The organism is Vibrio diabolicus (genome assembly GCF_011801455.1).
Lineage (GTDB): Bacteria > Pseudomonadota > Gammaproteobacteria > Enterobacterales > Vibrionaceae > Vibrio > Vibrio diabolicus.
Genome location: NZ_CP042451.1, coordinates 230,685 through 288,355, shown reverse-complemented (window position 1 = coordinate 288,355; position 57,671 = coordinate 230,685). Strand labels below are relative to the sequence as shown.

General features: G+C 46.6%; 49 protein-coding genes and 12 tRNA genes (2 of these 61 cut by a window edge). 31 read left to right on the top strand and 30 right to left on the bottom strand.

The genetic code is table 11. The features are described 5' to 3' along the window. Window positions 1-910: the 3' portion of a tRNA epoxyqueuosine(34) reductase QueG gene (gene queG / locus FR741_RS01420; protein ID WP_167426173.1), read on the top strand. Its footprint begins 218 nt before the window's first position; only the last 910 of its 1,128 coding nucleotides appear in the window; its start codon lies beyond the left edge, outside the window; it ends in the stop codon at window positions 908-910. A gap of 619 nt (window positions 911-1,529) precedes the next feature. On the opposite strand, the gene FR741_RS01415 is transcribed toward queG, so the two are convergent. The 13 genes from FR741_RS01415 to orn form a co-directional block, all read right to left on the bottom strand. Beyond that, window positions 1,530-1,606: transfer RNA gene (locus tag FR741_RS01415), tRNA-Met, on the bottom strand. Window positions 1,607-1,664: 58 nt separating this feature from the next. Continuing rightward, window positions 1,665-1,740, bottom strand: a tRNA-Gly gene (locus FR741_RS01410). A gap of 36 nt (window positions 1,741-1,776) precedes the next feature. Further along, window positions 1,777-1,852, bottom strand: a tRNA-Gly gene (locus FR741_RS01405). Between the two features lie 36 nt (window positions 1,853-1,888). Next, window positions 1,889-1,964: transfer RNA gene (locus FR741_RS01400), tRNA-Gly, on the bottom strand. A gap of 30 nt (window positions 1,965-1,994) precedes the next feature. Then, window positions 1,995-2,071: transfer RNA gene (locus FR741_RS01395), tRNA-Met, on the bottom strand. 42 nt (window positions 2,072-2,113) lie between these two features. Then, window positions 2,114-2,189, bottom strand: a tRNA-Gly gene (locus tag FR741_RS01390). Between the two features lie 30 nt (window positions 2,190-2,219). Further along, window positions 2,220-2,296: transfer RNA gene (locus FR741_RS01385), tRNA-Met, on the bottom strand. Between the two features lie 42 nt (window positions 2,297-2,338). Beyond that, a tRNA-Gly gene (locus tag FR741_RS01380) sits at window positions 2,339-2,414 on the bottom strand. A 30-nt stretch (window positions 2,415-2,444) separates the two neighbouring features. Further along, window positions 2,445-2,521 (bottom strand) — tRNA-Met (locus tag FR741_RS01375). Between the two features lie 42 nt (window positions 2,522-2,563). Then, window positions 2,564-2,639 (bottom strand) — tRNA-Gly (locus FR741_RS01370). A 30-nt stretch (window positions 2,640-2,669) separates the two neighbouring features. Further along, window positions 2,670-2,746 (bottom strand) — tRNA-Met (locus tag FR741_RS01365). A 42-nt stretch (window positions 2,747-2,788) separates the two neighbouring features. Further along, window positions 2,789-2,864: transfer RNA gene (locus FR741_RS01360), tRNA-Gly, on the bottom strand. A gap of 156 nt (window positions 2,865-3,020) precedes the next feature. After that, complete coding sequence (gene orn, locus FR741_RS01355) at window positions 3,021-3,566, bottom strand: oligoribonuclease (protein ID WP_167426172.1); 546 nt, start codon at window positions 3,564-3,566, stop codon at window positions 3,021-3,023. 127 nt (window positions 3,567-3,693) lie between these two features. On the opposite strand from orn, the gene rsgA reads away from it, so the two are divergent. The 4 genes from rsgA (at window position 3,694) to FR741_RS01335 (ending at window position 8,335) form a co-directional block, all read left to right on the top strand. After that, window positions 3,694-4,758 (top strand): small ribosomal subunit biogenesis GTPase RsgA, encoded by a 1,065-nt coding sequence (gene rsgA / locus FR741_RS01350; RefSeq protein ID WP_005395388.1) that lies wholly within the window; start codon window positions 3,694-3,696, stop codon window positions 4,756-4,758. Window positions 4,759-4,874: 116 nt separating this feature from the next. Further along, complete coding sequence (gene asd, locus FR741_RS01345) at window positions 4,875-5,732, top strand: archaetidylserine decarboxylase (RefSeq protein ID WP_005395389.1); 858 nt, start codon at window positions 4,875-4,877, stop codon at window positions 5,730-5,732. 167 nt (window positions 5,733-5,899) lie between these two features. Beyond that, on the top strand, window positions 5,900-7,315 hold the full coding sequence (locus FR741_RS01340) for an SLC13 family permease (protein WP_012841332.1): 1,416 nt from the start codon (window positions 5,900-5,902) through the stop codon (window positions 7,313-7,315). Between the two features lie 132 nt (window positions 7,316-7,447). Next, window positions 7,448-8,335, top strand: coding sequence for a DMT family transporter (locus tag FR741_RS01335; protein WP_005381469.1), 888 nt, complete (start codon window positions 7,448-7,450; stop codon window positions 8,333-8,335). A gap of 82 nt (window positions 8,336-8,417) precedes the next feature. On the opposite strand, the gene gpmM is transcribed toward FR741_RS01335, so the two are convergent. Next, entirely contained in the window at window positions 8,418-9,950 is a 1,533-nt protein-coding gene (gpmM, locus tag FR741_RS01330) for a 2,3-bisphosphoglycerate-independent phosphoglycerate mutase (RefSeq protein WP_167426171.1), read from the bottom strand. A 547-nt stretch (window positions 9,951-10,497) separates the two neighbouring features. On the opposite strand from gpmM, the gene FR741_RS01325 reads away from it, so the two are divergent. From FR741_RS01325 to FR741_RS01305, 5 genes are all read left to right on the top strand, one after another. Then, window positions 10,498-10,932, top strand: coding sequence for a rhodanese-like domain-containing protein (locus FR741_RS01325; protein WP_005395399.1), 435 nt, complete (start codon window positions 10,498-10,500; stop codon window positions 10,930-10,932). A gap of 246 nt (window positions 10,933-11,178) precedes the next feature. Next, a complete protein-coding gene (gene secB, locus FR741_RS01320) occupies window positions 11,179-11,643 on the top strand; it encodes a protein-export chaperone SecB (RefSeq protein WP_005395400.1) in 465 nt (154 codons plus the stop codon). Between the two features lie 195 nt (window positions 11,644-11,838). Then, complete coding sequence (gene gpsA, locus FR741_RS01315; protein ID WP_005395404.1) at window positions 11,839-12,876, top strand: NAD(P)H-dependent glycerol-3-phosphate dehydrogenase; 1,038 nt, start codon at window positions 11,839-11,841, stop codon at window positions 12,874-12,876. A gap of 78 nt (window positions 12,877-12,954) precedes the next feature. Then, window positions 12,955-13,776, top strand: coding sequence for a serine O-acetyltransferase (cysE, locus tag FR741_RS01310; RefSeq protein ID WP_005395410.1), 822 nt, complete (start codon window positions 12,955-12,957; stop codon window positions 13,774-13,776). 25 nt (window positions 13,777-13,801) lie between these two features. Next, window positions 13,802-14,947 carry a murein hydrolase activator EnvC family protein gene (locus FR741_RS01305; RefSeq protein ID WP_047010262.1) on the top strand — a complete coding sequence of 382 codons (1,146 nt, stop codon included), beginning with the start codon at window positions 13,802-13,804 and terminating at the stop codon, window positions 14,945-14,947. 73 nt (window positions 14,948-15,020) lie between these two features. Here the strand turns inward: FR741_RS01305 and FR741_RS01300 are convergent, their stop codons facing one another. The 4 genes from FR741_RS01300 to epmA all read right to left on the bottom strand — a co-directional run bounded on the left by FR741_RS01300 (window position 15,021) and on the right by epmA (window position 18,207). After that, entirely contained in the window at window positions 15,021-15,977 is a 957-nt protein-coding gene (locus tag FR741_RS01300) for a DHH family phosphoesterase (RefSeq protein WP_167426170.1), read from the bottom strand. A 217-nt stretch (window positions 15,978-16,194) separates the two neighbouring features. Beyond that, on the bottom strand, window positions 16,195-16,830 hold the full coding sequence (locus FR741_RS01295) for a TetR/AcrR family transcriptional regulator (RefSeq protein WP_005395413.1): 636 nt from the start codon (window positions 16,828-16,830) through the stop codon (window positions 16,195-16,197). Window positions 16,831-16,851: 21 nt separating this feature from the next. Next, the gene (locus FR741_RS01290) at window positions 16,852-17,226 is read right to left on the bottom strand and encodes a VanZ family protein (protein WP_005395414.1); all 375 of its coding nucleotides are present in this window, start codon (window positions 17,224-17,226) and stop codon (window positions 16,852-16,854) included. A gap of 9 nt (window positions 17,227-17,235) precedes the next feature. Then, window positions 17,236-18,207: an elongation factor P--(R)-beta-lysine ligase gene (epmA, locus tag FR741_RS01285; protein WP_054868158.1), complete on the bottom strand. Its 972-nt coding sequence runs from the start codon at window positions 18,205-18,207 to the stop codon at window positions 17,236-17,238. A gap of 435 nt (window positions 18,208-18,642) precedes the next feature. Here epmA and frdA point away from each other — a divergent pair, with 435 nt between their 5' ends. From frdA to frdD, 4 genes are read left to right on the top strand one after another with little or no spacing between them, the layout of a single operon-like run. Further along, the gene (frdA, locus tag FR741_RS01280; protein ID WP_167426169.1) at window positions 18,643-20,442 is read left to right on the top strand and encodes a fumarate reductase (quinol) flavoprotein subunit; all 1,800 of its coding nucleotides are present in this window, start codon (window positions 18,643-18,645) and stop codon (window positions 20,440-20,442) included. After that, a complete protein-coding gene (locus FR741_RS01275) occupies window positions 20,442-21,200 on the top strand; it encodes a succinate dehydrogenase/fumarate reductase iron-sulfur subunit (RefSeq protein ID WP_005381489.1) in 759 nt (252 codons plus the stop codon). Before frdA ends, FR741_RS01275 begins: the two co-directional genes overlap by 1 nt. 2 nt (window positions 21,201-21,202) lie before the next feature. After that, the gene (gene frdC, locus FR741_RS01270; protein ID WP_005395419.1) at window positions 21,203-21,586 is read left to right on the top strand and encodes a fumarate reductase subunit FrdC; all 384 of its coding nucleotides are present in this window, start codon (window positions 21,203-21,205) and stop codon (window positions 21,584-21,586) included. A 10-nt stretch (window positions 21,587-21,596) separates the two neighbouring features. Beyond that, a complete protein-coding gene (gene frdD, locus FR741_RS01265) occupies window positions 21,597-21,974 on the top strand; it encodes a fumarate reductase subunit FrdD (protein WP_005395421.1) in 378 nt (125 codons plus the stop codon). Window positions 21,975-22,076: 102 nt separating this feature from the next. Here the strand turns inward: frdD and FR741_RS01260 are convergent, their stop codons facing one another. Both FR741_RS01260 and efp read right to left on the bottom strand, forming a co-directional pair. After that, the gene (locus FR741_RS01260; RefSeq protein ID WP_005395423.1) at window positions 22,077-23,480 is read right to left on the bottom strand and encodes an SPFH domain-containing protein; all 1,404 of its coding nucleotides are present in this window, start codon (window positions 23,478-23,480) and stop codon (window positions 22,077-22,079) included. 265 nt (window positions 23,481-23,745) lie between these two features. Beyond that, window positions 23,746-24,312, bottom strand: a complete 567-nt coding sequence (gene efp, locus FR741_RS01255; RefSeq protein ID WP_005395425.1) for an elongation factor P — start codon at window positions 24,310-24,312, stop codon at window positions 23,746-23,748. Between the two features lie 32 nt (window positions 24,313-24,344). Between efp and epmB the strand changes: the two genes are divergently transcribed. Both epmB and FR741_RS01245 read left to right on the top strand, forming a co-directional pair. Beyond that, window positions 24,345-25,367, top strand: coding sequence for an EF-P beta-lysylation protein EpmB (epmB, locus tag FR741_RS01250; protein WP_005381502.1), 1,023 nt, complete (start codon window positions 24,345-24,347; stop codon window positions 25,365-25,367). A 95-nt stretch (window positions 25,368-25,462) separates the two neighbouring features. Then, entirely contained in the window at window positions 25,463-25,960 is a 498-nt protein-coding gene (locus tag FR741_RS01245) for an MgtC/SapB family protein (RefSeq protein WP_005395427.1), read from the top strand. 100 nt (window positions 25,961-26,060) lie between these two features. Here FR741_RS01245 and FR741_RS01240 read toward each other — a convergent pair whose 3' ends face one another. The 3 genes from FR741_RS01240 to FR741_RS01230 all read right to left on the bottom strand — a co-directional run bounded on the left by FR741_RS01240 (window position 26,061) and on the right by FR741_RS01230 (window position 28,955). Next, window positions 26,061-26,624, bottom strand: a complete 564-nt coding sequence (locus FR741_RS01240) for a VC2662 family protein (RefSeq protein ID WP_005395435.1) — start codon at window positions 26,622-26,624, stop codon at window positions 26,061-26,063. 316 nt (window positions 26,625-26,940) lie between these two features. Then, window positions 26,941-28,587, bottom strand: a complete 1,647-nt coding sequence (gene groL / locus FR741_RS01235; RefSeq protein WP_005381509.1) for a chaperonin GroEL — start codon at window positions 28,585-28,587, stop codon at window positions 26,941-26,943. Between the two features lie 77 nt (window positions 28,588-28,664). After that, a complete protein-coding gene (locus FR741_RS01230) occupies window positions 28,665-28,955 on the bottom strand; it encodes a co-chaperone GroES (RefSeq protein ID WP_005381516.1) in 291 nt (96 codons plus the stop codon). A 240-nt stretch (window positions 28,956-29,195) separates the two neighbouring features. Between FR741_RS01230 and FR741_RS01225 the strand changes: the two genes are divergently transcribed. Further along, the gene (locus FR741_RS01225) at window positions 29,196-30,578 is read left to right on the top strand and encodes an MATE family efflux transporter (RefSeq protein WP_167426168.1); all 1,383 of its coding nucleotides are present in this window, start codon (window positions 29,196-29,198) and stop codon (window positions 30,576-30,578) included. 94 nt (window positions 30,579-30,672) lie between these two features. Here FR741_RS01225 and pfkA read toward each other — a convergent pair whose 3' ends face one another. The 3 genes from pfkA to FR741_RS01210 all read right to left on the bottom strand — a co-directional run bounded on the left by pfkA (window position 30,673) and on the right by FR741_RS01210 (window position 33,452). Further along, entirely contained in the window at window positions 30,673-31,635 is a 963-nt protein-coding gene (gene pfkA, locus FR741_RS01220; RefSeq protein ID WP_005397529.1) for a 6-phosphofructokinase, read from the bottom strand. 284 nt (window positions 31,636-31,919) lie between these two features. Further along, complete coding sequence (gene fieF, locus FR741_RS01215) at window positions 31,920-32,828, bottom strand: CDF family cation-efflux transporter FieF (RefSeq protein ID WP_005397530.1); 909 nt, start codon at window positions 32,826-32,828, stop codon at window positions 31,920-31,922. A gap of 111 nt (window positions 32,829-32,939) precedes the next feature. Then, window positions 32,940-33,452 (bottom strand): CpxP family protein, encoded by a 513-nt coding sequence (locus FR741_RS01210; RefSeq protein WP_005397532.1) that lies wholly within the window; start codon window positions 33,450-33,452, stop codon window positions 32,940-32,942. 190 nt (window positions 33,453-33,642) lie between these two features. Here FR741_RS01210 and FR741_RS01205 point away from each other — a divergent pair, with 190 nt between their 5' ends. The 4 genes from FR741_RS01205 to trmL all read left to right on the top strand — a co-directional run bounded on the left by FR741_RS01205 (window position 33,643) and on the right by trmL (window position 37,127). Continuing rightward, window positions 33,643-34,332 (top strand): response regulator, encoded by a 690-nt coding sequence (locus FR741_RS01205; protein WP_005397534.1) that lies wholly within the window; start codon window positions 33,643-33,645, stop codon window positions 34,330-34,332. After that, window positions 34,332-35,726 (top strand): envelope stress sensor histidine kinase CpxA, encoded by a 1,395-nt coding sequence (gene cpxA, locus FR741_RS01200; RefSeq protein ID WP_048626677.1) that lies wholly within the window; start codon window positions 34,332-34,334, stop codon window positions 35,724-35,726. Before FR741_RS01205 ends, cpxA begins: the two co-directional genes overlap by 1 nt. A gap of 176 nt (window positions 35,727-35,902) precedes the next feature. Continuing rightward, complete coding sequence (locus FR741_RS01195; protein ID WP_167426167.1) at window positions 35,903-36,511, top strand: superoxide dismutase; 609 nt, start codon at window positions 35,903-35,905, stop codon at window positions 36,509-36,511. 136 nt (window positions 36,512-36,647) lie between these two features. Continuing rightward, window positions 36,648-37,127 carry a tRNA (uridine(34)/cytosine(34)/5-carboxymethylaminomethyluridine(34)-2'-O)-methyltransferase TrmL gene (gene trmL, locus FR741_RS01190; protein ID WP_005382381.1) on the top strand — a complete coding sequence of 160 codons (480 nt, stop codon included), beginning with the start codon at window positions 36,648-36,650 and terminating at the stop codon, window positions 37,125-37,127. A gap of 70 nt (window positions 37,128-37,197) precedes the next feature. On the opposite strand, the gene FR741_RS01185 is transcribed toward trmL, so the two are convergent. Then, window positions 37,198-37,716, bottom strand: coding sequence for an FxsA family protein (locus tag FR741_RS01185; RefSeq protein ID WP_053807754.1), 519 nt, complete (start codon window positions 37,714-37,716; stop codon window positions 37,198-37,200). Between the two features lie 430 nt (window positions 37,717-38,146). Here FR741_RS01185 and aspA point away from each other — a divergent pair, with 430 nt between their 5' ends. From aspA to FR741_RS01165, 4 genes are all read left to right on the top strand, one after another. Further along, entirely contained in the window at window positions 38,147-39,598 is a 1,452-nt protein-coding gene (aspA, locus tag FR741_RS01180) for an aspartate ammonia-lyase (RefSeq protein WP_167426166.1), read from the top strand. 175 nt (window positions 39,599-39,773) lie between these two features. Further along, window positions 39,774-41,081: an anaerobic C4-dicarboxylate transporter gene (locus FR741_RS01175; RefSeq protein ID WP_005382378.1), complete on the top strand. Its 1,308-nt coding sequence runs from the start codon at window positions 39,774-39,776 to the stop codon at window positions 41,079-41,081. 161 nt (window positions 41,082-41,242) lie between these two features. Beyond that, window positions 41,243-43,054 (top strand): protein-disulfide reductase DsbD, encoded by a 1,812-nt coding sequence (locus tag FR741_RS01170; protein ID WP_167426165.1) that lies wholly within the window; start codon window positions 41,243-41,245, stop codon window positions 43,052-43,054. 194 nt (window positions 43,055-43,248) lie between these two features. Next, window positions 43,249-43,878, top strand: a complete 630-nt coding sequence (locus FR741_RS01165; protein ID WP_005397542.1) for a response regulator — start codon at window positions 43,249-43,251, stop codon at window positions 43,876-43,878. Between the two features lie 2 nt (window positions 43,879-43,880). Here the strand turns inward: FR741_RS01165 and FR741_RS01160 are convergent, their stop codons facing one another. Beyond that, entirely contained in the window at window positions 43,881-45,626 is a 1,746-nt protein-coding gene (locus FR741_RS01160; RefSeq protein WP_047010251.1) for a potassium/proton antiporter, read from the bottom strand. A gap of 506 nt (window positions 45,627-46,132) precedes the next feature. On the opposite strand from FR741_RS01160, the gene FR741_RS01155 reads away from it, so the two are divergent. The 5 genes from FR741_RS01155 (at window position 46,133) to FR741_RS01135 (ending at window position 50,857) form a co-directional block, all read left to right on the top strand. Further along, window positions 46,133-46,396: a DUF4212 domain-containing protein gene (locus FR741_RS01155; protein ID WP_005397548.1), complete on the top strand. Its 264-nt coding sequence runs from the start codon at window positions 46,133-46,135 to the stop codon at window positions 46,394-46,396. 12 nt (window positions 46,397-46,408) lie between these two features. After that, window positions 46,409-48,136, top strand: a complete 1,728-nt coding sequence (locus FR741_RS01150) for a sodium:solute symporter family protein (RefSeq protein ID WP_005397550.1) — start codon at window positions 46,409-46,411, stop codon at window positions 48,134-48,136. 256 nt (window positions 48,137-48,392) lie between these two features. Then, a complete protein-coding gene (locus FR741_RS01145) occupies window positions 48,393-48,875 on the top strand; it encodes a hypothetical protein (RefSeq protein WP_012841321.1) in 483 nt (160 codons plus the stop codon). Between the two features lie 201 nt (window positions 48,876-49,076). After that, window positions 49,077-49,454, top strand: a complete 378-nt coding sequence (locus FR741_RS01140) for a hypothetical protein (protein ID WP_012841320.1) — start codon at window positions 49,077-49,079, stop codon at window positions 49,452-49,454. Between the two features lie 17 nt (window positions 49,455-49,471). After that, complete coding sequence (locus FR741_RS01135; RefSeq protein WP_167426164.1) at window positions 49,472-50,857, top strand: class II fumarate hydratase; 1,386 nt, start codon at window positions 49,472-49,474, stop codon at window positions 50,855-50,857. 94 nt (window positions 50,858-50,951) lie between these two features. Here the strand turns inward: FR741_RS01135 and FR741_RS01130 are convergent, their stop codons facing one another. Both FR741_RS01130 and FR741_RS01125 read right to left on the bottom strand, forming a co-directional pair. Further along, window positions 50,952-54,383 carry a hybrid sensor histidine kinase/response regulator gene (locus tag FR741_RS01130; protein ID WP_167426163.1) on the bottom strand — a complete coding sequence of 1,144 codons (3,432 nt, stop codon included), beginning with the start codon at window positions 54,381-54,383 and terminating at the stop codon, window positions 50,952-50,954. Between the two features lie 134 nt (window positions 54,384-54,517). After that, window positions 54,518-55,705, bottom strand: a complete 1,188-nt coding sequence (locus FR741_RS01125) for a 3-phenylpropionate MFS transporter (RefSeq protein WP_167426162.1) — start codon at window positions 55,703-55,705, stop codon at window positions 54,518-54,520. A 230-nt stretch (window positions 55,706-55,935) separates the two neighbouring features. Between FR741_RS01125 and FR741_RS01120 the strand changes: the two genes are divergently transcribed. Then, window positions 55,936-57,671 carry the 5' portion of a DUF294 nucleotidyltransferase-like domain-containing protein gene (locus tag FR741_RS01120; protein ID WP_167426161.1) on the top strand. It continues 91 nt past the right edge of the window, so only the first 1,736 of its 1,827 coding nucleotides appear in the window; the start codon lies at window positions 55,936-55,938; its stop codon lies off the right edge, out of view.

Genomic DNA, 57,671 nt, shown 5'->3' with positions numbered 1-57,671 from the left:
CGTTCGGATGGACTACCTACCACCAGAAGCACAATTCGCTTCGAACCTAGCGAATAAAAATCATGCCTATATTAGTCGCTATGCATTAGGGCGTGATTATCACAAGCTCGTCAGAAAACAACTGAATAAACTTGGCAAACTTATTGAACAAGAAGTTGGTCAGTATGGTTACCGACCTTTCGTCGACTCCGCACCAATATTGGAGCGACCACTCGCCCAAAAAGCAGGCTTAGGCTGGACAGGGAAACATTCCCTGATTTTAGATCAAGACTGTGGCTCGTGGTTCTTTTTAGGCGAGTTACTTATCGACTTGCCACTTCCCGTTGACGAACCAAGCGTTGATCAGTGCGGTAAATGCAAAGCATGCATTACCTCATGCCCAACACAAGCCATCGTTGAAGACAAAGTTGTTGATGCTAGACGCTGCATCTCTTACCTCACCATCGAGTTCGATGGCGTGATCCCTGAAGAGTTTCGCAAGCCAATGGGTAACCGCATTTATGGCTGTGATGACTGCCAATTGGTTTGCCCATGGAATCGCTACGCCGACATAACGGAGCAGAGTGATTTCCATCGTCGCGATAGTTTCAAAAACCCGGACCTCGTAGACATGTTTAACTGGGATGAAGCGACTTTTCTAAAAAATATGGAAGGCTCCGCTATTCGTCGCATTGGTCATATACAGTGGCTGCGTAATATTGCTGTCGCACTTGGTAATGCAGAATACAGTCAACGAGTCATTGATGCGTTAGAAAGTCGACAAGGTGAAAATAAATTACTTGATGAACACATCAAATGGGCTTTGGCCGAGCAACTGAATCAACTCCCCATTGAGAATAAAGCATCTACAGAGACGAAAAAGCAGCGCTTAATAAGAATCGTCGAGAAGGGGCTACCAAGAGACGCATAGTGCGTAGTCTATATGCAAGAGATTGAAAGCACTTTTACATGTTCAATTCATGACCTTGTTCTCAATTTTGTAATGTGGAAAAAAATTTGAGATTCAAGAAAAACAAGCTAGCAGAAAAAAGTTAAACACAGCTTGGAGAAATGACTAGGATCAAAAAAATACCAGTTAATGATCGTATTTTAACGTATCCGATCCGACAAAAAACTTATTTTTCTCTTATTTAACAAAGACTTAATCAATATTTCGTTATTATTTCGACTTTCCTTCAGCGAAAAGATCTTTCTTATCCATCGCAAAAAGTCAAGCTAAAAACACTTTATCAACTAACTTATCCACAGAACGACGTATGTGGATAACTCTGTTAATTAAAGTAGATAAAACATGCAGAACCTCATCATACTTGTACGCCAGCCGATTCATATCGTGTTTTAAACACAAACGAAATCGTCCGACATCATATGATGCGGATAAAATTTAGTTTTTGGGGATTCATGCTTCGCAGCATTATGAAAAGAGCGATGTGATTGGTTGCGAGAAGCAGGAACTGAATCAAGCGGCGCATCCGTCGACGACTTAGGATTGTGCTAATAAATAAGCATTCAATCTATCGTCTTGTATTTGGTTGCGGGGGCCGGATTTGAACCGACGACCTTCGGGTTATGAGCCCGACGAGCTACCAAGCTGCTCCACCCCGCGTCCGAGTGCTTCATCTTTGTTGATGATGAAGGCTTTGCTTTCATTTATAAAAAGAAACTGGAGCGACACACGAGGTTCGAACTCGTGACCTCAACCTTGGCAAGGTTGCGCTCTACCAACTGAGCTAGTGTCGCATTTCGTCACCGTTAAGCACGATGAGGGCTATATATTGGAGCGACACACGAGGTTCGAACTCGTGACCTCAACCTTGGCAAGGTTGCGCTCTACCAACTGAGCTAGTGTCGCATTTCGTCACCGTTAAGCACGATGAGGGCTATATATTGGAGCGACACACGAGGTTCGAACTCGTGACCTCAACCTTGGCAAGGTTGCGCTCTACCAACTGAGCTAGTGTCGCATATTAACAGCAGTCGCTATTAATGGAATTTGGTTGCGGGGGCCGGATTTGAACCGACGACCTTCGGGTTATGAGCCCGACGAGCTACCAAGCTGCTCCACCCCGCGTCCGTATTGTGTCACCGTTAAGTACCGTGAGAACTATAAAACTGGAGCGACACACGAGGTTCGAACTCGTGACCTCAACCTTGGCAAGGTTGCGCTCTACCAACTGAGCTAGTGTCGCATATCAACAGCAGTCGCTATTGATAGAATTTGGTTGCGGGGGCCGGATTTGAACCGACGACCTTCGGGTTATGAGCCCGACGAGCTACCAAGCTGCTCCACCCCGCGTCCGTATTGTGTCACCGTTAAGTACCGTGAGAACTATAAAACTGGAGCGACACACGAGGTTCGAACTCGTGACCTCAACCTTGGCAAGGTTGCGCTCTACCAACTGAGCTAGTGTCGCATATTAATAGCAGTCGCTATTAATAGAATTTGGTTGCGGGGGCCGGATTTGAACCGACGACCTTCGGGTTATGAGCCCGACGAGCTACCAAGCTGCTCCACCCCGCGTCCGTATTGTGTCACCGTTAAGTACCGTGAGAACTATAAAACTGGAGCGACACACGAGGTTCGAACTCGTGACCTCAACCTTGGCAAGGTTGCGCTCTACCAACTGAGCTAGTGTCGCATATTAACAGCAGTCGCTATTAATAGAATTTGGTTGCGGGGGCCGGATTTGAACCGACGACCTTCGGGTTATGAGCCCGACGAGCTACCAAGCTGCTCCACCCCGCGTCCGTATAGTGTCACCGTTAAGTACCGTGAGAACTATAAAACTGGAGCGACACACGAGGTTCGAACTCGTGACCTCAACCTTGGCAAGGTTGCGCTCTACCAACTGAGCTAGTGTCGCATCAACAACGTTTCCGCTGTTTAGGGCTGCGAATTATAAGAGCATTTTTTTGTGATGCAAGTCCTTCCTTCAAAAAAACTTTATTTTTTTACTGAACGATGAAAAAGCAATCAAAAGCGATATAAATTACAACAATTTGGATCGCAACCTTAACAGTTAAATCTTGAAAATAGTACCACGATAGTACTTAAGTTCTGCAATCGACTCGCGAATGTCGTCCAAGGCCAAATGTGTTCCCTGTTTTGTGAACCCATTTAATACTTCAGGTTGCCAACGACGCGCCAATTCTTTAAGAGTGCTGACGTCAACATATCGGTAATGAAAGAACTCTTCTAATTCCGGCATGTGTTTGTACAAGAAGCGACGATCCTGCCCAATGCTGTTACCACATATTGGCGACGCCCCTTTCGGCACCCATTTTTCTAAGAATTCAATGGTTTGTGCGACCGCATCTTGTTCTGAGATTTTACTGTTGCGAACGCGTTCCACCAAGCCGCTTGCCGTATGCGTATTGGTGCACCAATAGTCCATTTTCGCTAGCTCTTCTTCCGGCTGATGAATCGCTAATACTGGACCTTCAGCCAAAATATTTAGCTCGCTATCCGTGACAATAGAAGCAATTTCAATGATTTTGTGCGTTTCAGGATCAAGCCCTGTCATCTCTAAATCAACCCAAATTAGGTTTTGATCGCTAAAGGACATGGTTACGCCGCCTATTTGTTTATCGATAAAAGAGGTACTATACCTCAAAATACGGGAAACACGATACTCACTCAGAGCCAAGATCACGGCTCAACCATTTGAGTAAATTCACATAAAGTACAGAATTGTGGCAAAGAAGAAAAAGTTAACCAAAGGTCAAGTGCGACGCGTACGCAGCAACCAACAAAAGCGTTTAAAAAAGCAAGAAGAGTCCATCCAGTGGGATGAAAACATGCTAGGCGCAAGCAAACAAGGTCTAGTGATCACTCGTTTTGGCCAGCACGCGGATATTGAAGACCTTGAAACAGGCGAGATTCAACGCTGTAACCTTCGCCGTGGTATCGAATCTTTAGTATCTGGCGATCGAGTTTTATGGCGCGAAGGCTTGGAGTCTATGGCTGGCATTTCTGGCGTTGTTGAAGCGGTAGAACCTCGTTCTTCAGTGCTCACTCGTCCAGATTACTACGATGGCCTAAAGCCCGTAGCTGCCAATATTGATCAAATGGTCATTGTCTCCTCGGTACTGCCCGAGCTATCACTGAATATTATTGACCGTTACCTCGTAGCATCAGAAACACTGAATATCGCACCATTGCTGGTCTTAAACAAAGTCGATCTTCTAGAAGCCGATGATCGTGCAATGTATGAAGAATGGCTCAAAGAATATGAACGCATTGGCTATAAAGTGCTTCTGGTAAGCAAGAAGTCTGGAGAAGGCATTGCTGAACTAGAAACTCTGCTGCGTGACCGAATTAATATCTTTGTTGGTCAATCAGGCGTAGGGAAATCCAGCTTAGTCAACGCGTTAATGCCGGAACTAGAGAGCGAAGTGGAAGAAGGCGAAGTTTCCGAGAACTCTGGCTTAGGCCAACACACCACGACAGCAGCGCGCTTGTATCATATTCCGACGGGTGGCGACTTGATCGACTCGCCTGGAGTGCGTGAATTTGGGCTTTGGCATTTGGAAGCAGAAGAAGTAACGAAAGCATTCGTTGAATTCCGACCATACTTAGGCGGTTGTAAGTTCCGAGATTGTAAGCACAATGACGACCCTGGCTGCCTTCTACGTGAAGCTGTTGAGAAAGGGGAAATCAACGAAACTCGCTTTGAAAACTACCATCGCATTTTGGAAAGCATGGTTGAAAACAAAGCAAACCGTCAGTATTCACGCAATAAGAAAGCCGATCTGTAATTAAGTTAAGACTGTAACTGTGTAAAAAGTCTTCACCTAATACTGACAAGCAAATTAAATTTCAGTAACATCACGCGCCCTAAAGCGCGAATCTAACAGAAGTATCGGAATTAAAGATGGACAAGTTTAAAGTTGGACTGCAGTACTGGATCCCACAACACGGCCTCACTCGCCTAATGGGTAAACTGGCTTCAGCAAAAGCTGGCGGTCTAACAACAGCAGTTATTCGTTGGTTTATCAAACAATACAATGTGAACATGGATGAGGCGAAGCACTCAGATCCTAAGCATTTTAAAACGTTCAACGAGTTTTTCGTTCGTGAGCTAAAAGAGGGCGCACGCCCAATTTCTGAAGGCGAAAACGTCATCACTCACCCAGCCGACGCTTGTGTTAGCCAATTTGGCCCTATTGAAGATGGTCAACTTATCCAAGCAAAAGGTCATCACTTCTCAGCGCAAGAACTGCTAGGCGGTGACGCGAATTTAGCAAACGAATTTAAAGATGGATCTTTTGCCACGCTGTACCTGTCTCCGCGCGATTACCATCGTGTACACATGCCGTGTGACGGCACACTGCGCCAAATGATTTACGTGCCTGGTGACCTGTTCTCGGTAAACCCACTTACGGCAGAAAACGTTCCAAATCTATTCGCACGTAACGAGCGTGTGGTGTGTATCTTTGACACTGAGTTTGGTCCAATGGCACAAGTGCTTGTTGGTGCGACAATTGTTGGCAGCATTGAGCAAGTGTGGGCTGGCACGATCACTCCGCCTCGTGGCAATACTGTCTACAAATGGGATTACCCAGCTGAGGGTGACAAGGCCGTGATCTTGAAAAAAGGCGAAGAGATGGGCCGCTTCAAACTGGGCTCTACTGTTATTAACCTGTTTGCCAAAGACGCGATTGAGTTTGACGCAAGCATGGAAAACGGTAAGCCAACCGTAATGGGCACACCTTACGCCTTGAAAAAATAAACAAAACCCCGTTAAAAGAGCCCTTTCTCAAGGGCTCTTTTTATTGATAAAAAGCAAAATTCCGTTCAAAATTTAGCCTCTATTTCTCAAACTCATACCTGCCTCTAAGACCTTCATTCCACAATCAATTATCCTGCGCTTAGGATGAATATTTAGAGGGGCAGCCAATGCCAAAGATGAGTGTAAACACGCTGGCGAAATTGCTGGTATGCTTTTTAATTCCGCTCGGTGTTTTGATGATGCCGATTGATGCTATTCCTATTGATGATCTTACTTTAATTCAGCATCGTCTGTTGGCTATTTTTCTTCTTGCTGCCCTACTTTGGGTTCTTGAGCCGGTACCCGTTTTTGCTACGTCCATTCTTATTATCGCTCTTGAACTGATCATGATATCGGATAAAGGTTTGCATCTATTTCGCAATCCACCAGCGGGGCATGATTTAGGAGAGTTAATTGCTTACACTGATATTTTCTCTGCCTTCTCTTCACCGATCATTATTCTTTTTATGGGTGGGTTTGCCCTCGCCATCGCGGCTTCCAAATACGAACTCGACAACAATCTCGCCCGAGTACTACTAAAACCATTCGGCACACAACCTAAGTTCATCATGCTGGGTTTGATGCTCATTACCGCCGTTTTTTCAATGTTCATGTCCAACACTGCCACGACGGTCATGATGTTGGCGCTGCTCGGTCCAATCGTCGCTTCTGCACCTAAAGGGGATCTAGGGATTAAAGCGCTGGTGCTGTGCATTCCAATTGCCGCGAATACTGGCGGCATTGCAACTCCGATAGGCACGCCACCTAACGCAATAGCGCTCCAATACCTCACCGGAGAAAACGCCATAGACTTCCTATCTTGGATGACAATGGGCCTACCATTTGTGCTGATACAACTCACTGTTGCTTGGTTTTTGTTGCAGAAGCTGTTTCCGTCCAGCGAACCAGAAATGAAACTAAAGCTGGATGGTACGTTCAAAAAGAGCTGGCGCGCGATCGTCGTCTACATCACTTTTGCACTAACCATTGTGCTTTGGATGACGACAAAAGTGCACGGCATGAACACGTATGTTGTTGCGATTATCCCGCTGGCGGTGTTCACGTTAACGGGCATTATGGGAAAAGAAGAACTCAAGCTGATTAACTGGGATGTTTTATGGCTGGTTGCCGGTGGTATCGCAATTGGTATTGCCTTAGACAAAACAGGCTTAGCCGAAGCATTAGCACACGCCATTGATTACAGCTTACTATCACCATTTGCCGTTGTCTTTGCCCTATCGGTCGTATGTTGGTTAATGGCGAACTTTATGTCTAATACCGCAACGGCAAACTTATTAATGCCTATTGCTGCCGCTATTGGTACATCCATGCCAAGCCTTATTGCGGTTGGTGGCCTACAAGGTTTACTGGTTGTCGTCGCATTCTCCGCATCACTTGGCATGATCTTACCGGTTTCCACGCCACCAAACTCTTTGGCTTATTCAACAGGCCTAATCGAGAGCAAAGACATGGCGAAAGTGGGGCTGATTCTTGGTTTGATTGGTCTATTTATCGTGTATGGCGCAGTTCTGGTGCTGTTTTAATCGATAAGCTCCGTGACAGAGCTTGTTGTCATGGAGCTGTTCGCCAGCTATTGCCCTCACAGAGCTGCTTTTACATCCATTAAATTTCGTGCATATTAAGACTCCTCTACTCTACAAGGACGTCGACACATCATGGGTTACGAATGGCTTGCTTTATGTGCCGCTTTTCTGTGGGCAGTTTCTAGCCTTATTTCTGTCATTCCTGCACAACACCTAGGCGCATTTTCTTACAGCCGCTGGCGCATGGGCTGTACGGCCGTGATCTTATCAACAATGGCCTGGATAACTGGCGGCTGGTTAACGGTTTCTTGGGAACATGTAACGCCAATGATGGCGTCGGGTCTGATTGGAATTTTCATCGGTGATACCGCTCTGTTTGCGTGCTTGAATCGTATGGGACCAAGACAAGCCGGACTACTGTTTTCCTGCCATGCGGTATTCTCGGCCATTTTGGGCTACTTCTTATTTAGCGAAGTCATGACCACAATAGAACTACTGGGCGCATCATTGGTATTTAGCGGCGTGGTGATGGCGATATTCTTTGGCCGAAGAGGTCAAGTGAATAACGTCTTGGAAGACATTAAAGGTAACATCTGGGTGGGTATTGGACTTGGCTTAACCGCAGCAATGTGCCAAGCATTGGGCGGCATCATCGCCAAGCCAGTAATGCAAACCAGTATTGACCCCGTTGCGGCTTCTGCTATTCGAATGATCAGTGCATTTTTCGCCCACAGCATGTTGTTAGTTCTAGGGGTCAAAGTCGCTCGCTCGACACAACACATTACTTGGCGAGTATTTGGTATTACTGCGCTTAACGGTTTCTTGGCGATGGCCGTCGGCATGACGCTGATCTTATACGCACTGCAAGAAGGAAATGTAGGTATGGTTGCACTGCTATCTTCAACCACGCCAATTATGTTGCTACCGCTACTCTGGATTTACACTAAACGCCGACCAAACCGATTTGCATGGTTGGGCGCAGCCCTAGCTGTGATTGGTGCTGGCATTTTGGTTCAATAACCTTACAGACCAGCCCTTGTTGCCAGATACAAAAAAGCCCGAGTTTAAACTCGGGCTTTTGTCATTCTGAGCAGTTAGTTAATTATTTAACTAGCACTTCACCCGTCATTTCTGCTGGGATTTCTAGACCTGCTAGAGAAAGCATGGTTGGTGCAAGGTCAGACAGTTTGCCGCCTTCTTTGAACTCAACCGCTTTATCACCTACGTAAATAAGAGGAACCGGTAGGTTAGTGTGCGCTGTGTGAGTACCACCCGTTTCTGGGTCAACCATCATTTCTGCGTTACCGTGGTCCGCAGTGATCAGTAGCTGACCGCCAACTTCTTTGATTGCTTCAACTACTTTGCCAACACTTTCATCTAGCGCTTCGATTGCTTTCTCAGCTGCTTCGTAAACGCCAGTGTGACCAACCATATCTGCGTTCGGGTAGTTACAGATGATAGTGTCGAACTTACCAGACTTGATCGCCGCAACCAGTTTCTCTGTAAGCTCAGGGGAGCTCATTTCTGGCTGAAGGTCGTAAGTGGCTACTTTTGGAGAAGCAACAAGCTGGCGCTCTTCGCCTTCAAATTCGTTTTCAACACCGCCGTTGAAGAAGAAAGTCACGTGTGCGTATTTCTCTGTTTCAGAGATACGTAGCTGAGTTTGACCTTGCTTAGACAGCCACTCACCGTACGTGTTTTCTAGAGACGCTGGTGGGAATGCGATTGCTAGAGGGATATCTGCCGCGTATTGAGTCAACATAACGAAGTTAACTGCCGGGAATACCGCACGCTCAAAACCATCAAAGTCAGGCACGAATGCGCGAGTGATTTGACGAGCACGGTCAGCACGGTAGTTCATGAAGATAACCGCATCACCGTCTTGCATGATTGCGTCTTCTTCGCCTTCCGCTTTAATTGCAGTCGATTTCACGAACTCATCGTTCTCTTCACGAGCGTAAGCGGCTTCTAGACCAGCAACGGCGGTTTCTGCTGTAAACTCAGCTTTCGCTTGAGTCAGAAGATCGTAAGCCACTTGAACGCGATCCCAGTTGTTGTCACGGTCCATAGCGTAGTAGCGACCTACTAGAGAAGCAACACGACCTTTACCTAGTTTCGCGAATAGATCTTGGAAACGTTGTAGCGAGTTTTCAGCACTACGTGGTGGCGTGTCACGACCGTCTAGGAAACAGTGTAGGTAGATTTTCTCAGCGCCACGAGCCGCTGCCATTTCAACCGCTGCGTAGATATGGTCTTCATGAGAGTGTACGCCACCTGGAGACATCAGACCCATGATGTGTACCGCTTTCTCTGCTTTAACAGCAGCATCAACTGCTTCAACAAGCGCAGGCGTTTCAGCGAACTCACCGTCAGCGATCGATTTAGTGATACGAGTTAGATCTTGGTATACAACGCGACCTGCGCCAATGTTAGTGTGACCAACTTCTGAGTTACCCATTTGACCATCAGGAAGGCCAACATCCATGCCTGAAGCAGAGATTAGAGTGTGTGGGTTATTCGCAATCAGAGCATCCATTACTGGTGTTTTCGCATTCGCAATTGCGTTACTTGCTGTGTCTTCACGGTAACCGTAACCGTCAAGGATAACTAGAGCCAGTGGCTTCTTAGCTGACATAGTGATGACCTCATCAAATTTAAGTAACTTTTGGCGTAGGGCCTCGCTGCCCTATCTAACCTTGAAACAAAACTAGCGTAATTTTACTACACTTTTTAACCAAAACTGTAGGTTAAGATCAAATAATGTTTGCGATTTATTGTTGCTATCTTACAAGTTAAGCGAACAACGAGTCAGTGCCGACAAACGTGTTCCACAAGCATAGTCATTCCTAATACGCTTTGTACACCCCAGTCTAGGTTCGGTTTTCTTACGCTTCTGATTCTTGTTTTTGCACCCGAAACAGCGCTTATTTAAAGCATTATCGAACAAGATTGGTTAGTACCTATTGTTCGCTTTTTTCGGTAAAACAAAAGTCACTTAAGTCGATAAATCCAATAGGCAAAAACAATCAAGCTACCATAGTCCAAGGCACGGATGGCAATAACATAAAGGGTTTATAGAGATCTCAATTATTCGTTAGAAAATTTTAACCCTCTCGCCTAAGAGGCTTAACCCCGCTATACTCCTGCTTTATTTTTCCGCCAACAGCGTAAGAGCTCAAGACATGCAAGAGTACATTGAATTTTTCCAACAGAACATGATTCTATCTTTGGTTTGGGTAGGTCTTCTTGTCGCCTTTATCATGAACATCGTGAAGTCAGCGACGGCCGCATACAAAGAAATCAACGTAAACCAACTGACTCATCTTATGAACCGTGAAAACGGCGTTGTAGTGGATATCCGCACAAAGGACGAGTTCAAAAAAGGTCATATCACCGACTCACTTCACATTTTACCGTCAGATATCAAAGCGGGTAACTTTGGTAGCCTTGAAAACCACAAATCAGACCCAATCATTGTGGTATGCAAAACAGGGCAAAACGCTCAAGAAAGCGCGAACCTATTAGTAAAAGCAGGCTTTGAAAAAGTAAGCCTACTGAAGAACGGATTGATTGCATGGAACGAAGCGAACCTGCCTTTAGTACGTGGTAAAAAGTAATACCCGGCAGCTTCGATAACGTGGCAGTGGCAAAAGACAAGGTACGCACCAAGCGTGTTTTTGCCAAGCTTCGTGGATAATAAACTGAGCAAATTGAAAGCAGTTGAAGCATTAAGTTGTGACGCTTTGCACGTAATACACGCTTCATCTAGTCAAGGTAGATTGGCTCAGTTAGTCTCGGGACATACCAGTTTTCTGAGTTTAGACGTTTCTAGGCTCTACAAATATTTATTTAAGGATTAAAAAATGGCTGAAGCAGCACCTCAAGAAGCACAACAAAACTTCGCAATTCAACGCATCTTCCTAAAAGACGTTTCTTTCGAAGCGCCAAACTCTCCAGTAATCTTCCAAAAAGAATGGAACCCAGACGTTAAACTAGACCTAGACACTCAAAGCCGTGAGCTTGGTGAAGGCGTTTACGAAGTGGTTCTACGTCTAACTGTAACTGTGAAGAACGAAGAAGAAACAGCGTTCCTATGTGAAGTTCAACAAGGTGGTATCTTCACTGCTGAGCAAATGGAAGCAGGCCAACTAGCACATTGCCTAGGCGCATTCTGCCCGAACATCCTATTCCCATATGCTCGTGAAACTATCTCAAGCCTAGTGGTTAAAGGTACGTTCCCTCAACTGAACCTAGCGCCAGTTAACTTCGACGCGCTATTCATGAACTACCTACAACAGCAAGCTCAACAAGGCGAAGCTGAAGCGTAATTCACGTTTTGTAAGTGACGAATAGCCTGAGTGCTGACGTCACCGACTCTAATAAAATGCACAGAGCGTCTACCATCCGATGCAATGTGCATTTTTTATTTCTAACAAAAGTTCCTAGTTCCTAATCGCCAGAAGGCGTAAAATTTGACGATTAGGAACTAGATTCTACTAGTAGAAAGACAATTAGGCGGTAGCATGACACAAGCAAATACAAACAATGCTTACGGTAAAGACATCGCAATGACGGTGATTGGCGCAGGTTCATACGGTACCTCTCTGGCGATCTCACTCGCTCGTAACGGCGCGAACGTAGTCCTTTGGGGACACGAGCCTGAGCACATGGCACGTTTAGAAGCGGATCGCGCGAACCACGCTTTCTTACCTGACGTTGATTTCCCTGAAAGCTTGATCATTGAATCGGATTTAGAAAAAGCCGTACAAGCAAGCCGAGATTTATTGGTTGTGGTTCCAAGCCATGTTTTTGGCATCGTGCTGAACAGCTGTAAGCCTTTCTTACGTGAAGACTCTCGTATCTGCTGGGCAACCAAAGGTCTTGAGCCAGAAACGGGTCGTCTGCTGAAAGACGTCGCTTATGACATTATCGGTGAAAACTACTCACTGGCTGTATTGTCTGGCCCAACGTTCGCCAAAGAGCTCGCGATGGGCATGCCTACTGCAATTTCAGTTGCTTCTCCAGATGCTGAATTTGTCGCTGACCTACAAGAAAAAATCCACTGCAGCAAAACCTTCCGCGTGTACGCCAATAGTGACTTTATCGGCATGCAATTGGGCGGCGCGGTGAAAAACGTTATCGCAATTGGTGCAGGTATGTCTGACGGCATCGGTTTTGGAGCCAACGCGCGTACTGCATTGATTACTCGTGGTTTGGCCGAAATGAGTCGTCTTGGTGCTGCGCTTGGTGCAAAACCAGAAACCTTCATGGGTATGGCTGGTTTAGGCGACCTTGTCCTAACGTGTACCGACAACCAATCACGTAACCGCCGCTTTGGTTTAGCGCTAGGTCAAGGTAAAGACGTCGACACGGCACAAGAAGAAATTGGCCAAGTCGTAGAAGGCTACCGCAACACGAAAGAAGTATGGATGCTCTCTCAACGCATGGGTGTTGAGATGCCAATTGTTGATCAAATTTATCAAGTATTGTATCAAGGGAAGGATGCACGCCTGGCAGCGCAAGATTTACTTGCTCGTGACAAAAAAGCCGAAGGAAAGTAGCACTCTACGCCCCTTCGCACCTCATCTGAGAAGAATAGAAGTTGTCGGGTCACGGAAGAACCACTCAGGATATTGAGAATGAAACACTGCGAAAAACAAAAAGTCTGGAACAGAATTGTCTCAGAAGCCCGCGAAATGTCAGAGCAAGAGCCAATGCTGGCCAGCTTTTACCATGCCACCATCATCAAGCATGAAAGTTTCTGTGCCGCGCTCAGCTACATTTTGGCAAACAAGTTAAACACGGCATCGATGCCAGCAATGGCAGTACGTGAAGTGGTAGAAGAAGCGTTCTCTGCCGACCCAACCATTACCGATTGTGCCGCTTGTGACATTTGTGCCACGGTTAATCGCGACCCTGCAGTTTCGATGTACTCTATGCCGCTGCTGTACTTAAAGGGCTACCACGCTCTGCAAGGCTACCGCGTGGCAAACTGGCTATGGAAGCAAGGGCGCCATGCACTGGCCACCTACCTGCAAAACCAAATTTCGGTTGCGTGTCAGGTAGACATTCACCCGGCAGCACGCATTGGTAGCGGCATAATGCTCGACCACGCAACGGGTATTGTCATCGGTGAAACTGCAGTTATCGATAATGACGTCTCAATTCTACAAGACGTTACCTTAGGCGGTACGGGTAAAGAGTGCGGCGATCGTCACCCGAAAATCCGTGAAGGTGTGATGATTGGTGCAGGTGCAAAAATTCTTGGCAATATCGAAGTGGGCGAAGGCGCGAAAATCGGCTCTTGCTCTGTGGTATTGCAAGCAGTACCACCACACACAACCGTGGCGGGGGTTCCTGCGAAAATCGTCGGTCGTCCAAAAACGGACAAACCTTCTCTCGATATGGATCAAGGCTTTAATGGTAAATCACAAAGCTTTATCCATGGAGATGGTATTTAATCGTCAACAAACCTTTGACAACAACGTGGTAGGTAAATCTCAAGTGCGAAAACAAAATCACCCTGTTCTACGCTCGGCTATTTTATTAACTTGTGCTTTATCTGCCACATATCCCCTCACCTCTTCTGCCGCTAGTCAACAAGAGCTCAAAGGCGTATCAAGTGAGATAAGCCGTCAACGCAAATCTCTCTCTTCCCAAGAAAAGCAACTCAATGAGCTACAAAAATCGCTCAAAGAGCAAGAACTTGGCATTTCTAAACTTGAACGCGAAATAAGACAAACCAAATCTGAGCTCGCACAAGCAGACAAAAACATAGACAAGCTAGAAGAGAAAATTGCCTTGCAAGAAGCGCAGCGCCAAGAGCAAGAGGAAGAGCTCAAACAGTTGCTGCAAACGTATTACGTGACCGAACGAGCAAAAGCCAATGGGCACTTGTTGAATCAAGGTGTGGAAGAAGACCGCATGAGTCAATACTTCCAGCACTTAGCCAAAGCGCGTGCTGAAGTGATTGATGCAATCACCAAAACCACTCAAGAATTGGCACACAACAAAAACCAGCTTGAGCTAGAAAAAGAGCAAATCGAGACGTTACTCAAACAGCAATCTGAGAAACGTACTGCGCTGGCAAGTACACAATCCAAACGTAAGCAAACCCTGAATAAAATTCAGAGCAGTATCAAGAACGATAAACGCTACCTTGCTGAACTGCAGCGCAACGAAACACGCCTAAAAGCCGAGATCGCCAAAGCGGCTAAGCGTAATGCCGTGCCAATGGATGGACTGGGCAAACAGCGCGGTAAACTGCCATGGCCACTCAAAGGTCGTGTATTACACAACTTCGGTACTCGCCAAACCGGGCAAGTAAACTGGAAGGGAATGGTGCTTGCGGCCAATTACGGTCAACAAGTGAAAGCCGTTTACCCTGGTACTGTCGTATTTGCTGAGTATTTACGCGGGTATGGCTTAGTGGTATTGCTTGACCACGGCAAAGGCGACATGACGCTCTACGGCTACAACCAAGCGTTGACGAAAAAAGAAGGCGATCGCGTGACCGCTGGCGAAGTGATCGCTCTTGCGGGTGATACTGGCGGGCAAGATCGCGCATCACTCTACTTCGAAATTCGCCGCAACAGTGAAGCGCAAAACCCGAAATCTTGGTTGAAGCGCTGATTATCTGACTCATCGACTTATAATAAAAAAGGAGCCACTCGGCTCCTTTTTTGTATTCATATTTTGGCAAATGCTATGCGTAGTACGTTTCTACCGCATCAATAAAAGCACTTACATCATCTTTGCTTAATGTGTTGATGCCTGCCGCCGCTTCTCGGCCGCCACCAGTTGGAAACTGTCCACACACGGCAACGGCGCCTTGTTTGTTGTTCAACGGGGCACGTAGAGAGACCGTGTAAGTGCCATCTGCATTTTCGGTGAGTACTGCATGAGCAGAATCTGGGTTTTGATTTGCCAGCCAGTTGCCATACACACCGCTGATTCGACGTGATGCAGCCGTGTTTGGTAGCTCGAACAGCTTTAGCTTACCGCTCTCATGCGTGGCAGGCACTGCCAGAGCGGCATCCATATCTTGTTGGTAAGCAGACTGCAGTTGGTAGTAAGGCGAAGTTTTATCTTCAATTACATCAAATGGCGACGTGTACTTCAGCAAGGCTTGGTACAAATCCGCAGGATGGAAATGTAAGTCATCCACTTTCGAACCGTAACCGTTGTAATTAATCAAAGTGCCAAGCTCTTTAAGCTGCGCTTTCTGATCGTGTGACAATCCGACCTTGCCAGCCAATTCATCTGCTTTCGCGATCATGTTATCGCCATAAGCCGCCGTAATCGCCCATGTGTGAAAACGTCCATTTAGCAATTGATCGACAATCAACGCCGTACACATGTTGGCATCGAGATCGATGTGCGCATCCAAGTTGCCATGCTGAGGAATATCACCCGCCTTATGGTGATCGGCGTAAAACACGTGCGCGCCTTGAGCCAATGCTTGCTCTAGGCCTACCATGTTCTTTTCCATCGAAATGTCTAACACCGTTAGCTCATCACCCGCTTGCACGTCTACTTTTTCCACCAGCTTGATGTCGCGCTTTACACCAGTAATTAACTGAGCCTCGATAGGATCAGCCAAGCGTAATTGTAGAAGCGCAATGATGCCATCAGCATCGCCATTAAAAATGTCGTAATTCATGGAGCGATAGTTCCTTTATCGAGAGTCATATCCCAGAGAGGGCTGAACGGTATGAGGACTATTGTGCGTGGCATATTTGACAAGTCAACTCGAGCCACGACTCGAAAATGAGAGTGACTCTCGAAATATTAAGCAGTTTGACGTTTAACTGTGTAGATTGCTGACTGCATCTTCCAGTAACAGTAGCTGCTCTAACCCCTGCTCAGTTGCTAATGGTTTAACTGTGTAGATTGCTGACTGCATCTTCCAGTAACAGTAGCTGCTCTAACCCCTGCTCAGTTGCTAATGGCTTAACGACATTAAGCATCTGCAACATCCCTTGCTTCACCATTTGCTCAGTGATGCTGGTTTTCGAAGCCATTGCAGATTGATACGCCAACCAGCTACACGCAATCAAATGCAACGTACACACCAGTGACTTCAACTGCTGTTGATCAACATTAAGCAGCTTCAGCGATACAAACTCTTGCATGATCGCAATGAGGTTCGCTTGCAGCTTTTCTTGCACATCGATGTACTGCTCATGTAACTGCTCATCTCGTGACAAGATCTCAGGTAGATTCGCGTAGAAAAAGCGGTATTTCCACATTAGCGTAAAGATGGAATCTAGGTAGCTCTTCAGCATAGTCAGGCTTTCTTGTGAGCCTTGAATAGGGGTAAATCTTTCTAAAAGTTCTGCTGAATAAAGCGCAAAGATCTCACGAACGATTTCTTGCTTATTACGGAAGTGGTAATACAGATTACCTGGGCTAATTTCGATGTGATCGGCAATGTGATTGGTGGTGATGTTGCGTTCACCATGTTGGTTGAACAACTCCAGTGCCGCGTAGACGATTTTGTCGCGCGTTTTCATTGTTATCGTGTTCCCTCTTCATTAACGAATCGAGTATAGCGACTTCACCAACCTAGGTCGATAGAGGCTCCAAATACGGTAACATAACAGACCAGTTAGAATACCCGTTGAGTTGGCGACAAGGTCTAACCAAGAGGTTTGTCTGCCGACATACCCTTGTAGCCATTCGATGGCAGCACTAAATAATAAGATACCAATCGCCACCGCCCAACGTTGACGCCAACGCCACACGCAAAAGCAACCTAAAAACGCAAATCCGCTGTACGCCATGGCGTGCTGCATTTTATCAAGATACGCAATGTTGCCCCAGTCTTGCAACTCGCCCGAGCTCAACGATAAGTAAGCAATCAGTATTGCGTAGCTGAGAATGACCAAACGTGCAGCAGCCAAGTTCATTGAATATCCTTATGCGATTGGGAATGGAAAAGCCGTCACTTGATCAATGTGGTCACAGCCGAGCGCTAGCATGATCAAACGATCGATGCCTAACGCAACACCCGCACAATCTGGCAACCCTGCCTCCAATGCGGAGATCAAATGATAGTCGATTGGCTGCGGTTTTAAACCCATGTCGAGACGCTTCGCGTTATCTTGCTCAAAACGCGCCAGTTGCTCTTTCGGGTTATCGAGCTCATGGAACCCATTTGCCAGCTCAATTCCCTTAAAATACACCTCAAAGCGATCCGCAACACGATGGTCTTGAGGATTGATTTTCGCAAGCGCCGCCTGTGATGCCGGGAAGTCGTACACAAAAGCAGGCACATCCTGACCAATTTTGTGTTCGACTCCCACGCTAAATAGCAATTGCAGTAACGTATCGCGATCTTCTTCAGGCTCTGCAATGTCACTCAAACCCAGCTTGCTTGCCGCCGTTTTCAGCTCCGTCATCGAGCCTTCTAGTGGACACACACCCAACACATCAATGAAGGCTTGTTGATACGTCATGCGCTGCGCTGCGCCACACTTCAATACCAACTGCAATAGGTCATCCATTTCATCCATCAGCTTGTGATGGTCAAAGCCAACGCGATACCACTCCAACATCGTGAATTCTGGATTGTGGTAACGACCATTTTCTTCGTTACGAAATGCTTTGTTGATTTGATAAATACAACCGCTGCCAGCCGCCAGCAGGCGCTTCATGTGGAATTCAGGGCTGGTCATAAAGAACAGCTTGCTACCATCGGCATAACCCGGGCCAACAAACTCGGTTTGGAAAGTATGCAAATGAATGTCAGTCACGGTTGCGTGACTCATGGCTGGCGTGTCGACTTCCATCACCTGTCGATCAGCGAAGAATTGGCGAATCGACGCGATTAACGTCGCACGTTGACGAAGTTGGTCAATGGAAGCAGTAGGTTGCCAGTTGGTTTGCATAACAAGTCTCTCAAACTTTAATTCAGCGAGGAAAGTCTCATTCTACATGCTTTTTACTCTTCAAGAAGAGAGGAATATCCCTTCTTCTTTTTACTAACGTGCTCGCCTATTTGAGGCAAGTATTACTCGTGCCGCAGCACAAAAAACACTCAGTTAAAATCCTATTATCCATGCGGTTAATGTCACGCAACACAGGTTTAACATCCCTAATGTTAATGCTTGAGGGCCAAAACCTCGATGCCGTGATAGCAGTCACATAACCTATAAATTCTATGCCCTTAAGTGCATTACCGAAGCAAAAACCCAATTACATCAATTTTTCTGCCATGTGGCTCATCTACACTAACCCTACTACTTTTGGGGAGTTCTTTTTAAAGAGCGCCTCGTAATGACAATAACAAGCGGATTTCCGCAATCACACACTGGAGGATAACTGTGCAAATTATCACCACAGATATCGCAGTCATCGGCGCAGGCGGCGCTGGTCTTCGTACTGCTATTGCAGCGGCTGAAGCAAACCCAGACTTAGAAGTCGCTCTGATTTCTAAAGTTTATCCAATGCGCTCCCACACGGTCGCTGCAGAGGGTGGCTCAGCAGCAGTTATCAAGGATGAAGATAGCTTAGACAACCACTTCAACGACACTGTTGGCGGTGGTGACTGGCTATGTGAACAGGACGTTGTTGAATACTTTGTAGAGAACGCGACTCGCGAAATGATCCAAATGGAGCAATGGGGTTGCCCATGGAGTCGTAAAGAGAACGGTGAAGTCAACGTACGCCGCTTTGGTGGTATGAAGGTTGAACGTACTTGGTTCGCTGCAGATAAAACTGGCTTCCACATGCTTCATACGCTATTCCAGACATCCATGAAGTACAGCAACATCAAACGCTTTGATGAGTACTTTGTGGTGGATCTGCTTGTTGATGAAGGCGAAGTTCAAGGTCTGATTGCTATTCACATGTCTGAAGGCGAGCTTGTTACTATCAAAGCAAAATCTGTTGTTCTAGCAACAGGTGGCGCGGGCCGTGTTTACCACTGTAACACCAACGGCGGTATCGTAACGGGCGATGGCATGGCAATGGCTTACCGTCACGGCGTTCCTCTACGTGATATGGAATTCGTTCAATACCACCCAACCGGTCTTCCTGGCACAGGTATCCTGATGACGGAAGGTTGTCGTGGTGAAGGCGGTATCATCGTTAACAAGAACGGCTACCGTTACTTACAAGATTACGGCATGGGCCCTGAAACTCCAGTTGGCCAACCGAAGAACAAATACATGGAACTGGGTCCTCGTGACAAAGTTTCTCAAGCTTTCTGGCACGAACAACAGAAAGGCAACACCATCAAACACCCACTGGGTGACGTGGTGCACCTAGACCTTCGCCACCTTGGTGAAGAGTACCTACAAGAGCGTCTACCGTTCATCTGTGAGCTAGCAAAAGCTTACGTAAACGTAGACCCTGCAAAAGAGCCAATTCCAATTCGTCCAACGGTTCACTACACCATGGGTGGTATCGAGACAAACGGCGGCTGTGAAACTCGCATTAAAGGTCTATTCGCGGTTGGTGAATGTGCGTCTGTTGGTCTTCATGGTGCAAACCGTCTAGGTTCTAACTCATTGGCTGAGTTTGTGGTATTTGGTCGCGTAGCGGGTGAAAACGCAGTGAAACGCGCTGAAGAATTCAAAGGTTGGAACGAGTCTGCAATCGATGCTCAAGTGAAAGCAGTTGAAGAGCGTATCGCCAAACTGATGAACCAAGAAGGTGATGAGAACTGGGCAAACATCCGCACTGAAATGGGTCATACCATGGAAGCGGGTTGTGGTATCTACCGTCAAGAAGATTTGATGCAAGAAACCATTAACAAGATCACCGAACTAAAAGAACGCTACAAACGCATCAGCATTAAAGACAAAGGCAAAGTGTTTAACACTGATCTTCTGTACGCAATTGAAGTGGGTTACGGCCTAGAAGTCGCAGAAGCGATGGTTCACTCTGCGATTCTACGTAAAGAATCTCGCGGCGCGCACCAACGTCTGGACGACGGTTGTACAGAGCGTGATGACGCGAACTTCCTAAAACACTCACTTGCTTTCTACAAACCAGATTCAGCGCCAAGTATCGATTACAGCAATGTGACTATCACTAAGTCACAACCAAAAGCTCGTCTATACGGTGAAGCAGCAGAAAAAGCCGCAGCTGAAGAGAAGAACGCAGAGGAGCAAGCATAATGTCAGCAAATCGCATTCAAAAAGTAGACATTCTGCGTTATGACCCAGAAAAAGATGCAGAACCATACAAGCAAACATTCGAAGTTCCATTCGATGAAACCATGTCTGTGCTTGACGCACTGGGCTACATTAAAGATCACCTAGACAAAGATCTGTCTTACCGTTGGTCTTGCCGTATGGCGATCTGTGGTTCTTGCGGCATCATGGTGAACAACGTACCGAAGCTTGCTTGTAAGAGCTTCCTACGTGATTACCCAGACGGTGTGACTATCGAGCCTCTAGCAAACTTCCCAATCGAAAAAGACTTGATTGTTGATATGACACCGTTCATCGAACGTCTTGAGGCAATCAAACCGTACATCATTGGTAACGACCGTAAACCAGAAGACGGTACGAACTTGCAAACGCCAGAGCAAATGGCGAAATACAAGCAGTTCGCTGGTTGTATCAACTGCGGTCTATGCTACGCGGCGTGTCCTCAGTTTGGTCTAAACCCTGAGTTCATCGGTCCTGCGGCACTAACGCTAGCGCACCGCTACAACCTAGACAGCCGTGACAACGGTAAAGATGAGCGCATGAAGCTTATCAACGGTGAAAACGGTGCTTGGGGTTGTACGTTTGTTGGTTACTGTTCTGAAGTTTGTCCGAAGAACGTTGACCCAGCAGCGGCAGTAAACCAAGGCAAAGTGGAGTCTTCTATGGACTTCGTGATTGCTATGTTGAAACCTGATGGTTCACCAAAGAAAGTGGAGGCATAAGGATGAGCAATCGTAAACCTTACGTTCGTGAAGTAAAACGCACTTGGTGGAAGAACCATCCTTTCTACCGCTTCTACATGCTACGTGAAGCGACTGTGCTGCCTTTGATCCTATTCACTCTGTTCCTAACTTTCGGTTTAGGTTGCTTGGTGAAAGGCCCTGAAGCATGGCAAGGTTGGTTGGATTTTATGGCAAACCCAATCGTAGTCGCAATCAACATCGTTGCACTACTAGGTAGCCTATTCCACGCTCAAACTTTCTTCAGCATGATGCCACAAGTAATGCCAATTCGTTTGAAAGGCAAACTAGTGGACAAGAAAATCATCGTATTGACTCAGTGGGCCGCGGTTGCGTTCATCTCACTGATCGTTCTCATCGTGGTGTAAGGAGCTGAGCATGAAACCGAATTATAGTGTAAACACATCACCAAAACGTTCTGATGAGCCAATCTGGTGGGGTCTATTTGGTGCTGGCGGTACTTGGTTCGCGATGATCACGCCAATCACGGTATTGGTGCTAGGTATCTTGGTCCCACTAGGCGTGATTGATGCAGAAGCGATGAGCTACGAGCGTGTCTCCGAATTCGCAACCAGTATCATCGGTGCGCTATTCATCATTGGCACCCTAGCTCTACCAATGTGGCATGCGATGCACCGTGTACACCACGGCATGCACGACCTTAAATTCCACACTGGTGTGATAGGTAAAATTGCATGCTATGCATTTGCAGGCCTCATTACTGCACTAGCCGTTATCTTTATCTTCATGATTTAAGATACTGACTAAAAAGAAAAAGCTGGCTCTATGCCAGCTTTTTTTATTGCTTTGGGTTACCCATGATCTTTTTGCTTTTTAAGCTTTTGACCACCCATGATCTTATTGCTGTATGACCTTCTTCGTTTGGTCCATAAGACCCAGGGCACCAAAGCCAGTAATCACATCTAGGTTTGTTTTCAAGCCCGTTTCTTCGCTACCACCAATGTAGTTTTGTGGCATCTGAACTTGGAAGTTTTGCAAGTTGTTGTACAACGAGTTCGCTACGTCTCGATTCAACTCTGCCAAATAAACTTCACGGTTTGCCCCTAACGCCGAGTACTTCGCTTTTAGGACCTCAGATTCTGCACGACCTTTCGCTAATATCGCTTTCGCTTCAAACTCAGCAGAAAGTGCGTTCGCCTTTTGAATGGCTAAGTTAGCCTCTGCGATAGCTAGCTCTTTCTCCTTCTCGACTTCAGCAAGTCGTTTGGTTTTTTCCACTTCAACGATTTCACGCTCTGCAATCTGACGTGCAACTTCCACTTCTTTTTGCTGAGCAATAATAGCGAGTTCTTTACCACGCTGAGCGTCTTGCACTTCACGTGTTCGTTGAATCTCTTTGCGTAACTGCTCGGTCTCCGCCTGTGCTTTCGACGTTTCTTGTTCCTGAATCGCGCGAATACGATCCGCCACTAAACGCTTTTTATCCGCCAATAGCTGATCTAACTGCTTTTCTGGCTGTGGATCACCAATGGTCACCTGCGTCACTTGAATGCCGTATTGTTGTAACGGGTTGTCTTGACGAATTGGTTGCCCGGTTTTATCTACAACTGGCACCGTTTTCCAAACCAGTTGATTGGTACGCTGTAGTTGGTTCGCATTGGCCTGATTCGCCCCAACAGGCGCAAGATCCAACTCTTCCACTTCAACCTGACGTCGCTCTGTTAGATAAATCCCCTCTCGCAACTGATCGCCAAGTTTCGATTTGAACTGGTTCAAACCACCTTGGAAAAACTCTTCACCCGTGTATTGGGTTGCAGTAATCACCGTCACGTTACGTGCGTTCTTTACAAGCAACGCATCAATCAAGTTACTATTGTTGCGGAACTCTTTGTGCATCTTCTTCACCGCTTCAGGGTCATTACTGAGCTTAAAGCGGAATGTTACGGGGATCTGACCAATGTAGGTGTCGGCAAATCGAACCTGAATCGCATCAAGACGTTGATAAAAATCTTCGCCCTTGCTGTTACCGAATGACACAGTGATCACTTGGTCATACTTGGTGATTTTGGACAGAAATGGCATGCGAAAATGAATGCCAGGTTCAGTAAACACATCCAACTCACCTGTGATATTGTTCTGATGCACGTAGCTGTAACCTGCATCGGTCATCAGCACAGAGCTATTAATCGTTAAGCCTATTGCCAACAGCGGTACGCCAAACACCGCAGCTTTCAATCCTTTGTGTAGTAACTGACGTCTTTCTTCCACCTTTAAACCCCTTCCTAAGCCTCTGCTTTCCATTTTGTTCTCCTTTTTGGATTGTTACTGAGTTAAATCGATAAAAATCAGATTGCTATGCAACTCAACAACAAGAACTAATGTATCAAAATGTTACATTAAGGAATAATCGACAGATTCATGAAATAAATAAGATTTTTACGAATAATACAAAATCATCGAAAATTTGCGGAGGATATCGATTTTCTATGCAGGAACATTCAAGAGAGAATTACAGGCAATAAAAAAGGCCGCCGAAGCGACCTTTCAAACAATCAATCTAAAGTACTTACTTCACACGGCCTACGTATTCAGCCGTACGAGTATCAACGCGAATCACTTCACCAATTGAGATGAACAGAGGAACACGAACAACAGCGCCAGTTGATAGCGTAGCTGGTTTACCACCAGTACCTTGAGTATCACCTTTCAGGCCTGGATCTGTGTCTACCACTTCTAGCTCAACGAAGTTTGGTGGAGTAACAGTAATTGGGTTACCGTTCCAAAGAGTGATCATACAAGTGTTGTTTTCTACCAACCACTTAGCGTTGTCACCTACCGCTTTTGCGTCTGCTGCGATCTGTTCAAACGTTTCACTGTTCATAAAGTGGTAGAATTCGCCGTCTGAATATAGATAATCTAGGTCGATATCCATTACGTCTGCCACTTCACAAGTGTCACCAGACTTGAATGTTTTCTCTAGCACTTTACCAGAAAGAAGTTTACGAATTTTAACGCGGTTGAACGCTTGGCCTTTACCTGGTTTAACGTATTCGTTTTCCAGAATTACACAAGGCTCGTTATCAAGCATTAACTTAAGACCGCCTTTAAATTCATTGGTGCTAACTGTAGCCATTTTTTCCTCTTACATTCTTAGAGCTAAATTCAATGCCGCACATAATAACCCGAAAAGTCGAATCTGTTGAGCAAAACTGGCTCAAACAGTTGGCGAATGGGATCTCTGATCCTGCAAAATTGCTCGAAATACTGGAAATAGATCCTTCACCGTGGCAAGACGGGTTTGCCGCGCGCAAGCTGTTTGCACAGCGTGTACCGCAAAGTTTTGTCGATAGGATGGAGAAAGGCAACCCTAAAGACCCTCTTTTACGTCAGGTTTTACCATTAAGTGATGAATTTGAAGTACATCCGGGCTATTCCAACGATCCGTTAGAAGAGCAGGATAATGAAGTCCCTGGTCTGCTACACAAGTATCGCAACCGCGCCTTAATGATCGTCAAAGGTGGCTGCGCGGTAAATTGCCGTTACTGTTTTCGTCGTCACTTCCCATATCAAGAAAATAAAAGCGGCAAGCAGGCATGGACAAAGTGCTTAGAATACATGGCGCAGCAACCAGAGTTGAACGAAGTCATCTTCTCAGGTGGTGATCCATTAATGGCAAAAGACGATGAAATTCATTGGCTTTTAGAGCATATTGCTCACATACCTCACATCAAACGTCTGCGTATTCATAGCCGTTTACCTGTGGTGATTCCCGCTCGCGTCACTGATGAACTATGCCAACTGCTGCAAGCATCAAGGTTACAAATCATCCTCGTGACTCACATCAACCATGCCAACGAAATCAATGACGAATTTGCTGAACAGATGTTCAAGCTCAAAAGAGCAGGCGTTACGCTTCTAAACCAAGGCGTTCTGCTGAAAGGCGTGAATGATTCGGTAGAAGCTCAAGTGGCGTTAAGTGAAGCCTTATTTGACGCGGGTATCTTGCCTTATTACCTCCACGTTCTTGATAAGGTGCAAGGCGCGGCGCACTACTTTATTTCGGACGAAGAAGCAAAAGCCATTATGCGCGGACTCATCACGCGTGTATCGGGTTACCTGGTACCAAAACTGACACGAGAAATTGGTGGCAGGCCAAGTAAAACGCCATTGGATTTGCATTTAGAATAGGTCCTGACGCTCAATTAAATTTGTCGTCACGACCGTTCCTTTTTGTTCGCTTTGCACGGTAAGTCTATGCATACTCCGCTCTTTTGGAGGTCAAGATGCATACAGCACTCGAACAAATTTTCGATCTTGGCCCATTCAGCTGGCCTGCCCTACTATGCTGCGCCATTAATGGGCTAATGATCGGTATCGAACGCCAAACTCGTGGTAAACCTGTTGGCATTCGCACGGCAATTCTTATTATTTCAGGCACTTACCTGTTTATGTCGATGGCAGTATCGTTATCGCCAAATACACTCGATCAAGCACGCGTGCTTGGTCAGATTATTACTGGCGTCGGCTTCTTAGGTGCAGGGGTGATGATGACACTCGATGGAAAAATCCACGGCGTAACATCCGCAGCGGTTATTTGGGTACTGGCAGGATTAGGGTTGATGATCGGTTTGGGTTATTTAACGCAGTCGGTGGTCATTACCCTACTGGCTTTAACGGTGTTACTGGGCGTGGATAAAGCAGAAAACCACATCAAAGCATTGCGCCGAGGGGTTCACCAAAGAATTCAACAACGCAAAACCTCATCCCGCTTAATTAAATAGTTAACGCGCCGGTAAACTCGCTTCACCCCATCAGTAATTAAAAAGCCCTCGACGAATATCGAGGGCTTTCGGTATCTAAAGATTCTGACTTGCTCAGGGATTATTTAGCGAAGTTGATGAGTGGGAAACACTTGAAGAAACCGTTATCCGCACAGTTCAAAAGACCAATTTGTACGCCATCAATTTGATCGGTCATGTTGAAGAAACCAAACTGGAAGTTAGACTTTTTAGAGATACTCGCTAAGCCCACATCCGCCATAGTGTAGCCTTCAGAATAGTTCACCGCGCTCCAGTTCAAGCCTTTTACATTGTTCGTAATGTTGACAGCACCCAAGTTAACACCCGTCGTCTGCCCTTGGTTCCAGTTAACTAAGCCTAAAGACGCACCTTTCATTTCTTGGTTTACCTTTGCTGCACCAAAAAACAGACCGAAGTTCACACCTGTCGTACGATCCGTTTCTGACATACCAAGCAGTGAAAAGTCGACACCTTTAACCTCATTCACCTGTCCATGCAACACGGCTAAACGAACACCACCAACCGACGAGTTAGAAGGTGCGTTTGTGTTGTCGATAGTAGAGAACATCACAGGTGTACTGTCAGCAAGAGCAACTGGTGATGCGATAGCGGCTGCAACCGCCAATGACGTCATAAGCTTTTTCATTTTCATCTCCATGATGGGAAGCAACAATTTACAACATAGTGTAATGTTCAGATTTTGCGCTATCCACGTTCAAAAAGTGTTAGCGGTAGGTCAGATTTAACCATCTGACTCAAAAGAAAAAATTTTATCGCTTCTATTTTCATGTTTTTCCACTGACATTTCTTGAACTCGCCTCTCACAATCGAAGCCACATCAGAATGCTATATTTCTCGGATAACGCGCATAAAAAAGTCGAGGCAAATGCCTCGACTTTTAAAGGTTTGGTCGGTTATCTTTCCGCTATAAGGATTCCCTTAGAGCGAAGAGATAAGCTGGCTTACATCATGCCGCCCATACCGCCCATACCGCCCATGCCACCCATGTCAGGCATCGCTGGTGCGTCTTTTTGCGGTAGGTCAGTAACCATTGCTTCAGTCGTGATCATCAGACCCGCAACCGATGCTGCGAACTGTAGCGCAGAACGAGTTACTTTCGTTGGGTCTAGGATACCCATTTCTAGCATGTCGCCGTATTCGCCTGTTGCCGCGTTGTAACCGTAAGAGCCTTCACCCGCTTTCACGTTGTTCGCAACCACTGAATCTTCCTCACCTGCGTTCTTCGTGATTTGACGGATTGGCGCTTCCATTGCACGTAGTGCAACGCGGATACCAACGTTTTGCTCTTCGTTGTCACCCGTTAGGTGAGCAATCTTAGATGCCGCGCGGATAAGTGCAACACCACCACCAGCAACAACACCTTCTTCAACCGCTGCACGAGTTGCGGCTAGCGCATCTTCTACACGGTCTTTCTTCTCTTTCATTTCAACTTCAGTTGCTGCACCAACTTTGATTACTGCAACACCGCCAGCCAGTTTCGCTACGCGCTCTTGTAGTTTCTCTTTGTCGTAGTCTGAAGTTGCGTCTTCGATTTGTTGACGAATTTGAGCTACGCGGCCAGAGATCATCTCTTCTTCACCGATACCATCGATGATAGTCGTGTTTTCTTTCGTGATAGAAACACGCTTCGCTTGACCTAGATCTTCTAGTGCTACTTTTTCAAGCTCTAGACCGATTTCTTCAGAAATCACAGTACCGCCAGTTAGGATAGCGATGTCTTGTAGCATTGCTTTACGACGGTCACCGAAGCCAGGTGCTTTCACTGCTGCAACTTTCACGATGCCACGCATGTTGTTGACAACCAATGTTGCTAGCGCTTCGCCTTCTACATCTTCTGCGATGATAAGCAGTGGACGAGACGCTTTCGCTACAGCTTCTAGCGTTGGAAGAAGTTCACGAATGTTTGAGATCTTCTTATCAACTAGAAGGATGAATGGGTTTTCTAGATCAACACTGCCTGACTCTTGGTTGTTGATGAAGTAAGGAGATAGGTAACCGCGGTCGAACTGCATACCTTCTACTACGTCTAGCTCATCTTGTAGCGCCTGACCTTCTTCAACAGTGATAACGCCATCACGGCCCACACGCTCCATTGCTTCAGCAATGATGTTACCTACGCTTGCGTCTGAGTTTGCAGAGATAGTACCAACCTGTGCGATCGCTTTCGTGTCGTTACATTCAACAGAAAGCTCTTTTAGTTGCTCTACTGCTGCTGCTACTGCTTTGTCGATACCGCGCTTAAGGTCCATTGGGTTCATACCCGCTGCGACTGCTTTTAGACCTTCGTTTACGATAGATTGTGCTAGTACTGTTGCTGTTGTTGTACCGTCACCTGCCGCGTCGTTTGCTTTAGACGCAACTTCTTTAACCATTTGTGCGCCCATGTTCTGGAATTTATCTTCCAGTTCAATTTCACGCGCTACTGATACACCATCTTTCGTGATAGTCGGTGCACCAAAAGATTTGTCTAGAACGACATTACGTCCTTTAGGACCCAGTGTTACTTTTACTGCGTCAGCCAGAACGTTTACACCTTCTAGCATTTTAACTCGTGCGTCATTACCAAATTTAACGTCTTTAGCAGCCATCTTTGATTTCCTTTCTAAAATTCTTTGTGTGTAATTTCGTAATTGAATCTGAGCAAAAAATTACTCAATGATTGCTATTATTCAACGATCGCCATGATGTCGTTTTCAGACATGACAAGCACTTCTTTACCGTCGATTTTTTCAGTTTTTGTACCGTAACCTTCAGCGAAGATAACAGTATCACCAACTTTAACGTCCAGCGGCAGTACTGTGCCGTTTTCTAGGATGCGGCCTTTACCCACAGCTAGAACAACACCGCGAGTTGATTTTTCTGCAGCAGAACCAGTCAGAACGATGCCACCAGCAGACTTAGATTCAACTTCTTTACGTTCAACGATAACTCGGTCATGTAATGGACGAATGTTCATCGGTCGTCTCTCCTGAAAATTTCCATGTTTATTTGATAATTGTCCTTAGGGACTGTAGCCCCAGACACGTGATCCCTATATAAGGGGTCGAAGCAGCGATCCCAAGGGGGTGGCACAAAAATTTTGTGACTTAGTTAAAATAACGAACAACTAAGCAACGGTTTGCGTTCGAAATGCTCACTCGCCCAGCATCTCGCTTTCTTGTATCCTTGCAGTTTGCTCACCACATAGTTGTCATACATGCAGGAAAATAACAAGCTGGAACCCCAAGCGACCGATAAGCATGGTTTGTTGACCGCACCTATTCCTGAAACGCTGCGGAAAATGACCGTCCCCATGACCATGGGCATGATCGCGATTTTGATGTTTAACTTGGTGGACACGTTTTTTATCTCGTTGCTTGGTACTCAAGCGCTAGCGGCGATCAGCTATACCTTCCCTGTAACCTTTGCGGTTAACTGCATCACGATGGGAATAGGGATGGGTCTATCGACCAATATTGGTCGCTTACTTGGACAAGGTCACGCCCCACAAGCCGCTCGGTTTACCACTCACGGTTTGTTATTAGCGGTGTCACTCGTGGCTATCGCCTCTTCGATTGGCTTTGCCACCATTGCACCACTGTTCCGCTTTCTTGGCGCAGCCGACGACCTAATTCCACTCATCGAAGAGTACATGCAGGTGTGGTATCTCACCATTCCATTGTTGGTGATCCCAATGGCGGGCAATAGCGCGATACGAGCATCTGGGGATACAAAAACACCCGCCAAAATCATGATGTTGGCGGGCTTGATTAACGGCATGCTCGATCCACTACTGATCTTCGGACTTGGCCCATTCCCCGAGCTTGGCATCCAAGGTGCGGCAATAGCCAGTGCTTTTAGCTGGTTAGGTGCACTATGTGGCTCATTCTATGTGCTAGTTAAACGCGAAAAGTTGCTCGCTCAACCCCAATGGTCCTTGCTGAAACAAGATTGGCAGCAAACGTTAAAAATCGGCACTCCTGCCGCACTGTCGAACGCGATGAATCCATTGTCCGGTGCCATTCTGATGATGCTGTTATCCAACCACGGTACAGCAGCGGTTGCGGCTTACGGTGCGGCGCAGCGTATTGAGTCTATTTTGATCCTAGTCTTGATGTCGCTGACCTCCGCACTCACGCCATTTATGGCGCAGAACTTAGGGGCGAAAAATCCTCAGCGCGCTTTCTCTGGTTTGTTTCTCAGCATGCGTTTTGCAGTGGTGTTCCAAGGGTTTATCTTCTTGATGATGGTGCCATTGAGCATTCCTTTAGCGGCGTTATTTTCACAAGAAGAAACAGTAAAGAATCTACTTTGGCACTATCTACTCGTGGTTCCATTTAGCTATGGTTTCCAAGGTATTGTGATGATGTTAATCAGTGGTTTGAATGCGATGCACAAGCCGCTACGCGCTTTCCAATGGAGCTTCATGCGCCTGTTTGTGTTTACGCTGCCTGCTGCATGGGTTGGCAGCCAAGTGTACAGCATTGAAGGCTTGTTCATCGGTATTGCGCTGGGTAACACACTAGGTGGGCTGCTGGGTTACATGTTCGCGTTGCGCGAACGTAAATTGACGCTCATTGAACAGAGCAGCGCTTCGTAAGATTTTGTCCGATGCGTCAGCTTCCTTTTGCTAATACTCAAATACAAAAAAACCGCGGAAAGCCGCGGTTTTTCTTTATCTATTTCAAACTTGCTTAGAACAGTTCTTCAGCAACTTTGTATAGATCGTTGCGTACTGGACGCTTCATGTTTTCGATCGCGTCGATGATGTCGTGGTGAACAAGTTGCTCTTTCACGATACCTACACAGCGACCACCATGACCTTCGATCAATAGGTGAACAGCGTAGTTACCCATGCGAGATGCTAGAACGCGGTCAAATGCCGTTGGACGACCACCACGTTGGATGTGACCAAGTACTGTTGCACGAGTTTCACGACCTGTCGCCGCTTCGATGTCACGAGCCAGTTCATTGGCATCCATCATTAGCTCAGTCAACGCGATGATTGCGTGTTTCTTACCTTTTGCAATGCCGTCTTGGATATTGCTGATCAGCTTGTCTTTGTCTAGGCCAGTTTCTGGAGTGATGATGTACTCACAACCACCCGCGATTGCAGACATCAGAGTTAGGTCACCACAGTGACGACCCATGATTTCTACAATTGAAATACGTTGGTGAGATGAAGAAGTATCACGTAGACGGTCGATTGCATCGATAACTGTGTTTAGTGCACTTAGGTAGCCCACTGTGTAGTCAGTACCAGCGATATCGTTGTCGATTGTGCCTGGAAGACCGATACATGGGTAACCCATTTCAGTCAGTTTCTTCGCACCCATGTACGAACCGTCACCACCGATCACGACTAGCGCATCAATACCATGTTTTTTCAGGTTCTCAATCGCTTTTTCACGCACTTCCACTTCTTTGAATTCAGGGAAACGTGCAGAACCTAGGAACGTACCACCTTTGTTGATCACATCTGAAACGCTAGAACGATCTAGCTTCTCGATGCGGCCTTCGTATAGGCCTAGGTAGCCGTCGTACACACCGAATACTTCCAATCCCTCGGATAGTGCTGTACGTACTACGCCGCGTATCGCCGCGTTCATACCAGGTGCGTCACCGCCACTTGTTAAAACACCGATCTTCTTAATCATGCTCACCCTCGATCTTTGGCAATCAATTATTTAATTTTCTTTTAGGCCCCTTGTTACCAAGCAACCTGCATAATCCAGAACTGTGCGTTATGTTACATTTCCTCTACAGGATTACCAATGAAAACGCACTTTTTTATGTAACTTTTCTACTTATGTAAGAGTATTACAGTTTCTCTATGAAACTTTGTTGATTCACATCAGGATCACGAATCTTAATAAGTATTGATGGAAAGATAGTCAATAAGTGCCTGTTTGTCGTCAGGCACTTATGGATTTTTCGAGCCCTACCAATCTTGCGCTTTTTGCTCTTTCTCTGGCCCAAAAACGACAGACAATGGATCTTGATGGATCAAAACATCCGCATCAGGAAACAAAGCTAAAAGGTTTTCCTCAACTTTATCGGCAATATAGTGCGCTTCGATTAAACGTAAGTTATCGTCTAGCTCCAAGTGCAACTGAATAAAGCGTGTCGGCCCTGACATGCGGGTGCGCAGTTGATGAACCCCAAGAACCCCTTTCACATTCAAACATTCATTACGGATTTGCTCCAATTCGGAATCCGGTAGCTTTCGGTCTAATAACGTCTGAATCGCTTCGCTGACCATTTTGAAGGCGCTGTAAAGAATGAAGACACCAATGCCAATCGCAAACACCGCATCCGCTTGCGTCACGCCAAAGTAGCTGAGTCCCAGAGCCACCATGATCGCAGCGTTCATATACAAATCAGTCTGATAATGCAGAGAATCCGCCGCGATTGCTTGGCTCCCTGTCACGCGTACCACATGTTTTTGGAACATCACCAAGCCAAGTGTGACCACAATCGCAAACAGCGATACATAAACACCGAGCTCCGGCGCATGTAGTGCGTGCGGACGGAAAAATCGGTCAATCCCGTTCAGGATCAAAAATACCGCCGACCCCGAAATAAACATAGCCTGAGCCAAGGCCGCTAAAGACTCAGCTTTACCATGCCCAAACGTATGTTCGCGGTCTGCTGGTTGTAAGGCATAACGGACAACAACGAGATTTACCACCGACGCGGCGATATCCAACATTGAGTCGATAAGTGATGCCAATAGGCTAACTGAGCCGGTTACCCACCACGTGATGACTTTTACAATCAAGAGAAGAGTCGCCACAATAGTTGCAGTCCAAGCTGCGGTCGTCACTAAACGTGCATATTGCTGTTTCATAATCAAAGAGTTAACTCAAACCATACGTTGAGTATATTGAATGCCCATGAAATAACCAGATCAAAAAGAGGCAACCAATGGCTGCCTCTTTATATAACATCAATTCATGACTTAATTATTGCGGTATTTTTCCATGCGCTTATGCATTCTGTCGCCACACTCTTGCATGCGTTCATTTTGCAACTTCACAAACTCTGCTTTTTGTTCTGGCGTTAATACGCTCAGCATTTGGTGCTTTCTTTCTAGCATTTGCACACGGTGCTCAGTTTGGCGCTCAACCATTTCTTTTGCTAATGCGGTCGCTTGCGCTTCATCAAAACTATCCGCTAGTAAGAGTGACTGCATTTTTGCGTGGTGTGCTTGTCGCTCAGCCATACGAGCTTCGCGATTTTCAGAATATTTGCCTTTCATCTGTGCGCGGTTTGCTTCACGGAAAGACTTAAGCTGATCTTTTTGAGCATCCGTCAAATTCAAATCACGCATAATGCCGCGGTCCATTCCCATGCCACATTCATCACGCGGGCCTTGATGATGGTTTTTACCACCGTAAGCGAATGCGCTTGCTGCGCCGAGAGTAAGAGGTAGAACAACAGCAGCTAACACAAGTTTTTTTGCAGATTTCATAATTTGATTCCTTACACAGGTGAGTGATTCTTCTGAGCTGTTCTCACAGCGCTTGAGTATAGAATACGACCCACTAGGTAAAGCGACGTATAGGGAGCGTAAAGAATCGTAAAGAGTGATTTTTACCCTCTTCGCAGCACATCATTCCAATGTAATATTAAGCTATCGGTAACTTACTATAGGTGCCCCCATGGCAAACATTCTTTTAATTGATGACGATATCGAGCTAACCAGCTTATTAAAAGAAGTACTCAGTTTCGAAGGATTTGACGTCAGCGAAGCAAATGATGGCGAAGCAGGCTTAGCTGCGGTCAATGATAAGATTGATTTGATTTTGTTGGATGTCATGATGCCGAAGCTAAATGGCATGGAAACCCTTAAACGCTTGCGTGAAAACTGGGAAACTCCTGTCTTGATGCTGACCGCTAAAGGGGAAGAAATTGACCGCGTGATCGGTTTAGAGCTAGGCGCGGATGATTATTTACCGAAACCTTTTAGCGACCGTGAACTGTTAGCACGTATTCGTGCGATCTTACGCCGTACCAGCAGCACACAGAAAAACACCAAAAACAGCGATTGCATTGAGTATCAAGAGCTCCGTCTTTACCCAGGTAAACAAGAAGCATACTGCGATCAACAGTTGCTCGATCTCACAGCAACCGAGTTTGCTCTGTTGACCCACTTTGTGCAAAACCCAGGACAAGTGCTAACTAAAGAGACATTGAGCCTAGATGTGCTTGGTAAACGACTCGCCGCTTTTGATCGCGCGATCGATATGCATGTTTCGAACTTACGTAAAAAATTACCAGATCAGAGCAATGGCAAGCCGCGAATCAAAACCCTGCGTGGTCGTGGCTATATGCTGCTTGAGGAGGATTAATGCGCCTATCACGCATCAAACTGCCAAACATCAATAGCTTGTATGGACGCATCTTTGCCATTTTTTGGTTCACTATGTTATTGGTGTTGATAGCCGTGCTATCACTGCCACATTTGGACCCTCGCAAAGCTCGCGACATTCCAGAAGAGCACTATAAACGTATGGTAGAAACGCGTGACGCAATCCAACAAAAATACAGCCAGCAAACTGATTTAGGTCGAATACTATTTCGTATCGAGGGTAACCGTCACGGTAAGCATGACCCTCGTCCGCGCGTATTTTTTTCTGACTACAGCGGTAATGTTCTTACGACAGAAAAACGCAGTAACTTCCAATTGCGTGCCATGCAAAACTTTGTCACCAGTATCGAAGATTACAACCAGCCAAAGCAGAAACTGTATGGTCGATACATGATTGCAGGTCCAATCCCAATTACTTTGGCTGGCTCCGATATCTTGATGTATGTGGGCTTCAAGTGGAATGAGCCACCACCACTACTCTTGCGTCTGTTTGATCACCCATTCCAGCTATTGCTCGCGGTCATGCTGGTTAGTACACCACTGTTGTTATGGCTTGCCTGGGCACTGAGTCAGCCAGCGCGCCGTCTTGAAGCCGCCGCTCAACGTGTCGCGAAAGGCGAATTTGTCACAGACCCAAATTTAGAAAAAGGCACGGCAGAGTTTCGTCAGGCTGGCAGCAGCTTCAACCAGATGGTCGAGGCGGTCAATCAGATGATTTCAGGACAACAACGCCTGCTATCCGACATCTCTCACGAGTTACGCTCACCTTTAACTCGCCTACGCATGGCGAGTGCATTAGCGACGCGTAAGCAGGGTGAAAGCCCAGAACTGACTCGTATCGATACCGAAGCGCAGCGCTTGGAACAGATGATCAGCGAATTGCTTGAACTGTCTCGCATGCAGGCGAACAGCCATATGACTCGCGAAACGCAGCCACTGGAAAGTTTGTGGGAAGAGATCATTAAAGATGCGCAGTTTGAAGCTGAGCAAATGGGCAAGCACCTACACTATTCTGAACTGCCAAAACGAAGTATCTCCGGCAATCCTAAATTGCTGATGAGTGCGGTGGAAAACATCGTTCGTAACGCCATTTATTACGGGAAAGATGAGGTGAAAATCGACATCAAGGCCGATGATGATACGCTGCATATAACGGTTGATGACAATGGCGAGGGCGTTCCAGAAGAAGAATTAGCCGCGATTTTTCGTCCGTTTTATCGTGTTTCAACGGCCCGCGATCGCCACTCCGGCGGCACGGGTCTCGGCCTAACCATTACCGAAAGTGCCATCCGCCAGCACAGTGGAACGATCGTCGCCAGTCGAAGTCCGTTAGGCGGATTGCGCATGAGTATCACCTTACCTATCAATCGTTAACTTCAAGCCGATGAGCTAACAGTAAGCCACACCCTATTTCTAGAGTGAGAGATTCACGGCTTCATCTTCACTTTAGAAATTGGGTGGGAACGCCTTCGAATACCCTTACAAAGATCAAAGTTGATAATAATTATCGTTAGCATTAAAGTGAATTTTCCAATTAAGGAGGATTTACTATGTCACATACATTTCCCGCTCTGCCTTATCCGTACGATTCACTAGAGCCGTACATCGACGCGAAAACCATGGAAGTGCATTACAGCAAACATCACAAGACTTATTTCGATAAGTTCGTAAGTGCCGTTGAAGGGAGCGAGCTCGAAACTCAGTCATTAGACGAGATCTTTGACAATATCTCTAAGCTCAGCCCTGCAGTGCGTAATAATGGCGGCGGCTACTACAACCACATCATTTATTGGAATTGCATGTCTCCAAACGGTGGCGGTGAGCCTCAAGGCGCACTTGCTCAGGCAATTAACGATAAATTTGGTAGCTTTGCGCAATTTAAAGAAGCGTTTGCCCAAGCCGCGATTAATACCTTTGGGTCTGGCTTTGCATGGCTGATCGTAAAAGATGGTGAGATTCACATTACGTCCACCAGCAATCAAGATAACCCTCTGATGGACGTAGTGGATATACGCGGCGAGCCAATTCTCGCTCTTGACGTGTGGGAGCACGCGTATTACATCAGCTACCAAAACCGTCGTCCAGAATACATTGACGCATGGTGGAACGTCGTCAACTGGCGAGCGGTTGAAGAAAATTACGCTCACGCTCTATTATAAAGAGCATCGATACTTACGGTATTAACGTCCGCGCTAATGCCTGCTTTCATACCCAGGTCAATCTTGCTGAATCTCGCATATCTTGCTGACTTGGGTATATACTGCCCCTCTATTTGACCAACTCTATTTCAATACCATGTTTGATATCGCTTTATACGAACCAGAAATCGCGCCGAACACCGGCAACATCATTCGACTTTGTGCCAACTGCGGTGCAAACCTTCACTTAATTGAACCTCTAGGTTTCGATCTTGAAGAGAAGAAAGTCCGCCGCGCTGGTTTGGATTACCATGATTTAGCTCGCGTAACGCGTCATAAGAACTATCAAGCATTCTTAGAATATTTAGAGAAAGAGAAACAAGGTAACTACCGATTGTTTGCCTGCACCACCAAAACCACAGGTCACCACGTTGATGCACAATACCAAGCAGGTGACGTATTGATGTTTGGTCCAGAAACTCGTGGCTTGCCTGCTGAAATCATCGATAGCTTGCCAATGGAGCAGCGTATCCGCATTCCAATGATGCCAGATGCGCGCAGCCTAAACCTTTCGAACGCCGTTGCGATCATTGCTTTTGAAGCATGGCGTCAAATGGGGTTTGAAGGCGCGTTGTAAGCACCACGAATTCCAAACACAAAAAAGGGCGCTTAGTGCGCCCTTTTGTTTTCTTTACTCTCTGACTCAATCAGTTGAGCTTGTTGCGATCATCATCGTCTTTACGCTCGTATTCCCCTTCAAAGGTATTGCCATCATCTGACTGGGAATTAAATGGGTCACGGCGGAACGGGTCTTGCTCAAATGGCCCTTGGTTAGAGAAACCACCTTGGAAGCCACCACCATGCATGGTTTTCACCACCATTTTACTCATCAAGTATTTGGCAATCGCGGCGCGTGGCGCAGGAAGCAACACCAGCATACCAAGAGCATCGGTCATAAAGCCCGGTGTTAACAGCAGCACGCCAGCCACCGCTAGCATTACACCTTCAAAAATTTGCTGGGCTGGGATTTCACCTTGTTCCAGACGCCCCTGCACCGACATCAGAGTTTGGATGCCTTGGCTGCGCACCAACGATGCACCGACAAATGCCGTGATTAATACTAATGCGATAGTCGGCCATAAACCTAAAAAGCCGCCCACCTGAATAAATAAGCCGATTTCAATGATCGGGACAAAAATAAACGCCAATAATAAGATAGGAAACACACGCCCTCCTTTGTTTAATTCAGTGTAATGGTAAAAGCGGACTAAGCTCAAACGAATCGTTGTAAAAAAGCGTGTTCATACTGGTCTCTTCCTACGCAGAAAAAGTGGTAGTGGAGTGTTTCATTCAATTGCATACCGATTTTTTCGTGCTTTTAAAGTGCTAATTTCGAACTCTAAAAACCCATGTTTGTCGAGGAAAATCGAGTACCCATAAAGGGTTATTAATAACCCGTTCATACTTTGCAAATTATTGACTCATGAAAAACGAAAAAGGTGATCTAGTTACTATTTTTATGCGCTAGGTGCAGTATCATGTGCCACATAAGTCAGGACGGATTTTCCAGCCAAAAATTCTGATGAATGGATTCTAGATTGCAGAAATGGCTAATAAATAACTTTATTATCAGAATTATCATCTAAGGATCCTGCTATGGCTACCCTATCTGATGCTCCAAAAACAGCAAACCCAGCCACTCGTATTGAAGAAGATCTATTAGGTCAACGTCATGTCCCTGCAGATGCGTACTACGGTATTCATACGCTACGTGCGATCGAGAACTTCAACATCTCTAATATGACCATCTCTGACGTACCAGAATTTGTACGCGGTATGGTAATGACCAAAAAAGCAGCGGCGTTGGCAAACAAAGAACTTGGTGCGATTCCAAAAGACGTTGCAAACTACATCATCGAAGCGTGTGATTTGATCCTAGAAACTGGCAAGTGCATGGATCAGTTCCCATCAGACGTATTCCAAGGTGGTGCGGGCACTTCAGTGAACATGAACACGAACGAAGTGATCGCAAACGTTGCGCTTGAGCTAATGGGTAAAGAGAAAGGTCAATACGAATTTGTTAACCCAAATGACCACGTAAACAAGAGCCAATCAACCAACTGTGCGTACCCAACGGGTTTCCGTATCGCGGTTTACAACAGCGTACACAAACTAATGGAAGCAATTGAGTACCTAAAAGGCGCATTCGAACTTAAAGCAATTGAGTTTAAAGATGTACTGAAAATGGGTCGTACTCAGCTACAAGACGCGGTACCAATGACTGTAGGTCAAGAGTTCCACGCTTGGGCAGTAACACTAAACGAAGAGATTCGTGCTCTAGATTACACCTCTAAACTACTCCTAGAAATCAACCTAGGCGCAACCGCAATCGGTACAGGTCTAAATACACCGACTGGCTACCAAGCTCTTGCAGTAAAACACCTAGCGGAAGCAACAGGTCTTGACGTTGTTGCGGCAGAAGACCTTATCGAAGCGACTTCTGACTGTGGCGCATACGTAATGACGCACAGTGCACTAAAACGTCTAGCGGTGAAACTATCGAAGATCTGTAACGACCTTCGTCTACTTTCTTCTGGCCCTCGCGCAGGTCTAAATGAGTTGAACCTACCTGAAATGCAAGCAGGTTCTTCAATCATGCCAGCAAAAGTAAACCCAGTTATCCCAGAAGTAGTAAACCAAGTTTGCTTTAAAGTTCTAGGTAACGACAACACGGTTTCTTTCGCAGCAGAAGGCGGTCAGCTACAGCTAAACGTAATGGAACCAGTTATCGCACAAAGCATGTTTGAGTCTATCTCTCTACTACACAATGCGTGTGTGAACCTACGTGATAAATGTATCGACGGCATCACAGTCAATAAAGAGACTTGTGAAAACTACGTTTACAACTCAATCGGTATCGTCACTTACCTAAACCCATACATCGGCCACCACGAAGGTGACATCGTAGGTAAGATTTGTGCGGAAACCGGTAAGAGTGTTCGCGAAGTTGTGCTAGAGCGCGGTCTGCTAACCGCAGAAGAGCTTGATGAAATCTTGTCAGTAGAAAACTTCATGCATCCAACTTACAAAGCGAAACGCTACGAGTAATAACTAATTCGAAGGGGGCCACTCAGGCCCCTTTTTTAGGCTCTCATACGGTTAACCACATTTTTTATATGCTTTTATTGCCATTAGGCCACTGGGTTCTAATTCTCTGAGCATTTACTCCTGTTCCTGAGTGTTCAAAAAATCAGAATCAAATAAAAACTAAAGAGGTATCAATATGGTCATGGTCGAACTCTTCGTGGTTCTGCTCTTCATCTATTTGGGGGCTAGAATCGGCGGTATCGGCATTGGTTTTGCCGGTGGTGCTGGGGTCATTGCGTTGTCTTTGATCTTGGGCGTACCAACAAGCCAAGCTTACATTCCCGTTGACGTAATTTTAATCATCATGTCGGTCATCACGGCCATCGCAGCAATGCAAGTGGCTGGTGGTTTAGACTGGATGGTGCAAGTTGCTGAAAACTTTTTGCGCAAGCATCCTGAGCGCATCACCTTTTATGCGCCTATCGTAACTTACCTAATGACATTAATGGCGGGTACTGGCCACACGGCATTCTCTACGTTGCCAGTAATTGCAGAAGTCGCGAAAGGTCAAGGTGTGCGCCCTTCTCGTCCTCTGTCTATTGCGGTTGTCGCATCGCAAATCGCGATCACTGCCTCGCCAATCTCAGCGGCTGTTGTAGCGTTTGCGGCAATGCTGCACCCATTTGGCGTTGACTACCTAACACTACTAGCAATCTGTATCCCAACCACGTTCATCGCGTGCATGATCGGTGCGTTCGTGGCGAACTTCATGGGCTGTGAGCTAAAAGACGATGCTGAATACCAAGAGCGTCTAGAAAAAGGCTTAATCAAGCTAAATACAGAAGCAAAACGCGAAATCCTACCAACAGCGAAGAAAGCGACGTTCATCTTCCTAGGCGCAATCGCATTCGTAGTGTGTTACGCAGCAGCAATTTCTGGCTCTGTTGGCCTTATCGAGAACCCTGCTCTAGGTCGTAACGAAGCTATCATGACGGTAATGCTAGCAGCCGCGGCAGCTATCGTAATGAGCTGTAAAATCGACGCTGGCAAAATTCCAGCCGCAGCAACATTCCGCTCTGGTATGACAGCGTGTGTGTGTGTTCTTGGTGTGGCATGGTTAGGTTCTACGTTCGTTAACGCGCACGTTGACGGCATCAAAGAAGTCGCTGGAGCACTACTAGCAGACTACCCATGGATGCTAGCGCTTGTTCTATTCTTCGCGTCTATGCTGCTTTACTCGCAAGGTGCAACCACGGTTGCGCTGATGCCAGCAGCACTTGCTATCGGTGTGGCACCACTAACCGCCGTTGCATCTTTCGCAGCAGTAAGTGCGCTATTCGTACTGCCAACTTACCCAACGCTTCTAGCAGCGGTTGAGATGGACGACACGGGTTCAACGCGTATCGGTAAGTACGTATTCAACCACCCATTCTTTGTACCTGGTGTGGTAACCATTGCTTCTGCGGTAGCACTTGGCTTCGCATTCGGTGGTCTACTGATCTAGTAGAAACAGAGTCTTACTCGGGGAGCTTCGGCTCCCTTTTTTATTGCCTGTTGTCTTGATTTATGCTCAATAAATCTTCATTTTCATGAAACTTATTGACTCGCCTCCGGGTCTGATTGAGTTACACTAACAGCAATTATCTAAGATGAATTGACTCTTTTATGCGCGCATTACTTTCCGTTTTACTCTTAGGGCTCATTACCTTTTCCACTCCGTCTTTAGCTTTGTTTGGCAAAGACCAGTTTACCAATAGCCAGAACAACAGTTTTGGTAGCAGCAGCGACAGCTTTGTTCCGGTCGATCAGGCATTTCCGTTTAATTTCTACCAGCAAGACGACAAATTGATGCTCGATTGGCAGGTACGCGATGGTTATTACCTGTATCAAGAGCGTTTATCTGTGTCTGGTGAGAACATCTCACTGGGCGAACTGCAAATGGAAAACGGCACGCCACATAAAGATGAATTCTTTGGTGATGTGCATATCTATACCACACCACTATTTGTCAATATCCCACTGAGTAATTGGCAAGAGGGCGCGCGCGTCCTTGTGCAATATCAAGGCTGTGCGAAAGCGGGCTTCTGCTACCCACCAGAAACACGTGAGATTCCAATCAGCGCGTTTTCTTCATCCAATTCCGACACCGTAGCACCGACTGCCAAGGCACCAGCGACAGAACAAGCACAGCCAACAACAAAATCAACCACCACTTCAGTACCAGTCAGTGAGCAAGATAGCTTAGCCGCGAATCTAGCCGACAAGTGGTGGACGCCGTTGTTGTTTTTGGCACTTGGTGTGGGTCTAGCATTTACCCCTTGTGTACTGCCGATGTATCCCATTCTCACCAGCATCGTGCTTGGTAGCGGCAAACTGAGCCAACGTCGTGCGCTTGGTTTGTCCTTTGTTTACGTACAAGGCATGGCACTAACTTACACGCTGCTCGGCCTTGTAGTGGCGTCTGCGGGCATGCAGTTCCAAGCGGCGATGCAACACCCTTATGTGCTGATTGGTTTAAGTGTACTGTTCATCGCATTAGCTATGTCGATGTTTGGTCTGTACTCATTGCAGTTACCAAGCAGCGTGCAAACGTGGCTGAATAACTTAAGTAACAAGCAGCAAGGTGGTAGCAGTGCAGGCGTGTTTGCAATGGGGGCAATATCTGGCTTGGTTTGTTCTCCGTGTACTACCGCCCCACTCTCTGGTGCGCTGCTTTACGTCGCACAAAGTGGCGACTTACTCACTGGTGGGGTCGCCCTTTACGCGCTAGCGATGGGCATGGGTATTCCGTTGATCCTTGTAGCGGTATTTGGCAACAAGTTGCTACCAAAAGCCGGCGGTTGGATGGACCGCGTGAAAACGCTGTTCGGCTTTATTCTGCTTGCTGCGCCTATCTTCTTGTTGGAACGTATCATGCCAGAAATATGGTCAACAATTCTGTGGTCAACACTGGGCATCGCTGCCTTTGGTTGGCTGTATCATGTGAAAAACAGCTTGGAGTTTGGTGGCTGGAAACAAAGCGCCGTTGGCATCATGGCCGTATTGGGTTTGCTCGCGTCAGCACAGCCAGTATTAAATTACTGGTTTGGTAATAACGCAACGCAAGCTCAACAAACTTCCGTAAGCTTTACACGCATTGCCAATGTTGCAGAGTTGGAAGAACAACTAGCGCTAGCCAAAACAGCTGGCAAACCTGTGATGCTCGACTTCTACGCCGATTGGTGTGTGGCGTGTAAAGAGTTTGAGAAGTACACCTTCCATGATCCAAGCGTCGAAGCCAAGCTAAAAGACTTTGTTCTTTTGCAAGCTGATGTAACCAAGAACCAAGTGCAAGATATTGAGTTACTCAAACACATGAACGTACTTGGCTTGCCAACCATCGAGTTCTGGGATGCGAGTGGCGAACACATTTCAAACGCGCGTTTAACCGGCTTTATGCAAGCCGAGCCTTTCTTAGAGCACATCCAACAATTCTGATCACCAGATATTCAAACGCCAGTGATGACCACTGGCGTTTTTTATTACCCAGATTTGAATGAGAAAATTGCGCTTATATGCAATTTTCCTAATAAAAGTCGATTTGGTTCAGACTTTTAGCGAATAAATATTGTCCACTCTCTCAAAGCTGGACAATAATAAATTTAACGAAATAGTCAAAAGTGTTTAACGTCATGGATTCGACCTACACCATCATCATTGCAGATGATCACCCACTCTTCCGTAATGCCTTGTTTCAATCTATCCACATGGCAATCAGTGGGGCAAATTTGCTGGAAGCGGACTCACTCGACGCACTGCTGGCTTTGTTAGAGCGAGAAGAAGAGCCAGATTTGGTGCTATTGGATCTCAAAATGCCAGGAGCAAATGGTATGTCTGGCTTGATTCACTTGCGAGCAGAACACCCAGACTTACCAATCGTCGTCGTCTCGGCTAGTGAAGAGCCAGCGATCGTGACACAAGTGAAAAGCCATGGTGCGTTTGGTTTTATTCCTAAATCGAGCGATATGCGCGAATTGGTGAATGCGCTCAATCAAGTGCTCAATGGCGACCCGTATTTTCCTGAAGGGCTGATCACCAATAACGCGGCATGTAATGACTTAGCGGAGAAGATTGCCGCGCTAACGCCACAGCAATATAAGGTGTTGGGGATGTTGTCAGATGGCTTACTGAACAAACAAATCGCCTACGAATTGAATGTTTCAGAAGCCACCATCAAAGCGCATATGACGGCGATTTTCCGCAAGCTCGGCGTAAAAAACCGCACACAAGCCGTCATCATGCTAACGGAGATGAACGACTAGACTCACTCCTCGTCAGCGAGCAGGCTTTGCTCGCTTGGCAAACGAATACCTACTTTGGTGACTTGTTGGTCAACGACATCGGCAATGATCCATTGCAAGCCTTGCCACTCGAATTGGTCCCCTAACACTGGTGTACTCCCCAATTGTTCTTCTACAAGGTTTCTTAAGCTTTTATCGAGTGATTCATCGCCCAAGTTCAGGCCATACATCATCGCAATATCGGCAAGGTTCACTTCAATATCTAGGAAGAAATCACCAAAGAATCGTGCCAATGACGCTTTCTCAGGCGCTTCACTAAATAGCAAGCTCAGGGCATCCAAATCCTTTTCTTGCGCCAACACACACAAGGTATCGTCTTCTTCGAGGCGCGTACTACCTGACGGATGCAATAACGCTTTATTGCGAAATACTGCGGCGATGCGCGTTCCATCCGGCATCGAAAGACTACGCAATGGTTCACCAATACACCATTTATCCGCTTTAAGCTTATAGATAAACAGTTCCCACTCACTAGTTGGGTAAATCTCCACACCTGTGCGTGAAATTGGCTCAGGTTTAGAAGGTAGCTCTACCTTCGCCAGAGACATCGCTTTAGTCAATGTGCCACCTTGTACAATCAAAGAGACCATTACCACGAAAAACGCCAAATTGAAGTACAACTGCGCATCTGGCAATCCTGCCATCATTGGAAATACCGCCAGAATAATTGGGACAGCACCGCGCAAGCCCACCCAAGAAACAAACCACTTTTCACGTGGTGTGAAACTCTTGAATGGCAGTAAACCGATCCAAACCGAGATTGGACGGGCAAATAAAATCATCCCAAAGGCCAGCGCCAAACCAGGCAACGCAATAGAGAGCAAGTTGGAAGGCGTAACCAATAAACCAAGCACGAGGAACATACCGATTTGAGCTAGCCACGTCATGCCATCTAGCACATGAAGAATGGAATGGCGGCTGCGTGTTGGACGATTACCTAGCAGTAAACCAACCAGATAAATTGACAGAATACCGCTGCCACCTAATGCATTAGATAAAGCGAAAATCAGCAAGCCACCACTGACGGTTAAAATCGAATATAAGCCATCCGGCAGTTGATTACGATTGATGACCTTCCACAAAATCCAGCCACCAGCAAAACCGAGTAAAGCGCCAATACCAAACTGCTTAAGAAAACTGAGCGCCAAAAAGCCCACACTCAAATCTGCATCTGGGTTCGCTAAAATAGCAATCAGAGTAACAGTCAGAAACACCGCCATAGGATCATTGGTGCCGGATTCAATTTCCAGCGTTGAGCCAACACGTTCGTTAAGACTACGACCTTTGAGTAGAGAAAAAACCGCGGCAGCATCTGTGGAGCCGACAATCGCACCAACTAATATACCTTGCAGCAAGTCTAAGTCGAATAACCACGTTGCCATCAGCCCGGTCAAAATAGTGGTGATCGCAACCCCAAACGTTGCCAAGGACACCGAAGGCCATAACGCCACCCTAAAGCTGGCAACCCGTGTTCTCATACCACCATCGAGCAAAATGATGGCTAATGCGAGGTTACTGACCAAGTAAGCGATCGAAAAATTATCAAATAAAATACCGCCTAAACCGTCTTCCCCCGCCAGCATTCCAACGGCTAAAAATACCAAAAGAATTGGGATTCCCAACTTAGAGGAAACTGGGCTTAAAAGAACGCTAAGTGCGATTAACAACGCACCTATAAGAAAAAAACTGTTAATGGTGTCTGCGTCCATTCTCACCCTCCCTTAATGAAAAACGATATGCTTGTGATGAGCTAAGGCGACTTCGTTAATAAGTTAATGCCTTAATCTGCCTCCTCCTTAAACCGTCCCAAAGCGCGAGGTTGTACGAGAATGACTCAGTTATATTACTTTATTGTGCGCTAAAACGGTGATTTGGTACGAAAACTTTATGTAAATAAATTACTTGTGAATTTTTCACTGATTGATAAAAAGAAGAACGCAGAATGTTTCTGTTAAGGATCGCTAAAATCAATGAAGAAAAAATTAATCACGTCTCTTATTCGTGCTTTTTATCATTTCTCTCCTTAGACCTTTGGCTAATTTAACAGCTTTTTAACATTAATAAATAACCCTAACTTCTCTCTAAGCGACCATATCACGGGAGTTTTTTATTTTTTATACCCCGACTAAAGTTGAAAAGAGTTCTTGCCAACACCTTGCTAATGTACATGTTGAAACATTTTTTTAACAACAATACCAATCGTAAGGAGACGGCAATGGCATTTGAAAGCGAAGAAAGAGCCAAAGCCTATTGGGACAAAAACGTGAAGCTCATGATTGGCCTTATGGTCATCTGGTTCGTAGTGTCTTTCGGCTGCGGCATTTTATTTGTCGACGTACTTAATCAATTTCAATTAGGTGGATACAAACTTGGTTTCTGGTTTGCTCAGCAAGGCTCCATCTACACCTTCCTAGGTATTATTTTCTATTACGCATGGAAGATGCGCCAAATCGACCGTGAATTCGGCGTAGATGAGTAAGGAGTAACTCAGATGGATTTGAAAACTATTACCTACCTGGTTGTTGGTGCAACCTTCGTCCTCTACATCGGTATTGCGATCTGGGCGCGTGCGGGGTCAACCAAAGAGTTCTATGTCGCAGGTGGCGGGGTAAACCCAATCGCTAACGGTATGGCAACCGCTGCTGACTGGATGTCGGCGGCATCGTTCATCTCAATGGCAGGCCTAATTGCCTTTATGGGTTACGGCGGCTCCGTATTCCTAATGGGTTGGACGGGCGGTTACGTACTGCTTGCGCTGTTACTCGCCCCTTATCTACGTAAGTTTGGTAAGTTTACGGTGCCAGAGTTTGTTGGTGAACGCTTCTACTCGAACACGGCACGTATCGTGGCGGTTATCTGTCTTATCATCGCATCGGTCACTTATGTTATCGGCCAGATGAAAGGCGTTGGCGTTGCCTTCGGTCGCTTCCTAGAAGTTGATTACTCAACAGGCCTACTGATTGGCATGTGTATCGTATTCATGTACGCAGTACTTGGCGGCATGAAAGGCATCACTTACACGCAGATTGCTCAATATTGCGTACTCATTCTTGCTTACACTATCCCTGCAATCTTTATCTCTCTGCAACTTACAGGTAACCCGCTACCTCAGATTGGCCTCGGGAGTACCATTCAAGGCACCGATGTTTATCTGCTCGATAGGCTCGACCAAGTGGTGACCGAACTCGGCTTTAGTGAGTACACCACACAGGTTCGCGGTAGCACACTAAACATGTTCGTTTACACCATGTCATTGATGATCGGTACTGCAGGTCTACCACACGTTATCATCCGTTTCTTTACGGTACCTAAGGTACGTGATGCGCGTACTTCTGCTGGCTGGGCACTTGTGTTCATCGCGATTCTATACACAACAGCGCCAGCAGTTTCAGCAATGGCTCGTCTAAACCTAATGGATACCGTTAACCCTGCGCCTGGTCAGCACCTTGCGTATGATGAGCGCCCTGATTGGTTCAAAAACTGGGAAACAACAGGTCTATTAGGCTTTGATGATAAGAATGGCGATGGCCTGATCGAGTACACCTCAAACCCTGATACCAATGAGTTGCGAGTTGACCGTGACATCATGGTACTAGCAAACCCAGAAATCGCTAAGCTACCAAACTGGGTCATTGCACTCGTAGCCGCTGGTGGCCTCGCTGCAGCGCTATCCACAGCAGCGGGTCTGTTGCTTGCTATTTCGTCGGCGATTTCCCATGACTTAATTAAAGGGGTTATAAATCCGAACATATCCGAGAAGAAGGAGCTGCTTGCCAGCCGAATCTCGATGGCGGTGGCAATCGCAGCCGCAGGCTATCTCGGATTGAATCCTCCTGGCTTTGCAGCTGGTACGGTGGCGCTCGCCTTTGGTCTTGCTGCGTCATCCATCTTCCCTGCGTTGATGATGGGTATCTTCAGCAAAGGTATCAATAAAGAAGGCGCAATCGCCGGTATGATTGCCGGTATCAGTATCACACTGTTCTACGTATTCCAGCACAAAGGCATCCTATTCGTTGCTGACTGGAAATATCTAGAAAGCTGGGGAACCAACTGGTTCCTAGGTATTGAGCCAAACGCGTTTGGTGCTATCGGCGCCCTATTTAACTTCATCGTGGCATTCGCGGTATCGAAAGTTACAGCGGAAACACCTCAAGAAGTTAAAGATCTTGTTGAACACGTTCGTGTCCCTGTTGGTGCAGGCGATGCCGTGGATCACTAAAATATAACGCAAGCCACAAAAGCCCCACTTGGGGCTTTTTTATTCATCTAACTTATTCTAATAATTAGATTCCCTGAGCCGTAGCAAGGAAGCACACGAATGGCATTGATTATATGTTCGGGGAACGCAGAAACAATCGTTTAGAACAGGGCAAAGATTGCAGCAAGCTAGTTGCTCTACCTTCAAAATCATTAACGAAGTTATTAGTGATTTTAGCCAGTTAAAATGAACAGATAATTGATGGAATTAGTATTTTATGTTCAAAAACAAGCACTTTATTCTCGCTCTTCTTATTGCGCCGATTCTTTCTTTGATCGCCTACTTCGGCACCGATATGGCACTCAGCGAGAAACCCCACGCGGCACAAGAAGGGGAAACTTACAAACTCGCGAGTAAGTCTAACTGTCGTTACACCAGTGGACTGTGTGACATGGAAAATGGCGACTTTAAAGTGAAGTTTCGCTCAGAACAGCTCACGAAAAATGGCTTAGAATTGTCACTCAATGCCGCCTATCCACTCGAAGGGGTCAAAGTTTCCATCGTTAATGACGAAGAGAAAAATGCTCAGCCGATTGATATGAAGCCCGCCGATCAGGCTGGAAAAAGTTGGTACATTACCTTACCAAGACCAGCATCCGCAGAAAGTTGGTTAAGAGTCGTCATTCAATCTGGAGGCACACTTTATTACGGCGAAACACAAACCGCGTTTGTGAAGTACGAAACCTTATTTACAGAGTAATGGCCACAGATAAAGACACCGATATCCAAAACGTCGATACCTCATTGTCACCTCAGGACTAAATAATTCCCTCTCTGCCGACGCTTTTACGTCGGCTTTTGTTTCCGTAAGTCTTTCTTCAACAACCTCTTACTCTAAAAAGGGTTGCCAACCCACCACTTAATTGATAATAATTATCATTACATCAAACGAGAGGTTGTTATGGACAACAAACGGGACATCTTCAACGCATTTTTTAAAGCACAAGATAGATTCCTTCTCGCCGCACCACACGGCTTTGAGCCAGACGTAATTCATGACTATATTCATTGGGGAATGGTGTTGTCTTCCTGCTATGAACACGGTGCCGATGAAGAAAATCTATTGTTGTGTGAGCTGTTTTTGCGTCAGGTTTATTTCCATCTACTAGACGCAATTCAAGACTCCACTCGCAGTCGCATCTTCCGTCGTGTCTGTCTCGATTCTATCCATACGCCATTATTCTGTCTCAAACGCTATTACTATCAGTTTGAACAAGGCGACGTGAAATTTCTCGCATTACAACAACAATTACGCCTGATTCAAATCTCACTCGATTAACCAAAAGGATCCCTACCATGAGCACCGAATTCCGCATAGAAACTGACAGTATGGGCGAAGTGAAAGTCCCAGCAGATGCACTCTACCAAGCCCAAACTCAGCGCGCCGTCGATAACTTCTCATTCAGTCAACATAAGATGCCATCTGGCTTCATCCAAGCGTTGGCACACATCAAGCAGACTGCGGCACTCACCAACGCACAATTGGGGCTGCTTGAAGGTGATATCGCTAATGCGATTGCTGACGCAGCTCAGGCGATTATCGAGGGCAATCATATTGAGCAGTTCCCAATTGACGTATTTCAAACCGGATCAGGCACCAGCTCAAATATGAATGCGAATGAAGTGATTGCAACACTGGCCTCCCAGCATCTAGGCGGTACCGTCAGTCCTAATGATCACGTCAACATGGGACAAAGCAGTAACGATGTGGTGCCAACCGCAATTCAAGTTAGCGCAGCATTAGCCATTGAAAAACAGCTCTTTCCGGCCTTGTCACACCTCAGCCAAGCACTAGAGTCTAAGCAACAAGCATTGAAAGATGTTGTAAAAACCGGTCGCACTCACTTAATGGACGCGATGCCCATTACCTTTGCTCAAGAGCTTGGCGGTTGGCAGTTCCAAATCGACCATTCTAAGCAAGCGATTGAGCAAGCACTGCCAGCGGTAAAAGCCTTAGCCCAAGGTGGTACGGCGGTTGGAACGGGGATCAATGCCGATCCACGCTTTGCGGATATATTCGCCAGCAACCTGACACAATCTACTCGTATTCGGTTCACAGCCAGTGATAATTTCTTTTTCAATTTAAGCAGCCAAGATACGATCGTCGCCCTATCGGGACAGCTCAAAACAGCAGCAGTTGCGATCATGAAGATCGCAAACGATCTTCGCTGGATGAACTCAGGCCCATTGGCTGGTTTAGGTGAGATTGAATTACAGGGCTTGCAACCGGGTTCTTCCATCATGCCTGGCAAAGTAAATCCTGTGATCCCAGAAGCCGCAGCTATGGCATCAGCGCAAGTCATTGGTAATGACACCACGATTACCGTCGCGGGCCAAGCAGGCAACTTCCAACTAAACGTCATGCTACCTGTCATTGCTCATAATATATTGGAGAGCATCGAGTTGCTCGCTAACAGCGCAACGGCTTTAGCTGATAAAGCCATTGCAACATTCGAAGTTCGTCAAGATAACTTGGATGTAGCGCTCGCCAAAAACCCAATTTTGGTCACGGCCCTCAACCCGGTCATTGGCTACCTGAAAGCGGCAGAAGTCGCGAAAAAAGCCTATAAGCAGGGGCGTGCGATTATTGATGTCGCAGAAGAAGAAACCGATTTAGATAGAGCCACGTTAGAACGATTGCTTAATCCAGCGAAGCTAACCCAAGGCGGCGTCGCGGAATAAGCGGCAAACTCAGCCTACAAACCAAAATAAGATTACAAACACAGAGACCTCCATTCGGAGGTCTCTTTTATAGCAACGCTAAAGCACTCTAAATTTATACGACGCGGTTGAGCACCGAACGCAATTTAAGCGGCTTAACTGGCTTCGCAATAAAGCTGAACCCATTTGCCTTGATGCCATCAAGCATATCATCGGTGCGATCCGCGCTGATGATGACACCTTCAAAGCAGCTGCCTAGCCTCAAGCGACATTGCTGTAGCACTTCCAAGCCAGTACGACCATCATCAAGTCGGTAATCGGAAAAAATCACGTCCGGCATCCAACCATCCTCGAGAGCTTGTAGACTTTCGACCAAATCTGTCGCCACTCGCGTATCGCAGCCCCATCGAGACAGTAAGTTTTCCATACCGACTAAAATATCGGGCTCATTATCCACACATAGAATTCTTAGATGACCAAGTTCAGACTGGTTACTTGTCGTGACTTGAACTGGGTGCGGCTGCACATGATCGGCTTTATCAAGCGTGATAGAAAAGACACTGCCTTTACCAACCCAAGAACGCATCGAAATTTCATGCCCGAGCACTTGAGCAATTCCCTTGGAAATCGCCAAACCAAGCCCGAGACCTTGGTCGGAACGAACTTGAGTTCCGCGATTAAACTCTTCAAAGATCTCTTGCTGCTTCTCTTCTTCAATCCCCACTCCATTATCCCATACATCAATACGCACTCGCCCTTTCACGCGGCGAACACCGAGTGCGACTTTGCCATTCGGGTTATAACGAAACGCATTGGTCAGGAAGTTTTGCACCACACGGCGCAGCAGTTTGGGATCCGACTTAACCATGAGTGAGGACGGAATCATGGTGAACTCTATACCTTGCTGTTTGGCTAACGCACTAAACTCAGCATTCAAATTCGACAACACATCATTTAACGCAAAGCCGTGCACGTTGACTTCCAGCTTGCCCGACTCCAAGCGCGAGATATCCAGCAAATCTCCTATCAGGTCTTCGGCCGCCTCTAAAGCACTCTCAATGTGTGCCGACAGCTTTTTGGCTTCGCTGTCTTTGGCAACTTCCGACAGCGAAGAAGCAAACAGGCGCGCAGCGTTGAGTGGCTGCATCAAGTCATGGCTTACTGCCGCCAAGAACCGTGATTTGGACTTCGATTCCAAATCGGAGCGTTGCGTCGCTGCCACCAGCTGCTTGTTAAGTTGTTCTAATTCCCGAGTCCGCAGACGTACCCTTTCTTCCAATGTCTCGTTGGCGTCTTTCAGCGCTTGCTCTGCATCTCGGAATACGGTGATGTCGGTAAAGCTCATCACAAAGCCACCACCTGGCATTGGGTTACCTTGTACCTCAATCACGCGACCATCGGGGCGGACCCGAGAAGAGGTGTGCCGAGTCCCTTGCTCAAGGTGATACACACGGCGACGGACGTGGTCATCAGGATCGCCTGGGCCACATAAACCTTGCTCTGCATTGTGCCGAATCACATCCGCAATCGGTCGCCCAACTTGGATCAAGCCTGGCGGAAATTCAAAGAGTTCTAAGTAGCGTTGGTTCCAAGCCACCAAGCGTAATTGCTTATCGACCACCGCAATACCTTGGCCGATATGTTCAATCGCCCCTTGAAGTAGGCCTCGGCTAAAATCGTACAGTTCAGAGGCTTCATCGACGATAGTCGCCACCTCTTCAAGCTGCATGTTTCTTCCTTGCAGGGCAGAAGTAAGTACTAACTTAGCAGAAGAAGCACCGAATACCCCGGCTAATACACGTTCGGTATGTCGAATCAGAGAAGATGGCGCCTGCTGATTCGGCATTAGCTCTTCTCGTTGCTGGCTCCAATACGCTTGAAAAGCCGCTTTTACTCGCGTTCGCCCAACAAACCTAGACGCTAGCATTTCTAGTTCAGCAACCGTAACACGACTCTGGTACAGGCTCATGTTTTCGCTTTCAGGCAGTGGCGTACCAACGAATGACGCCGATTGTAAGCGCTCACTTAGGCTTGGTCGGGTGGCCATAGAAATCACAACAAAACACACTGCATTGACGATCACGCTGAGGATCATCCCCCAATCTGAAATCGCAATGTCAAAGCCAGCCAATACCTCTGGTGGGGTGATCAACCAAATCAAAAAGTTGTTACTGGCATTCCCGGCAAGCATGTCCGTTTGGCTCATTAACGTAATCAGCCAAATGGTAAAGCCTACCGCCAAGCCAACATACACACCTTTCTTATTCCCTTGACGCCAGTACATACCGCCCACCAGCGCAGGCGCGAATTGCGTGATCGCCGCAAATGAGAGAAAGCCGATTGCTGAAAGTGAGTGAATGGTATCTAACGCTTGATAAAAACCCCAAGCGCCAATTAGTAGGACTAAAATCAGACCACGGCGGATCCGCAGTAATAATTCAGAGAAGTGATGATGGTTACGCTGCGTCAATCGCATGCGACGCAATAGTAGTGGCATAACCAAGTCGTTCGATACCATGATCGCTAAGGCAATCGTCGACACGATAACCATGCCACTGGCCGCCGAAGTGCCGCCTAAAAATGCAAGCAAAGCGATTTCACTCGCCCCTACCGACATCGGAACACTGATCACATAAGTATCAGGCGAAGCACCACTCAACAAACCTTGCCCTACCCACGCAATAGGTAAAACAAAAATCCCCATCAAGATCAGATAAATGGGAAACAACCAACGAGCAACATGCAAATCTTGCGCGCGTTCGTTCTCCACCACCATCGTATGGAATTGTCGTGGAAGACACACAATCGCCAGCATCGTGAGTACGGTATGAATCAATATGGTCGGGATGTTTGGTGACTGATACGTCTGTGCGGCAACATCAACTAAGCTCAAATTCTCGGTGTTCATCGCCAACCAAACAATGAATACACCGACCACTAAAAACGCCAACAGTTTAATAATCGATTCGAAGGCAATCGCCATCATCATCCCACGATGGTGTTCCGTGTTATCAATGTGCCGGGTACCAAATAGCATGGTAAAAATTGCCAGTGCGACCACGACAAACCACGACACGCTATCGTTTTGATAACCAAAATCGGTAGCCAGTTCTGGGGCAATGATTTCTAGCCCCATGGTGATACCACGCAGCTGCAAAGCGATGTACGGCAAAATTCCCGCAACCGCAATGAGTGTAACGACTACGGCCAAACCTTGAGATTTGCCGTAACGAGCTCCGATAAAATCAGCAATCGACGTAATGTGTTCCCGTTTAGCAATCAAAATAAGCCGAGCTAAAACGCGCCATCCGATGGTAAACACTAAAATGGGGGCAATATAGATGGGCAAGAAAGACCAAGGGTTACTGCTGGCCTGCCCGACCGTGCCGTAGAAGGTCCACGATGTACAGTACACCGCAATGGAAAGGCTATAAATCCACGGCCGCCAGCGTGCTAACCACCTTTTCTGAATGTCGCCGTACCACGCGATGATAAATAAGGCTCCCAAATACGCCAAAGAAACGGGAACCACCAGCCATCCTTGCATCCGATATCCTTTCTTGCCTTTCTTGCCGTTTTAAAGCAAGAGAATAAAAAAACCTCTCCATTAGGGAGAGGTTTCATTTAACACTGCTTTCACAACGGAGACAAAGCTTAGTTTTTAACCTTTGTCACAGAAGTCTAATTCTGTGTTTCCAGTGACTTGTCTGATACATCGACCACATGATGTGGCTCTTGTGGTTCGAGCTTGATGAACAATGCCAATAAACCCATCGCGGCCATGCCCCAGAACACAAGTGGTCCCCAGTGCTCATAACCCCAACCGCTCAACACGGTCATCAGTGCGATGAATGCGCCTAGCGGAATCGCGTTATACAATGCTTGCAGCGCCACTATCTTATTTTCTTCCGAGTTTTGGATATATTGAATTGCAGCAATGTGTGCCGTTGCGAAGGTCACGCCATGCAATAATTGAACAATCACCAAAGCAACAATCGACGTTGTCGATGCCGTAATGCCCCAACGCATCATCACACCAACGGCAGCAACAACAAATAACGCGCGCATTGACCAACCGACAAATAAACGCTTGCTCAGCGCAAACACTGCCACTTCGGCTGCAACACCCAAGCTCCACAGATAGCCAATCACATCTTCCGAATGACCTGCGGCTTTCCAGTGAATAGCGCTAAAACCGTAGTAAGCCGCATGACTGCCCTGAATTAATGACACCAACACTAAGAATTTAAGTATCGGCTTGTCAGTCAAAAGAGCACTCAGTTTTGGACGCTCCGCGCTTTGCCCACCAAGCGTAACGGGCATCGGGTTAGTCATACGCATTGAAAATAGCAACGAAACTAACACCCCGACCATCGCCGTGTACAAGATCATATCAGAGCCAAATTCAGCCACCAGATAACCCACGGCCGTCGAACCCGCGATAAAGGCGATCGAGCCCCATAAGCGCGTACGGCCATAATCGAGCATTTTCAGACGAGCGTAGTAGTTTGCCATCGCATCCGATAATGGAACAATCGGTCCACAACAGAGGTTAAATAGCACCGTCGCTAACGCCATTAACCAAAAACTGCCACCTGTAAAAAAGTGAAATCCAACAAAAAGGAGGGCAGCGAAACTCAACCAACGTAAAGCAGGCATAAGGTGTTCAACTTTGTGCACTCGTGGGGTGATCACGATATTGGCGACACAACGTGTCGCAAGACCTAACCCAACTAGCAAACCGATGTCGGTCGAAGAGACACCTTGCTCCTTAAACCAGAGTGACCAAAATGGCAGATATACGCCATACGCAAAGAAGAATCCGAGAAAGTACTGGGAAATCCAGCCATACGGAGAAGGTTTCAACATTACTAATATCCTAAAACGGGAACATCAACGTTCGAACCGGGAATTATGGATCGCTATGCGTATTATAAAAAGGGAAGAATAGGCAACTTATCGTTTCCTCGATGGAATACTAACTTTGCGACATTGGCCATCTTAAAGCGAAATCATCGTGATTTAGACCAAAGTCGTCTGGCTTCCGGTAGGAAATTTGTCAGACTTAGAGAGTGTTCCTTCCATCATTGGGTGTTCTCATGCCTGACAAATTTAACATGCAATCTCCACCGTTCGACCGCTTAACCGAAGCACAACAGACACGACTGCGCTCGTCTCTGGACGTTGCCTACTATCGAGCTCGAGATGTAATTTTATCTTGCGGACAGAAGAACCCTCACTTGCATATTCTGATCAAAGGCGCGGTAGAAGAGCGCTCCCAAGATCAGCAGGAAGTGTTCGCGCATTATGCCAACGACGATATGTTTGATGTGCGCTCGTTACTTGAAGACAACGTACGTCATCAATACATCGCACTTGAAGACACGCTCTCCTATCTGCTACCGAAAGACGTCTTTCTGGCGCTTTACAACGAGAATGGTCAGTTTGCGGCCTATTTCGATAACAATTTATCAAAGCGACAAGAACTCATCGAAGCCGCTCACCAACAACAAAACTTGGCAGAGTTTATCCTCACCAAAGTTGACCGCAGCATTTATCACCCACCGATGATCCTTGAGCCAAATACGCCGATTAACGAGGTGACGCACACCCTAAAAGCAAATGGGATCGATGCAGCACTTGTCAAACTCAATGATGACGATCCGCGATTAGAAAAATGGCCTTCGGCTCATCCATACGCCATCGTGACGCGCACCAACATGCTGCACTCCGTGATGTTAGATGGCTGCGCACTCAATACCCCTGTTGGTGATATCGCCACCTTTCCTGTCTATCACGTTGATGATGGTGATTTTTTATTCAACGCCATGATCACCATGACCCGAAATCGAATGAAACGTCTCATGGTATGTGATGGCAACCAAGCCGTCGGCATGCTGGATATGACCCAAATTCTCAGCGCGTTCTCCACCCACTCTCACGTGTTAACGCTCAGTATTGCCAGAGCAAGCAGTGTGGAAGAGCTCGCATTGGCCTCAAACCGCCAGCGTCAATTGGTCGAGAGTTTATTGAGAAACGGCATCCGCACTCGCTTTATCATGGAGCTGATTTCCGCCGTGAACGAGCAAATTATCGAAAAAGCGTTCGAGTTAGTGGTTCCACCAGCCTTGCACGATCATTGCTGCTTAATCGTACTCGGCTCAGAAGGTCGAGGAGAACAAATTCTCAAGACAGACCAAGACAATGCTCTAATTATTCAAGATGGTTTGGAATGGCCTCATTGCGAACAAGTGATGCAATCCTTCACGCACACTCTACAACAGCTCGGTTATCCACTTTGCCCGGGTAAAGTCATGGTCAACAACCCGAAATGGGTCAAAACGCAGCACGAGTGGATAAACACCTTAGACCGCTGGATAGCCAAAGCCGAACCACAACAAATCATGGACTTAGCCATTTTCAGTGACGCCCATGCTGTTGCGGGAAATCGCGAACTGCTGGCTCCAATCGCGACCCACCTTCGCGACACAATGAAAGATCGCATGTTGATACTGTCTGATTTTACTCGCCCTGCCTTGCAGTTTTCTGTGCCCCTAACTCTGTTTGGCAACGTAAAAAGTGCTAAGGACGGATTAGATATTAAACGCGGAGGAATTTTCCCAATTGTGCACGGCATTCGCACCTTGTCTTTGGAATATGCCATTGAGGAGAAGAATACGTTTGAGCGCATTGAAGCACTGAGAAATAAGCGCATCTTAGAGCCTGAAACGGCAGATAACCTCAACGAAGCACTGAAATTGTTCTTTAAGGTTCGCCTTAATCAACAACTCAAAAAGCAAGAAGCATTGAATAACATTGATATTAAACAACTGGA

Bases quoted from the DNA above. Each gene is read 5' to 3' on its own strand.
- FR741_RS01295 (WP_005395413.1), bottom strand. From the start codon at position 16,830: ATGAAAACGCGCGACAAAATCGTCTACGCGGCACTGGAGTTGTTCAAC.
- epmB (WP_005381502.1), top strand. From the start codon at position 24,345: ATGCCGCACATAATAACCCGAAAAGTCGAATCTGTTGAGCAAAACTGG.
- FR741_RS01340 (WP_012841332.1), top strand. From the start codon at position 5,900: ATGCCAAAGATGAGTGTAAACACGCTGGCGAAATTGCTGGTATGCTTT.
- secB (WP_005395400.1), top strand. From the start codon at position 11,179: ATGGCTGAAGCAGCACCTCAAGAAGCACAACAAAACTTCGCAATTCAA.
- cysE (WP_005395410.1), top strand. From the start codon at position 12,955: ATGAAACACTGCGAAAAACAAAAAGTCTGGAACAGAATTGTCTCAGAA.
- FR741_RS01210 (WP_005397532.1), bottom strand. From the start codon at position 33,452: ATGAAATCTGCAAAAAAACTTGTGTTAGCTGCTGTTGTTCTACCTCTT.
- FR741_RS01165 (WP_005397542.1), top strand. From the start codon at position 43,249: ATGGATTCGACCTACACCATCATCATTGCAGATGATCACCCACTCTTC.
- trmL (WP_005382381.1), top strand. From the start codon at position 36,648: ATGTTTGATATCGCTTTATACGAACCAGAAATCGCGCCGAACACCGGC.
- FR741_RS01150 (WP_005397550.1), top strand. From the start codon at position 46,409: ATGGATTTGAAAACTATTACCTACCTGGTTGTTGGTGCAACCTTCGTC.
- FR741_RS01240 (WP_005395435.1), bottom strand. From the start codon at position 26,624: ATGAAAAAGCTTATGACGTCATTGGCGGTTGCAGCCGCTATCGCATCA.
- FR741_RS01195 (WP_167426167.1), top strand. From the start codon at position 35,903: ATGTCACATACATTTCCCGCTCTGCCTTATCCGTACGATTCACTAGAG.
- FR741_RS01155 (WP_005397548.1), top strand. From the start codon at position 46,133: ATGGCATTTGAAAGCGAAGAAAGAGCCAAAGCCTATTGGGACAAAAAC.
- FR741_RS01325 (WP_005395399.1), top strand. From the start codon at position 10,498: ATGCAAGAGTACATTGAATTTTTCCAACAGAACATGATTCTATCTTTG.
- FR741_RS01205 (WP_005397534.1), top strand. From the start codon at position 33,643: ATGGCAAACATTCTTTTAATTGATGACGATATCGAGCTAACCAGCTTA.
- FR741_RS01300 (WP_167426170.1), bottom strand. From the start codon at position 15,977: ATGAATTACGACATTTTTAATGGCGATGCTGATGGCATCATTGCGCTT.
- FR741_RS01135 (WP_167426164.1), top strand. From the start codon at position 49,472: ATGAGCACCGAATTCCGCATAGAAACTGACAGTATGGGCGAAGTGAAA.
- FR741_RS01225 (WP_167426168.1), top strand. From the start codon at position 29,196: ATGCAGGAAAATAACAAGCTGGAACCCCAAGCGACCGATAAGCATGGT.
- orn (WP_167426172.1), bottom strand. From the start codon at position 3,566: ATGTCCTTTAGCGATCAAAACCTAATTTGGGTTGATTTAGAGATGACA.
- FR741_RS01175 (WP_005382378.1), top strand. From the start codon at position 39,774: ATGGTCATGGTCGAACTCTTCGTGGTTCTGCTCTTCATCTATTTGGGG.
- FR741_RS01245 (WP_005395427.1), top strand. From the start codon at position 25,463: ATGCATACAGCACTCGAACAAATTTTCGATCTTGGCCCATTCAGCTGG.
- FR741_RS01160 (WP_047010251.1), bottom strand. From the start codon at position 45,626: ATGGACGCAGACACCATTAACAGTTTTTTTCTTATAGGTGCGTTGTTA.
- FR741_RS01230 (WP_005381516.1), bottom strand. From the start codon at position 28,955: ATGAACATTCGTCCATTACATGACCGAGTTATCGTTGAACGTAAAGAA.
- FR741_RS01170 (WP_167426165.1), top strand. From the start codon at position 41,243: ATGCGCGCATTACTTTCCGTTTTACTCTTAGGGCTCATTACCTTTTCC.
- gpmM (WP_167426171.1), bottom strand. From the start codon at position 9,950: ATGTCAGCTAAGAAGCCACTGGCTCTAGTTATCCTTGACGGTTACGGT.
- FR741_RS01145 (WP_012841321.1), top strand. From the start codon at position 48,393: ATGTTCAAAAACAAGCACTTTATTCTCGCTCTTCTTATTGCGCCGATT.
- aspA (WP_167426166.1), top strand. From the start codon at position 38,147: ATGGCTACCCTATCTGATGCTCCAAAAACAGCAAACCCAGCCACTCGT.
- FR741_RS01335 (WP_005381469.1), top strand. From the start codon at position 7,448: ATGGGTTACGAATGGCTTGCTTTATGTGCCGCTTTTCTGTGGGCAGTT.
- pfkA (WP_005397529.1), bottom strand. From the start codon at position 31,635: ATGATTAAGAAGATCGGTGTTTTAACAAGTGGCGGTGACGCACCTGGT.
- cpxA (WP_048626677.1), top strand. From the start codon at position 34,332: ATGCGCCTATCACGCATCAAACTGCCAAACATCAATAGCTTGTATGGA.
- FR741_RS01290 (WP_005395414.1), bottom strand. From the start codon at position 17,226: ATGAACTTGGCTGCTGCACGTTTGGTCATTCTCAGCTACGCAATACTG.
- asd (WP_005395389.1), top strand. From the start codon at position 4,875: ATGGACAAGTTTAAAGTTGGACTGCAGTACTGGATCCCACAACACGGC.
- FR741_RS01275 (WP_005381489.1), top strand. From the start codon at position 20,442: ATGTCAGCAAATCGCATTCAAAAAGTAGACATTCTGCGTTATGACCCA.
- efp (WP_005395425.1), bottom strand. From the start codon at position 24,312: ATGGCTACAGTTAGCACCAATGAATTTAAAGGCGGTCTTAAGTTAATG.
- frdC (WP_005395419.1), top strand. From the start codon at position 21,203: ATGAGCAATCGTAAACCTTACGTTCGTGAAGTAAAACGCACTTGGTGG.
- FR741_RS01130 (WP_167426163.1), bottom strand. From the start codon at position 54,383: ATGCAAGGATGGCTGGTGGTTCCCGTTTCTTTGGCGTATTTGGGAGCC.
- frdD (WP_005395421.1), top strand. From the start codon at position 21,597: ATGAAACCGAATTATAGTGTAAACACATCACCAAAACGTTCTGATGAG.
- groL (WP_005381509.1), bottom strand. From the start codon at position 28,587: ATGGCTGCTAAAGACGTTAAATTTGGTAATGACGCACGAGTTAAAATG.
- epmA (WP_054868158.1), bottom strand. From the start codon at position 18,207: ATGCAAACCAACTGGCAACCTACTGCTTCCATTGACCAACTTCGTCAA.
- fieF (WP_005397530.1), bottom strand. From the start codon at position 32,828: ATGAAACAGCAATATGCACGTTTAGTGACGACCGCAGCTTGGACTGCA.
- gpsA (WP_005395404.1), top strand. From the start codon at position 11,839: ATGACACAAGCAAATACAAACAATGCTTACGGTAAAGACATCGCAATG.
- FR741_RS01260 (WP_005395423.1), bottom strand. From the start codon at position 23,480: ATGGAAAGCAGAGGCTTAGGAAGGGGTTTAAAGGTGGAAGAAAGACGT.
- FR741_RS01125 (WP_167426162.1), bottom strand. From the start codon at position 55,705: ATGTTGAAACCTTCTCCGTATGGCTGGATTTCCCAGTACTTTCTCGGA.
- FR741_RS01140 (WP_012841320.1), top strand. From the start codon at position 49,077: ATGGACAACAAACGGGACATCTTCAACGCATTTTTTAAAGCACAAGAT.